Source organism: Burkholderia sp. BCC0506 (genome assembly GCF_902833145.1).
Lineage (GTDB): Bacteria > Pseudomonadota > Gammaproteobacteria > Burkholderiales > Burkholderiaceae > Burkholderia.
Map to the genome: position 1 here is coordinate 801,682 of NZ_CADFEN010000001.1, position 56,020 is coordinate 857,701.

53 protein-coding genes and 1 pseudogene (1 of these 54 cut by a window edge) are annotated in these 56,020 nt (G+C 68.1%); 26 read left to right on the top strand and 28 right to left on the bottom strand.

Translation table 11 applies throughout. From position 1 onward, the window contains the following. Positions 1-331 carry the 3' end of a DUF4132 domain-containing protein gene (locus HWX62_RS03475; protein ID WP_175929845.1) on the top strand. 1,844 nt of this gene lie to the left of the window's left edge, so 331 of the gene's 2,175 nt are visible here — the last part of the coding sequence; the start codon falls outside the window, past its left edge; the stop codon is at positions 329-331. Positions 332-341: 10 nt separating this feature from the next. Here the strand turns inward: HWX62_RS03475 and HWX62_RS03480 are convergent, their stop codons facing one another. Next, the gene (locus HWX62_RS03480) at positions 342-1,754 is read right to left on the bottom strand and encodes a PLP-dependent aminotransferase family protein (protein ID WP_175929844.1); all 1,413 of its coding nucleotides are present in this window, start codon (positions 1,752-1,754) and stop codon (positions 342-344) included. Between the two features lie 231 nt (positions 1,755-1,985). Here HWX62_RS03480 and HWX62_RS03485 point away from each other — a divergent pair, with 231 nt between their 5' ends. Both HWX62_RS03485 and HWX62_RS03490 read left to right on the top strand, forming a co-directional pair. Then, positions 1,986-3,215, top strand: a complete 1,230-nt coding sequence (locus HWX62_RS03485; RefSeq protein ID WP_175929843.1) for an FAD-dependent oxidoreductase — start codon at positions 1,986-1,988, stop codon at positions 3,213-3,215. Between the two features lie 37 nt (positions 3,216-3,252). Continuing rightward, positions 3,253-4,404, top strand: a complete 1,152-nt coding sequence (locus HWX62_RS03490) for a branched-chain amino acid ABC transporter substrate-binding protein (RefSeq protein WP_175929842.1) — start codon at positions 3,253-3,255, stop codon at positions 4,402-4,404. A gap of 31 nt (positions 4,405-4,435) precedes the next feature. Here the strand turns inward: HWX62_RS03490 and HWX62_RS03495 are convergent, their stop codons facing one another. The 5 genes from HWX62_RS03495 to HWX62_RS03515 form a co-directional block, all read right to left on the bottom strand. Next, positions 4,436-5,356, bottom strand: coding sequence for a hypothetical protein (locus HWX62_RS03495; protein WP_175929841.1), 921 nt, complete (start codon positions 5,354-5,356; stop codon positions 4,436-4,438). An 86-nt stretch (positions 5,357-5,442) separates the two neighbouring features. Further along, positions 5,443-5,766, bottom strand: coding sequence for a TfoX/Sxy family protein (locus tag HWX62_RS03500; protein ID WP_175929840.1), 324 nt, complete (start codon positions 5,764-5,766; stop codon positions 5,443-5,445). A 57-nt stretch (positions 5,767-5,823) separates the two neighbouring features. Beyond that, a complete protein-coding gene (locus HWX62_RS03505; RefSeq protein WP_175929839.1) occupies positions 5,824-7,560 on the bottom strand; it encodes a site-specific integrase in 1,737 nt (578 codons plus the stop codon). Positions 7,561-7,701: 141 nt separating this feature from the next. Continuing rightward, the gene (locus tag HWX62_RS03510; protein ID WP_175929838.1) at positions 7,702-7,893 is read right to left on the bottom strand and encodes a DUF2964 family protein; all 192 of its coding nucleotides are present in this window, start codon (positions 7,891-7,893) and stop codon (positions 7,702-7,704) included. A 13-nt stretch (positions 7,894-7,906) separates the two neighbouring features. Beyond that, on the bottom strand, positions 7,907-8,386 hold the full coding sequence (locus HWX62_RS03515) for a universal stress protein (RefSeq protein WP_175929837.1): 480 nt from the start codon (positions 8,384-8,386) through the stop codon (positions 7,907-7,909). A 297-nt stretch (positions 8,387-8,683) separates the two neighbouring features. Between HWX62_RS03515 and HWX62_RS03520 the strand changes: the two genes are divergently transcribed. The 4 genes from HWX62_RS03520 (at position 8,684) to HWX62_RS03535 (ending at position 13,893) form a co-directional block, all read left to right on the top strand. After that, the gene (locus tag HWX62_RS03520) at positions 8,684-9,445 is read left to right on the top strand and encodes a fumarylacetoacetate hydrolase family protein (protein ID WP_175929836.1); all 762 of its coding nucleotides are present in this window, start codon (positions 8,684-8,686) and stop codon (positions 9,443-9,445) included. 31 nt (positions 9,446-9,476) lie between these two features. Further along, positions 9,477-10,889: a 3-deoxy-D-arabino-heptulosonate 7-phosphate synthase gene (locus HWX62_RS03525; protein ID WP_175929835.1), complete on the top strand. Its 1,413-nt coding sequence runs from the start codon at positions 9,477-9,479 to the stop codon at positions 10,887-10,889. A 120-nt stretch (positions 10,890-11,009) separates the two neighbouring features. Further along, a complete protein-coding gene (locus tag HWX62_RS03530) occupies positions 11,010-13,178 on the top strand; it encodes a hypothetical protein (protein WP_175929834.1) in 2,169 nt (722 codons plus the stop codon). A gap of 7 nt (positions 13,179-13,185) precedes the next feature. Continuing rightward, on the top strand, positions 13,186-13,893 hold the full coding sequence (locus HWX62_RS03535; RefSeq protein ID WP_175929833.1) for a DUF3142 domain-containing protein: 708 nt from the start codon (positions 13,186-13,188) through the stop codon (positions 13,891-13,893). Between the two features lie 67 nt (positions 13,894-13,960). Here HWX62_RS03535 and HWX62_RS03540 read toward each other — a convergent pair whose 3' ends face one another. Next, a complete protein-coding gene (locus HWX62_RS03540) occupies positions 13,961-14,611 on the bottom strand; it encodes a LysE family translocator (protein ID WP_175929832.1) in 651 nt (216 codons plus the stop codon). Between the two features lie 166 nt (positions 14,612-14,777). Here HWX62_RS03540 and HWX62_RS03545 point away from each other — a divergent pair, with 166 nt between their 5' ends. Continuing rightward, positions 14,778-15,707 (top strand): LysR substrate-binding domain-containing protein, encoded by a 930-nt coding sequence (locus HWX62_RS03545; protein ID WP_175929831.1) that lies wholly within the window; start codon positions 14,778-14,780, stop codon positions 15,705-15,707. Positions 15,708-15,793: 86 nt separating this feature from the next. Here the strand turns inward: HWX62_RS03545 and HWX62_RS03550 are convergent, their stop codons facing one another. Continuing rightward, positions 15,794-16,630 (bottom strand): alpha/beta hydrolase, encoded by an 837-nt coding sequence (locus tag HWX62_RS03550; protein WP_175929830.1) that lies wholly within the window; start codon positions 16,628-16,630, stop codon positions 15,794-15,796. 142 nt (positions 16,631-16,772) lie between these two features. Then, positions 16,773-17,606, bottom strand: coding sequence for an oxidoreductase (locus HWX62_RS03555; RefSeq protein ID WP_175929829.1), 834 nt, complete (start codon positions 17,604-17,606; stop codon positions 16,773-16,775). Positions 17,607-17,700: 94 nt separating this feature from the next. Here HWX62_RS03555 and HWX62_RS03560 point away from each other — a divergent pair, with 94 nt between their 5' ends. Then, positions 17,701-18,672, top strand: coding sequence for an AraC family transcriptional regulator (locus HWX62_RS03560; RefSeq protein WP_175929828.1), 972 nt, complete (start codon positions 17,701-17,703; stop codon positions 18,670-18,672). Between the two features lie 216 nt (positions 18,673-18,888). Continuing rightward, positions 18,889-19,749 carry a PhzF family phenazine biosynthesis protein gene (locus tag HWX62_RS03565; protein WP_175929827.1) on the top strand — a complete coding sequence of 287 codons (861 nt, stop codon included), beginning with the start codon at positions 18,889-18,891 and terminating at the stop codon, positions 19,747-19,749. A gap of 27 nt (positions 19,750-19,776) precedes the next feature. Here HWX62_RS03565 and HWX62_RS03570 read toward each other — a convergent pair whose 3' ends face one another. Then, entirely contained in the window at positions 19,777-20,940 is a 1,164-nt protein-coding gene (locus tag HWX62_RS03570; RefSeq protein WP_175929826.1) for an aldose epimerase family protein, read from the bottom strand. Between the two features lie 107 nt (positions 20,941-21,047). On the opposite strand from HWX62_RS03570, the gene HWX62_RS03575 reads away from it, so the two are divergent. Together HWX62_RS03575 and HWX62_RS03580 are read left to right on the top strand one after the other, a co-directional pair. Further along, a complete protein-coding gene (locus tag HWX62_RS03575; RefSeq protein WP_175929825.1) occupies positions 21,048-21,725 on the top strand; it encodes a hypothetical protein in 678 nt (225 codons plus the stop codon). 9 nt (positions 21,726-21,734) lie between these two features. After that, a pseudogene (locus tag HWX62_RS03580) lies at positions 21,735-21,935 on the top strand (hypothetical protein); the annotation flags it as partial. A gap of 193 nt (positions 21,936-22,128) precedes the next feature. Here the strand turns inward: HWX62_RS03580 and HWX62_RS03585 are convergent. From HWX62_RS03585 to HWX62_RS03605, 5 genes are all read right to left on the bottom strand, one after another. Next, complete coding sequence (locus HWX62_RS03585; RefSeq protein ID WP_175929824.1) at positions 22,129-22,407, bottom strand: DUF4148 domain-containing protein; 279 nt, start codon at positions 22,405-22,407, stop codon at positions 22,129-22,131. Between the two features lie 174 nt (positions 22,408-22,581). After that, complete coding sequence (locus tag HWX62_RS03590) at positions 22,582-23,331, bottom strand: amino acid ABC transporter ATP-binding protein (RefSeq protein ID WP_175929823.1); 750 nt, start codon at positions 23,329-23,331, stop codon at positions 22,582-22,584. Beyond that, positions 23,318-23,968, bottom strand: coding sequence for an amino acid ABC transporter permease (locus HWX62_RS03595; RefSeq protein WP_175929822.1), 651 nt, complete (start codon positions 23,966-23,968; stop codon positions 23,318-23,320). The genes HWX62_RS03590 and HWX62_RS03595 overlap by 14 nt, the downstream gene beginning before the upstream one ends. Further along, positions 23,965-24,651, bottom strand: coding sequence for an amino acid ABC transporter permease (locus HWX62_RS03600; RefSeq protein ID WP_175929821.1), 687 nt, complete (start codon positions 24,649-24,651; stop codon positions 23,965-23,967). The genes HWX62_RS03595 and HWX62_RS03600 overlap by 4 nt, the downstream gene beginning before the upstream one ends. A gap of 89 nt (positions 24,652-24,740) precedes the next feature. Then, positions 24,741-25,547, bottom strand: coding sequence for a transporter substrate-binding domain-containing protein (locus HWX62_RS03605; RefSeq protein WP_175929820.1), 807 nt, complete (start codon positions 25,545-25,547; stop codon positions 24,741-24,743). Positions 25,548-26,009: 462 nt separating this feature from the next. Between HWX62_RS03605 and ansP the strand changes: the two genes are divergently transcribed. Continuing rightward, positions 26,010-27,500: an L-asparagine permease gene (ansP, locus tag HWX62_RS03610; RefSeq protein ID WP_175929819.1), complete on the top strand. Its 1,491-nt coding sequence runs from the start codon at positions 26,010-26,012 to the stop codon at positions 27,498-27,500. Between the two features lie 68 nt (positions 27,501-27,568). Here ansP and HWX62_RS03615 read toward each other — a convergent pair whose 3' ends face one another. The 5 genes from HWX62_RS03615 to HWX62_RS03635 form a co-directional block, all read right to left on the bottom strand. After that, entirely contained in the window at positions 27,569-27,874 is a 306-nt protein-coding gene (locus tag HWX62_RS03615; protein ID WP_175929818.1) for a DUF4148 domain-containing protein, read from the bottom strand. A 211-nt stretch (positions 27,875-28,085) separates the two neighbouring features. Continuing rightward, a complete protein-coding gene (locus HWX62_RS03620; RefSeq protein WP_175929817.1) occupies positions 28,086-28,553 on the bottom strand; it encodes an MEKHLA domain-containing protein in 468 nt (155 codons plus the stop codon). A gap of 182 nt (positions 28,554-28,735) precedes the next feature. After that, entirely contained in the window at positions 28,736-29,005 is a 270-nt protein-coding gene (locus HWX62_RS03625) for a hypothetical protein (protein WP_175929816.1), read from the bottom strand. 151 nt (positions 29,006-29,156) lie between these two features. Continuing rightward, positions 29,157-29,636, bottom strand: coding sequence for a nuclear transport factor 2 family protein (locus tag HWX62_RS03630; RefSeq protein ID WP_175929815.1), 480 nt, complete (start codon positions 29,634-29,636; stop codon positions 29,157-29,159). A 102-nt stretch (positions 29,637-29,738) separates the two neighbouring features. Continuing rightward, complete coding sequence (locus tag HWX62_RS03635; RefSeq protein ID WP_175929814.1) at positions 29,739-30,179, bottom strand: PRC-barrel domain-containing protein; 441 nt, start codon at positions 30,177-30,179, stop codon at positions 29,739-29,741. A 598-nt stretch (positions 30,180-30,777) separates the two neighbouring features. Here HWX62_RS03635 and HWX62_RS03640 point away from each other — a divergent pair. The 4 genes from HWX62_RS03640 to HWX62_RS03655 all read left to right on the top strand — a co-directional run bounded on the left by HWX62_RS03640 (position 30,778) and on the right by HWX62_RS03655 (position 40,038). Beyond that, positions 30,778-32,202, top strand: a complete 1,425-nt coding sequence (locus HWX62_RS03640; RefSeq protein ID WP_175929813.1) for a PLP-dependent aminotransferase family protein — start codon at positions 30,778-30,780, stop codon at positions 32,200-32,202. Between the two features lie 164 nt (positions 32,203-32,366). Beyond that, positions 32,367-33,023, top strand: a complete 657-nt coding sequence (locus HWX62_RS03645; protein WP_175929812.1) for a response regulator — start codon at positions 32,367-32,369, stop codon at positions 33,021-33,023. Between the two features lie 141 nt (positions 33,024-33,164). Continuing rightward, entirely contained in the window at positions 33,165-38,723 is a 5,559-nt protein-coding gene (locus HWX62_RS03650) for an AAA family ATPase (protein ID WP_244135942.1), read from the top strand. Positions 38,724-38,877: 154 nt separating this feature from the next. Beyond that, complete coding sequence (locus HWX62_RS03655) at positions 38,878-40,038, top strand: NAD-dependent formate dehydrogenase (RefSeq protein WP_175929810.1); 1,161 nt, start codon at positions 38,878-38,880, stop codon at positions 40,036-40,038. Positions 40,039-40,135: 97 nt separating this feature from the next. Here HWX62_RS03655 and HWX62_RS03660 read toward each other — a convergent pair whose 3' ends face one another. The 4 genes from HWX62_RS03660 to HWX62_RS03675 form a co-directional block, all read right to left on the bottom strand. After that, positions 40,136-41,191, bottom strand: coding sequence for an alpha/beta hydrolase (locus tag HWX62_RS03660; RefSeq protein ID WP_175929809.1), 1,056 nt, complete (start codon positions 41,189-41,191; stop codon positions 40,136-40,138). A gap of 221 nt (positions 41,192-41,412) precedes the next feature. Next, positions 41,413-42,087 carry a response regulator gene (locus HWX62_RS03665; RefSeq protein ID WP_175929808.1) on the bottom strand — a complete coding sequence of 225 codons (675 nt, stop codon included), beginning with the start codon at positions 42,085-42,087 and terminating at the stop codon, positions 41,413-41,415. Continuing rightward, positions 42,077-43,186, bottom strand: coding sequence for an ATP-binding protein (locus tag HWX62_RS03670; RefSeq protein ID WP_244135943.1), 1,110 nt, complete (start codon positions 43,184-43,186; stop codon positions 42,077-42,079). Before HWX62_RS03670 ends, HWX62_RS03665 begins: the two co-directional genes overlap by 11 nt. A gap of 42 nt (positions 43,187-43,228) precedes the next feature. After that, positions 43,229-43,615 (bottom strand): response regulator, encoded by a 387-nt coding sequence (locus HWX62_RS03675; protein WP_175929807.1) that lies wholly within the window; start codon positions 43,613-43,615, stop codon positions 43,229-43,231. Between the two features lie 393 nt (positions 43,616-44,008). Between HWX62_RS03675 and HWX62_RS03680 the strand changes: the two genes are divergently transcribed. Next, on the top strand, positions 44,009-44,359 hold the full coding sequence (locus HWX62_RS03680) for a DUF4148 domain-containing protein (protein WP_175929806.1): 351 nt from the start codon (positions 44,009-44,011) through the stop codon (positions 44,357-44,359). Positions 44,360-44,412: 53 nt separating this feature from the next. Here the strand turns inward: HWX62_RS03680 and HWX62_RS03685 are convergent, their stop codons facing one another. Next, the gene (locus HWX62_RS03685) at positions 44,413-45,234 is read right to left on the bottom strand and encodes an alpha/beta hydrolase (protein ID WP_175929805.1); all 822 of its coding nucleotides are present in this window, start codon (positions 45,232-45,234) and stop codon (positions 44,413-44,415) included. 326 nt (positions 45,235-45,560) lie between these two features. Here HWX62_RS03685 and HWX62_RS03690 point away from each other — a divergent pair, with 326 nt between their 5' ends. From HWX62_RS03690 to HWX62_RS03720, 7 genes are all read left to right on the top strand, one after another. After that, positions 45,561-46,847 (top strand): ATP-binding protein, encoded by a 1,287-nt coding sequence (locus HWX62_RS03690; protein WP_175929804.1) that lies wholly within the window; start codon positions 45,561-45,563, stop codon positions 46,845-46,847. After that, complete coding sequence (locus HWX62_RS03695) at positions 46,844-48,163, top strand: MFS transporter (RefSeq protein ID WP_175929803.1); 1,320 nt, start codon at positions 46,844-46,846, stop codon at positions 48,161-48,163. Before HWX62_RS03690 ends, HWX62_RS03695 begins: the two co-directional genes overlap by 4 nt. Positions 48,164-48,403: 240 nt before the next feature. After that, on the top strand, positions 48,404-49,435 hold the full coding sequence (locus tag HWX62_RS03700) for a DUF4331 family protein (RefSeq protein WP_175929802.1): 1,032 nt from the start codon (positions 48,404-48,406) through the stop codon (positions 49,433-49,435). Positions 49,436-49,508: 73 nt separating this feature from the next. Next, positions 49,509-50,618 (top strand): HoxN/HupN/NixA family nickel/cobalt transporter, encoded by a 1,110-nt coding sequence (locus HWX62_RS03705; protein WP_175929801.1) that lies wholly within the window; start codon positions 49,509-49,511, stop codon positions 50,616-50,618. A 44-nt stretch (positions 50,619-50,662) separates the two neighbouring features. Beyond that, positions 50,663-51,574, top strand: coding sequence for an SDR family oxidoreductase (locus HWX62_RS03710; RefSeq protein ID WP_175929800.1), 912 nt, complete (start codon positions 50,663-50,665; stop codon positions 51,572-51,574). A 92-nt stretch (positions 51,575-51,666) separates the two neighbouring features. Further along, a complete protein-coding gene (locus HWX62_RS03715; protein WP_175929799.1) occupies positions 51,667-52,407 on the top strand; it encodes an SDR family oxidoreductase in 741 nt (246 codons plus the stop codon). Between the two features lie 135 nt (positions 52,408-52,542). Continuing rightward, on the top strand, positions 52,543-52,893 hold the full coding sequence (locus HWX62_RS03720; protein WP_175929798.1) for a hypothetical protein: 351 nt from the start codon (positions 52,543-52,545) through the stop codon (positions 52,891-52,893). 88 nt (positions 52,894-52,981) lie between these two features. Here HWX62_RS03720 and HWX62_RS03725 read toward each other — a convergent pair whose 3' ends face one another. From HWX62_RS03725 to HWX62_RS03735, 3 genes are all read right to left on the bottom strand, one after another. Then, entirely contained in the window at positions 52,982-53,416 is a 435-nt protein-coding gene (locus tag HWX62_RS03725; protein ID WP_175929797.1) for a DUF3331 domain-containing protein, read from the bottom strand. 219 nt (positions 53,417-53,635) lie between these two features. Beyond that, positions 53,636-54,589, bottom strand: a complete 954-nt coding sequence (locus tag HWX62_RS03730) for an AraC family transcriptional regulator (protein WP_175929796.1) — start codon at positions 54,587-54,589, stop codon at positions 53,636-53,638. 167 nt (positions 54,590-54,756) lie between these two features. Then, positions 54,757-55,218 (bottom strand): hypothetical protein, encoded by a 462-nt coding sequence (locus HWX62_RS03735; protein ID WP_175929795.1) that lies wholly within the window; start codon positions 55,216-55,218, stop codon positions 54,757-54,759. 58 nt (positions 55,219-55,276) lie between these two features. Between HWX62_RS03735 and HWX62_RS03740 the strand changes: the two genes are divergently transcribed. After that, positions 55,277-55,627: a BON domain-containing protein gene (locus tag HWX62_RS03740; RefSeq protein WP_175929794.1), complete on the top strand. Its 351-nt coding sequence runs from the start codon at positions 55,277-55,279 to the stop codon at positions 55,625-55,627. The last annotated feature ends 393 nt before the right edge of the window (positions 55,628-56,020 follow it).

Genomic DNA, 56,020 nt, shown 5'->3' on the forward strand with positions numbered 1-56,020 from the left:
CCGCCAGCGCGACCTCGAAACGGAACGCCGGCAGCGCCTGAACCGGTTGTCGGAGCTGCCGCTGGGCGTGATGGCGCGACATCGCAGGCATGTGCTGTCGCTCGTGTTCGCCGAACCGGTTGCGCAAGGGAGGATCACGATCGACGAACGCCATGTGCGCGTCGGCGCGTGGTCGGTGCATTGCGCGACCGGCCGCGTGACACGCGACGGCGAACCGGTCGAACCTGCGATCGCGCCGCCGCCGTCGCCGTTGCGCGCGGTGCCGTGGCTGCCGTACGACGAAGCGCTGCTGCAGCGGATCGTCGACGTCGTCGCGGGGTTGCTCGACTGAGCGGGCGCCGTCAGATCGAACCGAACAGCGCGCGCGGCCGGTCCTTCAGCGTGCCGGACAGGATGCGCAACCCGTTGACGAGCTCGTCGCGCGTAGCCGGGCACGCGAGGTTGATGCGCACGCCATGCTCGATTTCCGCGCGGTCGACCGCGAAGGTCGACGACGGCATCACGATCACGCCGCGCGCCTTCGCATTCGCGGCGAAGTCGTCGGCACGCCACGGCGGCGGCAGCCGCAACCACACGAACATGCAGGCGGGATCGGACTTCAGTTGCCCGGCCGGCAGCAGTTCCCGCGCGAGATCGACGCGCGCGCGAATCTCGGCAAGCTGCGCGGCCATGATCCGCTCGGCGGTGCCGTTCTCGATCCACACCGTCGCAATCAGCATCGACGTGGGCGCCGGCATCCACGCGGTGGTGCGCACGGCTTCCGCGCACAGCGCGACGCTGTCGCGCGGACAGCTCAGGTAGCCGAGGCGCAGCCCCGGCGCGAGGATCTTCGATGTCGCGCCGATATGGAACGTCAGCTCCGGGCACAGCCCCGCGATGGCCGGCAGCCGGTCGCGCACGAGCGGGCCGTACACGTCGTCCTCGATGATCGTCACGTGATGGCGCCGCGCGATGTCGACGAGCGCCATCCGGCGCGCGAGGCTCATCGTCGTCACGGTCGGGTTCTGGAGGTTCGGCACGACGAAGATCGCCTTGACGGGCATGCGCTGGCAGATCCGCTCGATCTCGTCGGGCAGCAGGCCGTCGTCGTCGGCCGGCGCGCTGACGATCTCGAACTGGAACACCGGCGCGAGCGCCTTGAGGCCGTAATACGTGAGGCGGTCGGCGACGATCACGCCGTCGGTGCCGATCAGGCTGTTGAGCACCGCATACAGCCCGTGCTGCGCGCCGCTCGTGACGACTACCTGGTCGCGCGACGGCGCGAAGCCCGGCGCGGCCAGCCACTGCGCGCCGGCCGCACGCGCCCAGTCGGGGCCTTGCGGCGGCTGGTATTCCTGCAGCGCGGCAAACCGCGGGTCGTTCGGCAGCGTGCCGAACGTCTGCGCGAGGCTCGCGAGAAATTCGCCGGTTGCCGGACGGTTCACGGTCAGGTCGATCACGCCGTTGCCGGCCGCCAGCGATGCGCGGGCCGGCTCGATGCTCGGCATCGCCCCGCCGGTGACGAGCGAGCCGCGACGCTTGCTGCCGATCACGAGGCCGCGCAGCTGCAATTCCTTGTACGCGCGCGACACCGTCGACACGTTGATGCCGAGCTCGGTCGCGAGCTGGCGTTGCGGCGGCAGGCGGCTGCCGGGCGGATACACGCCGTTGCGGATTTCCGCCTCGATCGAGCTGGAGACCTCGACGTAGGTCGGCCGCTTCGCCTGTACTGGCAGGCCGCCGTCGCGCTCGCCGGAAAGTTTGTCTGATGCCATCTGTCGCCCATGACCACACAAAAAGCGTTTGTCTGCCGTTTTGGCTTGCACAGCGATTGTATATGACCTCCCTGCCCCGTCAATCATGGACCGAAAAGTCTGCTGAATCAGCAGGTTGAAATCGGGTAAACGCCAGCGCCACACAATACTATTTTGATTGCACACAAAAAATTACTGTGTGATTCTTGATTGCAACTTTGTGTGTATCACGTCCACCGGAGGGGAAGCGTCATGGCGAACGTCGCCATCGTGGGTGCAGGCTTCATCGGGCTTGGCGCGGCGGCATGGCTGCAACGCGACGGGCATCGCGTGACGCTGTTCGATCCGGCCGGCGTCGGCCAGGGCGCGTCGTTCGGCAATGCCGCGACGTTCGCGCCGTACGGTTGCGTGCCGGTGAACGGCCCGTCGGTGTTCCGCAACCTGCCGCACTTCCTGTTCGCCGCCGACAGCCCGCTGCGCATTCGCTGGCCGTACCTGCTGCACGGCGCGCCCTGGCTCGCGCGCTTCCTGCTCGCGTCGACGCCCGCGCGGCACGCACGCAGCGCGAGTGCGCTGGCCGCGCTGCTGTCGCGCGCCGCCGACGGCTATGCGCCGCTGCTCGCGCCGTCGCGGCTCGCGGCGTTCGTGCGGCCGCGCGAATGCCTGTACCTGTACGCGCGGCAGGCGTCGTTCGACGCCGCGCAGCCGTCGCTCGCGCTACGGCGCCGGCTCGGCGTGCCGTTCGAGACGCTCGATGCAAGCGCGATCCGCCGGCTCGAGCCCGCGCTCGCGCCGATCTTCTCGCGCGGCGTGCTGTTCGTCGGCAGCTGGTATTTCTCCGATCCGCACGGGTTTCTCGGCGAATTGTTCGCGCAGCTCGCCGTCGCCGGCGCGACGCTCGAACGCGCGCGCGTCGAACGGATCGCCCCCGCCGGCGACCGCGTGAACGTACACGCGGACGGCACGGTGCGCGCGTTCGATCACGTCGTCGTCGCCGCGGGCGCCCGCTCGCGCGAATTCGCCGCGGCGTGCGGCGACGCGGTGCCGCTCGACACCGAACGCGGCTATCACGTGCAGTTCGGCGTGCACGAGCCGATCGTCACGCGGCCGGTCGGCTGGGCCGAGCGTGGTTTCTACATGACGCCGCTCGACGAAGGGCTGCGCGCGGCCGGCACGGTCGAACTCGGCGGCTTCGACGCGCCGATGAATCCGTCACTGGTCGCGTTGCTCACGCGCTCCGCGCGCGAAGCCGTGCCGTCGCTCGGCACGCCGACGCGCAGTTGGCTCGGGTTCCGGCCGACGCTGCCCGACGGCGTGCCCGTCATCGGCCGCGCCCGCGACAGCGCGCGCGTGATCCACGCATTCGGTCATCAGCATCTCGGCGTGACGCTCGCCGGCATCACAGGGCAGATCGTCGCCGACCTCGTCGCCGAACGCGCACCGTCGCTCGACCTCACGCCGTACCGGGCCGCGCGATTCTGACGCGCGCCACGATTTCCACCCCTGAAGGAGAAGCATCATGAATCGTCGTCACTGGCTGGCATGGCTGGCCGTCTGCTCGATCGGCACGGTCGCGGCGTCCGCGCACGCCGCGGACCCGGAAACCGTCAAGATCGGCTTCGCCGGCCCCCTGACGGGGCCCGTCGCGCGCGTCGGCAAGGATCTGCAATACGGCGCGCAACTCGCGCTCGACGAGGAAAACGCGAAGCATCCGACCATCGGCGGCAAACCGGCGCGCTTCGTGCTCGACGTCCAGGACGACCAGGCCGATCCGCGCATCGCGATCCAGGTCGCGCAGAAGCTCGTCGACGACGGCGTGGTCGGCGTGATCGGCCACTACAACTCCGGCTGCAGCATTCCGGCGTCGGCCGTCTACAAGCAGGCGAACGTCGCGATGATCACGCCCGGCTCGACCAATCCGCAACTGACGATGCAGGGCTTCAAGAACGTGTTCCGCACGATGGGGCACGACGGTGTCGGCGGCGTGGTGGCCGGCCGCTTCGCGGTCGAGCAACTGAAGGCCAAGCGGATCGGCATCATCGACGATCGCACCGCGTTCGGCCAGGGCCTCGCCGACGCGTTCGAGAAAGGCGTGAAGGACGCGCACGGCAGCATCGTCGGCCGCGAATACACGAACGACAAGGCCGTCGATTTCCGCGGCATCCTGACGACGATGAAGAGCAACAACATCGACCTGCTGTTCTTCGGCGGGCTCGACGAACAGGGTGCGATGCTCGTCAAGCAGATGCGCTCGCTCGGCATCCGCGCGCAACTGTTCGGCGCCGGTGCGTTGAAAAGCAACGCGTTCCTGAAGATCGCCGGCAACGCGGGCGAAGGCACGCAGGATCTGGAGCCCGGCCCCGCGCTCGACAAGCTGCCGTCGGCCGTCGCGTTCGCGCAGCGCTACAAGGCGCGCTTCAACCAGGACGTCGAGCTGTATGCGCCGTTCGCGTACGACGCCGCGCTCGCGATGATCGCGGCGGTCCGCAAGGCCGACTCGCTCGATCGCGGCAAGATCGTCGCGAGCCTGCCCGGCGTGTCGGTCACCGGCGTGACCGGCAAGATCTCGTTCGACGAGCGCGGCGACCTGATCAAGCCGCCGTACACGCTGTTCCGCGTCGAACAGGGGCAGTGGCGCAGCATTCGCACGGTCGGCGGCGCGTCGAACTGATCGACGCCGGGCGGCAGGGGGCAGGCGGCGCCTACCGCGCCGTCTGCTGTCGCTGCACCTCCTGCGCTTTCATCTGCAGATACGCGCCGCGCTCCACCTCGTGCAGTTGCAGCGGATACTGCTCGGTCGCATCGAACCAGCGCGCGAGGCGCTGGTCGAGCGGCTTGTCGAGCGTCGCGAGATACGTGTCGATCGCCAGGTAATAGCGCATCGTGTTGCGCTCCAGCAGCCCGCGCACGCCGCCGATGTATTGCGGCTGCGCGGCCGAGGCGCCGCTGGCGGGCGTGAACCCGACCTTGTCGCTGCCGACGGTCGCGAGGTAGGTTTTCATCGCCATCCGGCCGACCGTGCCGAAGCCATACGAATACGTGAGATGCAGGAACGTGCGCGACGCGCCGACCGGCACGGCCTCCAGCGCGATCCGGTAGTCCTTCGTGCCCATCGGCCCGCTGTCGGCCGTCAGGTCGACCTGGAAATAGTCGGGCGTCGCGGCCGCCACGCGATAGCGGAACTGCACGCGATAGGTGTCCGACAGCTTCTGCTCGATCTTGCGGCCGAGGTTCACGTCGAGCACCGGGCCGTTGCCGCCGCTCGACGCGCGGCAGTACTTCGTGTTCAGGTGCAGGATCAGCACCGCGCACCAGTTGGCAGGGCCTTGCGCGGGATCGTTGAGCTGGCCGTTCACCACCGCGAACGGATAATCGACGACCGCATAGATGTCGCCTTTCAACGACGACGACGCTTCCGACGATTCGAGCACCACGGGCCGGTGAAACGCGTTGTCCTTCAGTTGGGGCCCGAGGCTGCGGTAGCGGTCGAGCAGCGCGGCCGCGCCGTTCGCACCGTCCGCGCCGAACGACAGCGCGCTCCAGCCCACACACAGGGCCACGACGAGCGCGTGGCACGCGCGGCGCGCGAGCCGCGTGCCGCGCGAAGGTCCGGATGTCTCCATGTTTTTACTCCGTGGCGCACGATGGCCGCGCGCATGGGTCACAGAATACGCCTGCCCGCTACGCGGCGCGGCATGCGGCGCGATCGTCATCGGCTGCGCTTCACCGGCAGCGGCAATTGCGCTGCGGTGATCCGGATCGGCGTCGCCAGCCACTCGCGATCGTCCCGGCGATCGCCCGCAATGACGAGATGCGGCTTCGCGCCCGGATACGGCGGGGCTTCGTCGCACGCGCCGAGATACGCGCGGCCTTCGGGCGTCGGCTTGACGAACAGCCGGTCGTCGCAGACGAGCGCGACCCTCCTGCCGTCGCAATGGATGCCGTATTCGCCGAACATCTTGCGCGCCGATACCGCACCGGCCGCCGCGCTCTGCTCGACGATGAAATCGACCGTGCTCTGGCTCGATGCCATTTCAATCTCCGGGACCGAAAGAATCGTCTGACCGGCGTCGATGCCGCGTCGTTCAACTCATTTGTCGATACCGAATGCGCTCGACATCTGCCGCGCCCGCTTCACGTCGTCGCCATGCAGATAGATCGACGTCGTCGAGATCGACGCATGCCGCAGGTTGTCGCGCACCGTCGTCAGCTCCGCGCCGCGCGCCAGCGCGTGCGTCGCATGCGTATGCCGCATCCAGTGCGGGCTCGCCTGGCGCAGCTTGTGCGCGAGCGCCGGGTGATCGGCTTCGACGGCGTCGGCCGTCTGCGCGAAGAAACGCTGCATCACCTTCCACAGCCGCACGCTCGTGATCGCGGCCGCGTCGTCTTCCGCGAGGCTCGGAATCAGCGGCGTATCGGGCCGCCAGCGCGCCGGCGTGACCGGCAACCGGCGCGCGACCAGATAGCGGTCGAGCGCCGTGCGCGCCAGCGGCGGCAGCGCGACGCGGGCGGCCTTGCGGCCCTTGCCGATCACCTTCAGCCACGCGTCGCCGTGCGCGTCCGTCTCGATGTCGCCGAGCGTCGCACCGACCAGTTCGCTCGCGCGCAGCCCGGTCGCATAGCCGAAATCGAGAATGAAGCGCAGGCGGTGCGCGGCGGCCGGCGTCCAGCCCGACTGTGGCGCACCCTTGACCGGGCGTTGCTGGAACTCGAGCCCGTCGGCGATCGTGCGGACCAGCAGCCACTCGCCTTCGGTGAACGCATGCGACGTATCGAGCGCGGTCACGCCGCGCGTGTCGCGCACCTTCACGCCCGCGAACGGATTCGCGAGCAGGTAGCGCTGCTCGATCAGCCAGCGGAACAGCGCGCCGAGCACCGACAACGTATACGCCGCCGACCGCGCGGACAACGCGCCGGAGAACGGCCGCCAGTCCGGCGCACCGCGCGGGCGCACGGGCCCGACCCAGCGTTCGTGCGGCGTCGGGCGCCGGATGAACGCGCGATAGGCGAGCGCATCCTCGGTCGTCAGCGACGACAGCGCGCGGCCGCGCTCGACGATCGCCCACAGGATCAGCCGCTCGGCTTCCTTGCGGTACGCGCGGCGGGTCGCGGCCGATTCGTGCAGCGACAGCCATGCGTGGACGGCCGCGTAGTCGTTGTCCGCGTCGAGCGTGCTGGTCGCGCGCGGCGCGCGGAACGTGCCGGCCGAGCCGTCGACTTCGTGCGGCAGCTTCAGTTGCTCCCACGGCACGATGCTGCCGCGCGGCGTCGCGGCGATCAGCGCGCGCGCCCGCTCGGTCAGGTCCGGATGCGCGGCGAAGAACGCCTCGATGCGCCGCGCGCCGGCCATGCCGAGGCCCGCGATCGCGCGCCACCACTGGCGCCGGCGCGGAATCCGCACCGTCAGGTCGGCGAGCGTCGCGATCCCGTGCGCCCGCAATGCCACGACCGCGCGCGCCGGCAGCCACAGGCCGACGTCGTCGCCGATCTGCGGGACCGGCGCGCGCGCATGACGCAGCAGCGCGATCGCGTCCGTTGCCGCCTTCGCCTCCCGTAAACGCTCACCGTCGGGGTGGCCGAACCGTTCCGCGAGATCGGGGCGGCCGACCTGCCGCGCGATGCGCACGAGGCGGCGGCGAATGGCGCCGATGACGCCGCGCGCCGAGCGCCCGTCGCCGAGCCGGTCGGGCAGGTAGCGTTCGACGGCCTGGCGCACGGACATGCCTGCGTACCACGCGCGCAGCGCGGCCAGTTCGTCGGCATCGGGAAAGCCTGCGGGCGCAGGCGCGGAATCGGGGGAAAGCGGTGAAGCGAGGCGCGGTTTCATGGGCGCCAGTTTGACAGAAGCGCGCGCGGCCGGAAATGTCGCGCGCGACCTCGAACGGGCCGGCCGTCGCCGCGCTTTCCCGAGACGGTGCCCGCCACGGGCGACACCGCCGGACGAAAGCCGGCGGCGGCCACGCCCGCGTCACGTCTCGCCTTTCGGCCCCGGGTTCAGCATCACGACGAAGCCGGCCACGCCGACGATCAACGCGATGGCGCCGCCATACAGCGCCGTCGCGGCATCGAACAGCAGGCCCGTCACGACGGCCATCATCCCGGCGAGCGACACGAACACGGCGAGCGCCGCGACGACGATGCGGTACTGGCGGCGTATCATCGCGCGCGCCGCGTCATGCCGCGGCCGGGGCGGCCGGCGCGTCGGCGTCGTCGCCGCGAATCAGCAGCACCGGGCACTTCGAGCCGCGCACGAAACGCTCGGCGACGCTGCCGAGCAGCACGCGCCGGATGCCGCGCCGCCCGTGCGTGCCGACCACCGCGAGATCGATCCCGTGCTCCTTCACGTAGCGTTGCAGGCGTTCCGCGATGTCCTCGCCGATACTCTCGGTCTCGATCAGTTCCGCTTCGCCCTTCGCGCCGGCTAGCGCGACGACCTGTTCGGCTTCGCGCAGCACCTTGCGCCCGTCGTCGCGGATTTCCTCGACGAGCGCGTGCGGATCGATACGGCCGGCATACGTGAACAGCACCGACTTGTCGACCACATACACGACGCTGACGTGCGTATCGCCCGCCAGCGCCACCTTCACGGCCTCGGCAAGCGCCTGCTTCGACGACGCGCTGCCGTCGACGGCCACCATGATCTTCTCGTACATGCGAACCTCGCTGGGGTGAGTTGCCGCGCACGCGCTCGCGCACGGCCATGTCTCCATCATCGGCCGGCGGCGGGTTCGGACGTTGATGCCGGTCAAGCCCGGCGGCGGCCGCGCATGCGGCAAAACGGCGCGACCGGAAGCGGGCAACCTGCGTTTTCGGCGCGGCCGCGAACCGGGCCGGCAACGCGTGCGCCGACGCGCATGCGAGCGGCCGTCGCGCCGAAGGCGCTATCATCGGAGATGAGACTTTCGTCCGGCCCTTTTTTGCCGGCCCCACTTTCAACTCGCTCAACCGACATGACAACGACTATCGAACGCGTGGACGGCGCCGCCCAGCATCTCGTCGCCGCCCGCCATGCCGGCTCGCCCGGCCCGCTGTTGCCCGATGCGCTTCGCCCCGACGACATCGAGACCGCGCTCGCGATCCAGCAGCGCGTCGCCGACCTGCTCGGCGAATCCGTCGGCGGCTGGAAATGTGCGTTGCCGCCGCCCGATCGCGTGATCCTCGCGCCGATCTTCGCGTCGACGATCCGCGATGCCGATGCGCCGTATCGCGTCGTCGGCGGGCCGATCGTGCGGATCGAACCGGAAATCGCGTTCGTGCTCGATCGCGATCTGCCCGCGCGCGAGCAGCCGTACGACGATAGCGACGTGCGCGCCGCGATCCGCGAAGTGCGCATCGTGCTCGAAGTGCTCGGCTGCCGCTATGCGGAGCCGGCGCGCGCGTCGAAGTTCGAGCTGCTGGCCGACGGGCAATTCAACCAGGGGCTGTGCGTCGGCCCGGTCGTGCCCGACGGGCTGAACGTGCCGCTCGCGACGCTGGCGCTGTCGTTCGAAGGCGCGCTGAACCGCACGATCGACGGCCGCCATCCGGACGACGATCCGCTGAAGCCGCTGGTGTGGCTCGTCAATTTCCTCGCGTCGCGCGGCGATGCGGTGCGCGCCGGCCAGATCGTGACGACGGGCTCGTACGCGGGCGCGATCGAGGTGCCGCTCGGCGATGTGCTGACGGTGCGCTTCGGCGAGCTCGGCAGTCTGTCGGTGACGTTGACCGCGTGACGGGTCACGTCGCTTTCACGCCCAATCCGCCATGTCGCTGACACCGCTTCCCGCCCTGCTCGACGCCACCCTGCGCACCGTCGCACGCCGTTACCGGCTGCCGCCGCTCGAGCGCGCGTCGTCGCTGACCGACGCGACGAACCCGGCCACCGCGCTCGCGATCGTGATCGAGGAAGCGCGCAGGATGCAGGCGGACGGCCACGCGCCCGGCGCGGACTTGCGGCAGCGCTTCGTCGATGCGCTCGCGCGAATGATCCGCGATGCGATGGATCCGTCCTCCGGCGATCCGTCGTTCCAGGCATCGGTGCTGCGTCACGATGCGCCGAACGTGCGCGAATACGCGTCGTTGTCCGCGCACGCGGAGCAGGACCGGCGCGCGCTCCACGCGGCCGTCAATGCGATCGCGCACCCGGCCAAGCTCGAACGCAGCGCACAGGCCTGGCAGCGCGACGGCCTCGCGCGCCTGCATGCGGCCACGACGGCGGCATCGTGGGCCGAGTTGCATGCCGCGCTCGCGCAACTGCTCGCGCTGCCCGAGATGGCGACCGACGCGGCGTTCGAGCAGGACATCGTCAGGCTCAGGGACAGCCCCGCCCTCGAACGGCTGCTGCGGCTCGATGCGCTGGCCGCGGACGAGGACGTCCGCCGCTATCGTGCGCTGTGGGTCCGACAGGGGCCGCTCGTCGGCAGCACGGTCGCCGTCGCGCAAGGTGCCGCGTCCCAGCAGCGCGGCGCGGCCGTCGAAGCGCTGGCGGCGCAGGCGCTCGACGCACTGGCGCGCAGGCTCGACGCGGCGGACGAGCAGCGCACCTACCGCGTGGTCACGTCGATGCGCGTGCCTTCGTCGATCCCGGGCCGGCACGACCGCGCGAAAACCGAATGGGATGCGGTCCTGCTCGAACGCGCGCGCGGCAACGACGCGGCGCCCGCATGGAACGTGCGCTTCCTGGTCGAAGCGAAGGCCTCCGCGGATGCCGCGACGACCGATCTGCCGCGGCTGCTGCGCGGCCTGACCCTGCTCGCGCAGGCGGCGCCCGATACGGTCTATGCATTCGAGACGCACCAGGGCACGGTGCGCGTGCACGGCGCATCGCTGCGCGCGTTGACGACCGACGAAGCGACGCTGCCACGCGAAGTGCTGTATTGCTGCGACGCGTCCGCGGACACGACGCCGCGCCTGCTGGGCGCGGCGAGCCGGATGCAGCTGCTGTCCGCGCAGGCGAGCCTCGAATACGCGAGCGCGCTCGCGTTGCGGCCGGACGCCGATCCGGACGGCCTCGGCGTCATCTGGCACGCGCTGCTGACCCTGCCGCAATGGCAGGCCGTGCTGCATCAGTACCCGTCGTTGCGACAGGTCCGCGAATTGATGGTGGCGATCGACGACTTGCGCGCCGCGATCGAAGACATCGACGAAGGCGGCATCGCCAGCAGCGTGTGCGCGTGATGCGCGAGCAGGGCCGCCGCGCGACGGGCGTGTGCGCGCCGTGAGGTACGATACGCGCCGGGGCTCACCGCGCCCCCCTGAGAGACCCGGCCGTCGCGGCCCCTAACCAGCACAAGAAAAATGCGAAGAAACCCGACGCTGCACCGCAACCTGTTCGCCGCGCTGGCGGCCAGCCTGCTCTGGATACCGGCCGCCCACGCCAGCGGCGACGACGGCTGCTACGTACCGAACACGCTCCGGCAGACTTCATACTCGTGCGGCAACGTGCCGATACTGACGCCCGCCAACGACACGCGCATCAACGCGATGCTGATGATGGTCGACAGCGCCAAGGTCGCGCAGGTGTTTCCGGACCCGAAGACCATCCCCGCGAAAGACCGGATCAACCAGATCGTCGTGCCGTTCCCGATGGATTTCTCCGGATGGATCTACATCGGCCAGAAGGAACCCGACAAGACCGGCAGCGCGGCGGACGCCGATGCGTCGTCGAACCGGTACGCCGACGGCGAAGGCAGCATCTGCCGCAGCATGAGCGCGGGCGCGCAAGCGTTCGACGACGCGCTGGGCGGCGCCGGCGGCCTGCCCGCCGACGAAGCCGCCCGCCTGCGCGCGGCGCGCGCCGACATCGCGCAGAAAACCTGCGGCGCGGGCGGCGCGAGCGCCGCGTGGACGAAGCCCCCGGTCAAGTCGCCGCTCGGCCAGCAGTTCGCCGCGTACCTCGACGGCACGAACGCGTTCTACCGCGCCGACTTCCTCACCGCGACCCGCGCGTTCGCGAACGCATCGCACAGCGCGGATCCGTGGCTGAAGGAAACCGGTCTCTACATGGCCGGGCGCGCGCAGTTGAACGCCGCGCAGGCCAACGTATTCGACAACGACAGCCCGACGCCGACGCGCGCGCGCGTGACGAAGGTGTCGCTCGACGCGGCGAACACGGTGTTTCGCACGTACCTGAAGGTGTATCCGAAGGGGCGCTATGCGGTCTCCGCGGCCGGGCTGCTGCGACGTGTCGCGTGGCTCGGCGGGAACGTCACGCAGCAGGCCGACCTGTATGGTCACGCGCTCGCGCGCTGGTCGCCGGCAACGTCGAACGTGCCGCTGATGCAGCTGGCGAACGAACTCGACAGCAAGCTGCTGTTCGGCGCCGAATTCGACGCAAGCCAGATCCAGTCGCCGACCGTGCTCGCCACCGTCGACCTGCTGCGCATGCGCGCGTCGGACAGCACCGATGCGAGCCGCAAGCCGCTGACGCTGGACGCGCTGCAGGCGCAGAAGCCGCGCTTCGCGAACGCGCCCGCGCTGTACGACTACCTGCTCGCGACCTGGTACGTGCAGATCGGACACAAACCGGACGCCGCGCTCGACCTGCTGCCGCAGACGCCCGCCGCGCCGCTCGACTACTTCGGCCTCAGCCAGCAGGCGCTGCGCGGGTTCGCGCTGGAAGACAGCGGCCAGAACGACAAGGCGCGCCAGCTGTGGCGAGACCTGATCCCGCTCGCGACATTCCGCTTCCAGCGCGAAATGCTGGAACTCGCGCTCGCGATCAACCTGGAGCAGGCCGGGCTCGTCAACGACGCGTTCGCCGACGATTCGCTCGTGCAGAACGCGGCAATCCGCGCGGTGCTGCTGCAGCGCGCGGCCAATGCCGACCTGCTGCGCGCGCAGGCGCAGAATCCGGCGACGAGCGGCGCGCTGCGCGACACCGCGCTGTACACGCTGCTGTACAAGGAGCTCACGCGTTCGCACTACGCGGACTTCCTCGCCGATACCGCGCTGGTGCCCGGCACGCCCGCCGCGCCGTTGAAGCCGTTCGTCGCCGCCGGCGCGAAAAACGAAGACGGCTACGCATGCCCGTCGACGCGCGACATCGCCGCGACGCTGCAGCAGAATCCTGCCGATCCGAAAGGGTTGAACTGCCTCGCCGATTTCGTGCGCCTTCATCCGCCGGCGTCCGGCCTCGAAATCGATCCGGTGCCGCCGTGGGTCCGCAGCGCATCGAGCACGGCCGCCACGCGCGTGCCGCCGACGCTCGGCGCGTCGCCGTCGCAGTTCGCAGGCAAGCCGTACGAACGGATGTCGAGCTACGTGACGGTGATGGCCGATACACAGGCGGACCCGAACGACCGCGCGTACGCGTTCTATCGCGCGATCAAGTGCTATGCGCCGGCCGGCTCCAACGAATGCGGCGGCACGGAGGTGTCGAAGAGCACGCGCAAGCGCTGGTTCGACACGCTGAAGACCGCCTATCCGGGCAGCCCGTGGGCGCAGAAGCTCCGCTACTACTGGTAAGCGGCGCATGACGCGCATCGCGTGCCTCGCGCTGCTGCTGGCCGCGCGCGTCGCGCTGGCCGGCACCGTCGACGCCGCGCGGTACGACGCGTTCTGGCTGTGGGCGGGCGTGAAGCCGCAGGCGGTCGTGCACGGCGCGCGCGCCGTCTACGTGCTGCAAGGGCAAATCGAAGCGTCGCCGCGGGACGAGTCGCAGGTGCGCGTGATCGCGCAGGGCGTCGCGCTGCCGCCCGCGCCCGACGCGCGCGTGTGGCTCGTCTATCGGGCGCATACGCTGCGCTGGACCCCGCGCGTCACGCAGATCATGCTCGCGCAACTCGCGCGCTGGCGTGCGTCGGGCCGTACGATCGCCGGCATCCAGATCGACTTCGACGCGGGTACGCGCCACCTGCAGGATTACTTCGAATTCCTGCGGATGCTGCGCGAGACCTTGCCCGCCGATTGCCGGCTGAGCATCACGGGGCTGCTCGACTGGAGCAGCCGCATCGATACCGACCAGGTCAACCGGCTCAAGGGCATCGTCGACGAGGTGGTCGTGCAGACCTACCAGGGCCGCCGCACGATCCCCGACTATGCGGCCTACCTGCCGCGCGTCGCGCGGCTGCAACTGCCGTTTCGCATCGGCGTGATCCAGGGCGGCGAGTGGGACGCGCCGCCGTATCTTGCGGCGAATCCGTGGTTCCGCGGCTACGTCGTGTTCCTGCGCAACGGCTAGGCTTCGTTCACGCCGGCAACCGGCTGCGCGCGGCGACGGTCGACGCGCGACGCCCGTCGCCGCCGCACTACGCGGCGCCCGCGATCGTGCCGCCGAGCCCGGCGAGCGCAATCGCGAGCAGCGCGAGCGCCGACGACGCCGAGATCCATCGCTGCTTGCGATGAATCGCCGGATGGTTGATCGCGGCCATGTAGCCGGCGAGGATCGTGAAATCGACCGCGATCCACAACGCGGCGAGGATCGCGAGGCTCACGCGCGAATCCGGCGTGATGCCGACGAACTGCGGAAAGAACGCGACGAAGAACAGCAGATCCTTCGGATTCGCGATGCCGACGAGGAAGCCGCGCACGATGCCGGGCAACCCGCGCCGCTGCGCCACGGGTTCGCCTGCCGCCATGCCGTCGCCGCCCCGTGCGCGGCAGGCGCGCCATTCGCCGAGCAGCGTCCGGATCGCGAGCACCGCGATGAACAGGCACCCCGCGACATGCAGCCCGGCGAGCAGGCGAGCGCTGACCATCACGACGCCGAACACCATCAGCATCGCGCCCGCGATCAGCACGAGGCTCGCGGCATTGGCCCCTACCGCCGTCAGCACGCCCTGACGGAGCCCGCGCCGCGCGACCGTGCCCGTCACGAGCATCACGACCGGGCCGGGCGTCGCGATGAGCAGCACGATCGCGGCCAGATAGGCGAACAGCAGCGGGTAATGGAGTGTCATGAAAAAAAGTTCTATTCGATGAGTCGGCAGGCACGTACGTCGCAGTGGCATCATTGAGGCTCGACGTATCGGATACGCGGCAGAGTGCAGTATCACGCGTCCGTGCCGCCGATCGAAAACGGAAAATCCTGTCTGATGACATGAGTTTTGTTCATATTCGATACCCATGAAGGCCAAACCGCTGCCCCCCGTCTATGCGTTGCGTGCGTTCGAGAGCGCCGCGCGCACCGGCTCGTTCACGCTGGCCGCCGAAGAGCTGAGCCTGACGCAAAGCGCGGTCAGCAAGCACGTGAAGACGCTCGAGGCCTACTTCGGCCGGAAACTGTTCGTCCGGCGCGGGCCCAAAATGACCGTGACGGCGGAAGCCCACATCTTCGCGGCCGGCCTCCGGCGCGGGTTCCGGCAGGTGGAGGAAGCGTGCATGCTGTTCCGCACGCAACGCGACGTGCTGCGGCTCAAGGCGCCTTCCACGCTCACGATGCGCTGGCTGCTCGACGCACTGGCCGCCTTTCGCGGCACGCGGCCGGCGTTCGAGGTGCAGATCGCGAGCGTGTGGATGGATGTCGATACCGTCGATTTCTTCAGCGAATCGTACGATTGCGCGATCCTGCTGGGCGCAGGCAAGTTCGGCGAAAGCACGCATTGCGTGAAGCTGTTCGACGAATGGCTGATTCCGGTGTGCTCGCGGGCCACCGCCACGATGGCTCGCACGAATCCCGCCGCGTGCGAGCTGATCCATCCGTCGCCCGACCGGCGCGACTGGCGCCGCTGGCTCAGCGGCAGCGGTCACGATCTGAAGGTGGACATCACGCGCGGGCAGGTGTTCGACATGCTCGAACAGGGCATCGCGGCGGCCATCGCCGGCCACGGCTTGTCGATCGGCGATCTCGCGCTGTGCGCGACGGCCCTCGACGAGAAGCAGCTGGTGCTGCCGTTCAAGACGGCCGTGAGCACCGGCGATGCGTATTACCTCGTGTGGCCGGAAGACTCCGCCAAGGCCGCGCAGGTGCGCGAACTGCACGCGTTCCTGGCCAGCCGGATGCCGCGCCTCGCGCATCCGGGCGTGCGTTTCGTCGACAGGGGCGGCAACGGATGACGGCGATGGGCCCCTTTCCGCGAGGGGCCGGATCGCCGGTGTTCAGGCGCGGCGCCGGCCGCCGCGGCGGGCCGGCGCCGCCGCCGTCATGCGCGCACGAACGCGAGCAGGTCGGCGTTGAGCACGTCGGCATTGACCGTCAGCATCCCGTGCGAATAGCCCGGATAGGTCTTCAGCGTGCCGTTCTTCAGGAGCTTGATCGATTTCAGCGCCGAATCCGCGATCGGCACGATCTGGTCGTCCTCGCCATGCAGCACGAGCGTCGGGACGGAGATCGATTTCAGGTCTTCGGTCTGGTCCGTTTCCGAAAACGCCTTGATGCCGTCGTAATGCGCTTTCGCGCTGCCTTCCATCCCCTGCCGCCACCAGTTGCGGATCACGCCCTGGTGCACGGTCGCGCCTGCGCGGTTGAACCCGTAGAACGGGCCGCTCGGCACGTCGAGGAAGAACTGCGCGCGATTGTCGGCGAGCGCTTTCCGGAAGCCGTCGAACACGTCGAGCGGCAAGCCTTCGGGGTTCGACTCGGTTTTCAGCATCAGCGGCGGCACCGCGCTGACGAGCACGGCCTTCGCGACGCGTCCGGCCGGCTCGCCGTGCTTCGCGACGTAGCGCGCGACCTCGCCGCCGCCCGTCGAATGACCGATATGCACCGCATTGCGCAGGTCGAGCGCTTCGACGACCGCGAACGCATCCGCCGCGTAATGGTCCATGTCGTGCCCGTCCCAGACCTGCGCGGAGCGGCCGTGGCCGCGCCGGTCGTGCGCGATCACGCGATAGCCGTGCTGGACGAAGAACAGCAGTTGCGCGTCCCAGTCGTCGCTGGACAGCGGCCAGCCGTGGTGGAACATCACGGGCTGCGCATCTTTCGGCCCCCAATCCTTGTAGAAAATCTCGACGTTGTCCTTCGTGGTGACGTATGGCATCGCGATACTCCTGTGAGTGGATGAACGTGGCGAACGGGCCGCAGCCATTATTGACCATTATTGTGAAACCGCGGCGCCATCGTGCAATGCGACGGCCGATCATCCACCGGCAGGAAACGAACGACGCCGCGCACGTCAGCCGTCAGCCGTCCGTCGACACCGTCACGGCCTCCCACGCGCGGATTTCGTCGTCCAGCGCCGCCAGTTTGCTCCGCACGAGCCGCAGCGCATCGCTGCCGAGCAGCAGATGCGCGGGCGGACGGTCCGCCGCGATGACGGCGAGCATCGCGCGCGCGGCCTTCGCGGGGTCGCCCAACTGCTTGCCGCTTTTCTCCTCCCGCGCGCGGCGGAGCGGGTCGAACAGCGCGTCGTAGTCGGCGATCGAGCGCGGCGTGCGCGCCATCGAGCGGCCGGCCCAGTCGGTGCGGAACGAGCCCGGCGCCACGGCCGTCACCGCGATGCCGAACGGCTCGAGCTCCTTGCCGAGGGTCTCGGAAATGCCCTCCAGCGCGAACTTGCTGCCGCAGTAATACGCGATGCCCGGCATCGTGATGTGCCCGCCCATCGACGTGATGTTCAGGATGCGGCCGCGCCGGCGCTCGCGCATGAAGGGCACGACGGCCTTCATCATCGCGACCGCGCCGAACACGTTCACGTCGAACTGCCGGCGCATCTCGTCGAGCGGCGACTCCTCCATGATGCCTTCGTGCCCGTAGCCCGCGTTGTTCACCAGCACGTCGACGGGCCCGACGTTCGCCTCGATGTCCGCGACGACGCCGTCGATACGGCCGAACTCGGTCACGTCGAGCACGCGCGCGACGGCCGCCTGCGCGGACAGCGCTTCGAACTCGCGCGCCGCCTGCGCGCTGCGCACCGTACCGACCACCGTGTGGCCGGCGGCCAGCGCCTCCTGGGCCAGCGCGCGGCCGAAACCGCTGCTGACGCCGGTAATGAGCATGATGTTGCCGGATGCCATGTGAGCCTCTCCCGAATGTCGATCGAAGCGTGCATACTAGTCTGACGAACGATGCCGAATAAGCCCGGTTTCGCTGATTTTCTTGCACAAAACTATGAGCATCGCCCCGACCTCTCTCCGCTCTCCGTCGCCTTCGCCACGCGACCGGAAACGCCTGGTGACGCTGCTGCGCGCGCTGGCGCCCGACGAAGGCTACAACCTGACGGCGCTGCCGAGCGTGCGCATCCTGCGCTCGAACCGCGCGCTGTCGCGCACGCCGGTGCTGTACGACCCGGGCATCGTGATCGTGTGCCAGGGATCGAAGCGCGGCTACTTCGGCGGCGAGCGCTACGTGTACGACGAGCGCCATTACCTGGCCGTCTCCGTACCGGTGCCGTTCAGCATGGAAACCGACGCGACGCCCGCGCGCCCGCTGCTCGCGCTGTACCTGCACCTCGATTTCACGCTGGCTGCCGAACTCGCCGCGCAGATCGACCGCGCCGGCCTCGCGGAAACCGTGCAGGCGCCGAAGAGCATGATGTCGACGCCGATGGATGAAGCGATGCACGCGTCGGTGCTGCGTTTCGTTGAGGCGATGCATCGGCCGCTCGACGCCGCCGTGCTCGGCCCGGCGCTGCTTCGCGAGCTGTATTTCCGCGTACTGACCGGCGCGCAGGGCAACGCGATGCGCAGCGCGCTGGCGATGCGCGGGCAATTCGGCCGGATCGGGCGCTCGTTGCGCATGATCCACGCCGACTACGCGAAGCCGCTCGACGTGTCGCAACTGGCCGCCGCGGCCGGCATGAGCGTGCCGAGCTTTCACAGTCACTTCAAGGCGATCACGCGGGTGTCGCCGATGCAGTACCTGAAGTCGACGCGGCTGCATCAGGCGCGGCTGTTGATGGTGCGTCAGGACCTGACGGCGGAAGCGGCCGGCTACGCGGTCGGCTATACGAGCCCGTCGCAATTCAGCCGGGAATTCAAGCGGCTGTTCGGTTTGACGCCGGCGAAGGAGACGCGGCGCATGCGCGCGAGCTTCGCGATTCCGCAGGCATTCGACGATGCGGTGTTCGTGTCGTCGCATTGACGCGTGTCGGCGCCCGCCGCGATGCACGCGTTCATCGCGGGCGCCCACGCGGCGGCTTCAGGTGCGGTGCCGACCGCCGGAAAGCCGGGGGCTCACGCGATTACCCGCTCGGGCGCAAACACGGCCTTCATCGTGTGCCGCTACATTCGTCGAGTCGTGCAGGCACAATGGCGTGCGGCAATGCCCTTCACGGCTGCGACTCATACGGACTGCCTCATGACCCAATACACCTTTCGCCTGCTGAACGTCTTCGCCGAATCGACGTTCGGCGGCAACCCGCTTTGCGTATTCGACGATGCGCTCGGCATGGACGACGCGACGATGCAGGCGCTCGCCGTGCAGTTCAACCTGTCGGAGACGACCTTCGTGCTGCCGTCCGAGCGGGCACATGCACGCGTGCGCATCTTCACGCCCGGCTACGAGATGGCTTTTGCCGGCCATCCGACGCTCGGCACAGCGCACGTCGTGCGCGAGCGGCTCAACGCAGGCGATGCGCTGACGCTGGAATTCAAGGCCGGCGTCGTCGACGTCACCGCGCGCGACGACGTGTGGACCTTCATCGCGCCGCACGCCGGCATGCCGAACACGGCGCCGTGCACGTTGTCCGATGCGCGGGTCGCGGCGCTGCTCGGGCTCGCCGAGGACGACCTGCTCTCGCCGCCGCTGTGGGTCGATACCGGCGCCGACCAGTTGCTGGTCGCGCTCAAGGACCCGGCCGCCGTGCGACGCGCGCAGCCCGACAGCGCGCACCTCGACATCTGGCCGCGAAGCAGCCTCGGCCGGAAGACCGCCTATGTGTTCGCGTTCGACGCCGAACGGCCGGGGACGGTCGTGTCCCGCTACTTCTTCGTGAAGCAGGGCGGCGGCGTATCGGAAGATCCGGGCACCGGATCGGCCTGTGCGAACCTGGGCGGCTGGTTGCTCGCCGCCAGTCACGATCTGCCGGCCGCGTTTCGGGTCGAGCAAGGCGAAGCCATCGGCCGGCCTTGCGTGCTGCGGTTGTCGGTCGATGCGGCGGGCAAAATCGGCGTCGGCGGGCGCGTGATCGAAATCGGGCGCGGCACGATCAACGTGTGACCGACACGCGCGCGCCGACGCCGCCGCTCATCGCGCGCCCACCCGCCACACCGTCACTTCGTGCAGCGTCTCGCCCGGCTTGAGCACGGTCGACGGGAAGGCCGGACGATTCGGCGAATCGGGAAAATGCTCGGCTTCGAGCGCGAACGCATCGGTTTGCCGATAGACCGTCCCGCCCTTGCCCGCGACGCTGCCGTTCAATCCGTTCGCCGTATAGAACTGCAGCCCCGGCTGCGTCGTGTACAGCTCGAGGAAACGTCCCGACGCCGGATCGTAAGCGCGCGCGGCAAACGCCGGCGCCGACTGGCCGCCCTGGTCGAGCACCCAGTTCTGGTCGTAGCCGTGCGCGGTGACGAGCTGCGGATACGCATCGCGCACATGCGCGCCGATCGGCGTCAACTGGCGCAGATCCATCGGCGTGCCCGCGACGCTCGCGAGTTGCCCGGTCGGAATCGACGTGTCGTCGGTCGGCGTGAAACGCGAGGCGGCGATCTCGATCAGTTGCCGCTCGACGCTGCCGCCCGCGTGCCCGGCCAGATTGAAGTAGCTGTGGTTGGTCAGGTTGACGACCGTGTCCTTGTCGGTCGTCGCGCGGTATTCGATGCGGATCTGGTCGTCGCGGGTCAGCGTGTAGGTCACGTCCGTCGTCAGCGTGCCGGGGAAGCCGTTCTCGCCGTCGGGGCTCACGTAGCGCAGCGTGACGCTCGAGCCGGTCGCGTCGCTGTGCGTGCCGGTGACCGTCCATACCTTCGCATCGAAACTGTCGGGGCCGCCGTGCAGCGTGTTCGGCCCGTCGTTGACGGGCAGCTTCCACGTCCTGCCGTCGAGCGTGAAACGCCCGCCGGCAATGCGGTTCGCATACCGGCCGATCAGCGCGCCGAAATGGATGTTGCCGTTGTGCGCTTCGTAGTCGCGCAGCGAATCGAAGCCGAGCACGATGTCGGCCACGTGGCCGGTGCGGTCGGGCACGTCGAGCGCGGTCACGATGCCGCCATACGTGATGACCTTCAGCGTCACGCCGTGCCGGTTCGCGAGCGTGTATTGAGTCACAGCCTGCCCGGTCGCGGTCGTCCCGTAATCGGCCCGGCCGATCGAGACGTCGGGCGCCGCCCATGCGACGGCTGCGTGCAGCCCGAACGTTGCGAACACACCTATCGCGAGCATCGATTGTCGCGGCCAGCGTCGTTTCATGGAAATCTCCCAAAGTGGTGCGGCCCGTGCCGGCGCGCAAGTTGCATGCCCGCCCGTCGCCGCGCTTGCTATGCTGCGCGCATCGCCCGCCCGAGCCGATCGCCGACATGAACGCCGTCACCCCCGATATCGAGCGCACGCTGCGCGCCGCCTGCGACGCCTGCTTCGGCACGCGTGCCGTATGGCCGCTCGTCGCGCGCGCCTACGGCGAGCCGCAGCGCTTCTACCACACGCTCGCGCATCTCGCGGAATTGTTCGCGCACCTCGCGCCGTATCGCGCGCAACCGTGGTGGCCGGCCGTCGAGCTCGCGGTGTGGGCCCACGATGCCGTCTATGCGACGACGCCGCCGGACTACGCGAACAACGAAGCGAACAGCGCGCAATGGCTCGTGCAGGTCACGCAGGCGCACTGTACCGCGTCGTGGTTGCACGCGCACGCATCGCATGTGTCGGTTGCATCCGATCTCGTCCTCGCGACGAAGTCGCACCGGCTGCCTGAAACGTATGCCGCCGATCGGGAATGGCAGCGCGCAGGGCAGCTTTTTCTCGACGCCGATCTCGCGATCCTCGCGGCCGCGCCTGACCGGCTTCTCGAATACGACCGTGCGATCGCGCGCGAATGGGCACAGGATCCCGAGGCGCCGTCGGCGAGCTTCCGCGCCGGCCGCAGGCAGGCGCTCGAACGGCTGCGCGGGCAGGTCCCGCTGTTTCGATCGGCGGAATTCGCGCCGCTCGAGCGGCGCGCGCTGCGCAATCTCGACACGCTGATCGGTTTCTACGCGTAAGCGCCGCGCATCGTGCGCCCGCACACGGCGGCGGGCGTCGCGAAAGCGGCCGACAACGCAGTCGATCTCGCCGAGGCATTACGCGACGTCGCACGCGGCGCCGCGTTCGACGCGGCGCTGGCGGGCTGGGAGGCCCGTCAGCGCGCAGCCGGCGCGCTGTTGTCCGCGCGCGGGATCGCGCTCGGCGCGCGGCTGATGGGCGCGGCGTGAGCGTGCGCCGGCCGGGTGTCGAGCGCAGGGCGGCCCGAATCGAATTCGGGATTCAGCGCGCGCAGCACGCTGGCGCGCCCGCCGTCGTCGTCGGGCAGTTGCGGCTGCCCGCGCGCGAAAGCCGGGGCCGCGGCCGCCGCGAGCCACGCGGCGATCGCCAGCCCGGTCACGCGTGCCGATATGGCGCCCCGCTTCATTGCACGCTCGCCGTCGACACCGAGGCCGACGTCGCGGCCATTGCCGCATGCCGGTCGCCATGTGCGATCGCATACAGCTCGCGATTGCGCGCGATCGTCTGCGTGCTCGGCGGATAGTCGGAATTCGACGTCGGCAGCGTCCCGTCGCGCTCCGCCCGAATCAGGTCGGCGCGCACGTCGGCGCGCGTGACCGTGTGGTCGGCGGTTTGCGCGAATGCGGCGACCGGTGCGCCCAGCGCACAGGACAGCAGGACCGCACGAATCAGCTTGTTCATGATCTTCACCTCTCAAAGATGGCGTGTTCGCGTCCGCCGATCAGGCCGGACATCCGCTCCGCATCGATGCGACGAGGAGTGATGTCCATTCTGCGATTCGCGCGCTTTCCCGAAGGTGAGGCTTCGATTACGGTCTTGTCATCTGCCCGCGGCGCCGTCGCAAGGCCGTGTCGATCAACGCGCGACGGTTTCCGTGTTCCGCACGCTGCCCAGAAACCGCGTCAGCTCCACCGTCTGCGGCCGCTCGAAGATCTCGTCCGCCGTGCCGCTTTCCCACACGCGCCCCTGGTGCATGAACACGATCCTGTCGCTCACCGCACGCGCGAAGTTCATCTCGTGCGTGACCATGATCAGCGTCATGTCCTCGCGCGCGAGTTGCTCGACGACGCCCAGCACCTCGCCGACGAGCTCGGGATCGAGCGCGGACGTGATCTCGTCGCACAACAGCACGCTCGGCTTCATCGCAAGCGCCCGCGCGATCGCGACGCGCTGCTGCTGGCCGCCCGACAGCTGTTCCGGAAACGCGTCGAACTTGTCGCCGAGGCCGACGCGCTCGAGCATCAGCTCCGCGATCGCGCGCGCCTGCTGGCGGTGCGACTTCTTCACCACCGACTGCGCGAGCATCACGTTCTGGCCGGCGCTCAAATGCGGAAACAGGTTGTATTGCTGGAACACCATGCCGACCTTCAGCCGCAGCGCGCGCAGGTCCGCGTGCCGCGCGTCGACGCGTTCGCCGTCGACCGAAATCGTGCCCGCGTCGATGCTCTCGAGCCCGTTGAGCGTGCGCAGCAGCGTGCTCTTGCCCGAGCCGCTGCGGCCGATGATCGAGACGACCTGCCCGCGCTCGACGGAGAAATCGATGCCCTTGAGCACATGATGGGTGCCGAAGTTCTTTTCGAGACCCCGGGTTTCAACGAGCGGCATGCCATCTCCTTTGCAACGTGCGCGCATAACGGGTAAGCGGATAACAGAGCGCGAAATAGATCAGCGCGACGAGGCCGTACACGACGAACGGCCGGAACGTCGCGTTCGAGATCGCGATGCCGACCTTGGTCAGCTCGGTGAAGCCGATGATCGACACCAGCGCCGTATCCTTCACGGCCTGCACGCCGAAGCCGACGGTCGGCGCGATCGCGATGCGCGCGGCCTGCGGCAGGATCACGTGCCGCAACTGCTCGACATAACTCATCGCCAGGCTCGCCGACGCCTCCCACTGCCCTTTCGGCACGGCCTCGACGCAGCCGCGCCAGATCTCGGCCAGATACGCGCTGGTGAAGAACGTGAGCCCCGCCGTGGCCGCGACCCATGGCGAAACGTCCAGCCCGACGAGCGGCAGGCCGAAGAACACGATGAACAGCTGCATCAGCAACGGCGTGCCCTGGAACACTTCGATATAGAGCTTCGCGACGCCGCGCAGCGCGGTCGAGCCCGATACGCGCATCACGAGCAGCCCGAGGCCGACGAGACCGCCCGTCACGAACGACACGATCGACAGCACGATCGTCCAGCGCGCGGCCAGCAACAGGTTCGCGAGAATCTGCCCGAACGTGAAATCGGTCATCGCGCACCTCGCATGCGGCGGGAGAACAGACGGCGGCCCATCGCGCCGAGCGTGGCGCGCAGCAGCAGCGCCATCGCCAGGTACGCGAGCGTGATCACGAAGTACGTCTCGAACGCGCGGAAGTTGCGCGACTGGATGTAACTGGCCGCATAGGTCAGGTCGGCCACCGAGATCTGCGACACGACCGCCGAACCGAGCATCGTGATCACGATCTGGCTCGACAGCGCGGGAAAGACCTTGGCGAGCGCCTGCGGCAACACGACGTGGCGCAGCATCTGCGCGCGCGACATCGCCAGCGCGGACGCGGCCTCCAGATGCCCCTTCGGCACGGCGGCCACGCCCGCGCGCACGATCTCGACCGAGTACGCGCCGAGATTGAGCGTCATCGCGAGGATCGCGGCCGTGTATTCGTCGATGTGCACGCCGAGCGCCGGCAAGCCGAAGAAGATGAAGAACAGCTGGACGACGAACGGCGTGTTGCGGATCGCCTCGACGTACGCGCCGATCAGCGGGCGCAACCGCACGGCCGCGCGCGCGTCGGCGCTGTACGCGGCCGCACCGAGCACGCCGAGCGCCACGCCGAGCACGGTCGCGACCGCGGTCAGCGCGAGCGTGATCGCCGCGCCGCTCGCGAACACGCCGACGTACTCGGCAAGCTCGCCGAATTGAAGCTGGTAGCTCATGGGAAGTCGGTCAAATCTGTTTCGGACAACGACACGCGCCGCGCCGGGCATGCCGGCCGCGGCGACGCGTCAGGCGATACGGCGATGCATCACAGTCCGGCCGGCAACGGCTGGCCGAGCCACTTCCGCGACATCTCGCCGAGCGTGCCGTCCTGCTTCGCATGCGCGATCGCATCGTCGATCTTCGCGAGCAGGCGCGGCTCGTTCTTGTTGACGCCGACGAAGCACGGCGAATTCTTGATCACGAACTTGACCTCGGGGCGGCGCGGCGGATTCTTCGCGAGAATCGCCGCCGCGACGATGTTGCCGGCCGCGATCAGTTGCACTTGCCCGGACAGGAACGCCTGGATCGTCGCGTTGTTGTCCTCGAAGCGCTTGATCGTCGCGTTCGGCGCGAGCTGCGACAGCGCGATCTCCTCCAGCGCGCCGCGCGTGGCGCCGACCGTCTTGCCGGACAGGTCGGCGGGCCCGCTCACCTTCACGTCGGCCGGCCCGAACACGCCCTGGAAATACGGTGCATACGCGCTCGAGAAGTCGATGACCTTCTCGCGCTCCGGCGTCTTGCCGAGCGACGAAATCACCATGTCGACCTTGTTGGTCGTCAGGTACGGAATCCGGTTCGCACTGTTCACGGGCACCAGCTTCAGCTTGACGCCGAGCGCCTTGGCGAGCACGCCGGCCATGTCGATGTCGTAGCCCTGCGGCTGCATGTCCGTGCCGACCGAGCCGAACGGCGGATAGTCCTCGGGCACCGCGACGCGCAGCGCGCCGTTTTTCGCGATGGTGTCGAGCGCATCGGCATGGGCCGGCGCGGCGGCGAACAGCGCCATCACGGGTGCGGCGAGCAACGCAGCCAGCCAGGTGCGTCGGGGAAACGGTCGGGTCGTCGGGCTCACGGTGAATCTTCCTTGTCTGGTGTGTCGTCGTCGGGCAGCGCGCAACGATTGCGCGGCCGATACCACTCCAGCAAAAACCGGGCCATTGCCGTGAAACGCTTGCCGCACCGGCACGAGACGGAAATGCCGGCGCACCGCATTCCCCATTTCGGTGCATGCGCCGGCGCCGCCGGCAACGGTTGCCCTCGCAGCGCGCGCCGACGCACCAAATTACCTAACCGGTTCACCCGCTGCCGCGTCCCCTATGCACGGATTCGAACAGGCCCAGTCCAAATTTGCATTCCGTTTGTGACCGGAATTACGGCTGAATACGTTCGCGACGTACCGTACCGTGCCGTTCGCCACGCCCGGCGCTCGTCATCGGGCGGGGCGCGCTTCATGCCGCGCCCCTCCGGTACCGGTGGTCCCGATCGTCCCGCGATCGGGATGAATTCAATCCCAACCGTGCGCGAGGATACCGTCATGGCATCGATTCCCGAACCGTCGACAACCGGCGAAACCGACAAACGCAGCTGGCTCGATTCGCACGAAGCCGGCTATCACAAGACCCTCGGCAATCGACAGGTGCAGATGATCGCGATCGGCGGCGCGATCGGCACCGGCTTGTTTCTCGGGGCCGGCGCCCGGCTGCAGGCCGCCGGCCCGGCGCTCGCGATCGTCTATCTGGTGTGCGGCGCGTTTTCGTTCCTGATCCTGCGCGCGCTCGGCGAGCTCGTGATGCATCGCCCCAGCAGCGGCAGCTTCGTGTCGTATGCGCGCGAATTCCTCGGCGAGAAGGCGTCGTTCGTAGCCGGCTGGATGTACTTCCTGAACTGGGCGATGACCGGCATCGTCGACATCACCGCCGTCGCGCTCTACATGCATTACTGGGCGCCGTTCGCGGCCGTGCCGCAGTGGATCTTCGCGCTCGTCGCGCTGTGCATCGTCGCGACGATGAACCTGATCGGCGTGAAGTGGTTCGCCGAGATGGAATTCTGGTTCGCGCTGATCAAGGTGGCCGCGATCGTGCTGTTTCTGGCGATCGGTTCGGTGCTCCTCGGCACGGGCATGCCGGTCGCCGGCCATGACACCGGCATGCACCTGATCACCGACAACGGCGGGTTCTTTCCGCACGGGCTGATGCCGGCGCTGGTGCTGGTGCAGGGCGTGGTGTTCGCGTTCGCGGGCGTCGAACTGGTGGGCACGGCCGCCGGCGAGTGCAAGGATGCGCGCAAGGTGCTGCCGCGCGCGATCAACAACGTGATCTGGCGCATCGCGATCTTCTACGTCGCATCGGTCGTGCTGCTGGTCTGCCTGCTGCCGTGGAGCGCGTACAAGGCGGGCCAGAGCCCGTTCGTCACGTTCTTCGGCGCATTGGGCGTGCCGGGCATCGGCTCGGTGATGAACCTGGTGGTGCTGACGGCCGCGCTGTCGAGCCTGAACTCCGGCCTGTATTCGACGGGACGCGTGCTGCGCTCGCTGTCGATGGGCGGTTCGGCCCCCGCGTTCCTCGCTCGGATGAGCGCGCAATCCGTCCCGTACGCGGGCATTCTGGTGACGGTCGCGATCTATGTGGTCGGCGTGCTGCTCAACTATCTCGTGCCGTCGAGCGTGTTCGAGATCGTGCTGAACATCGCGTCGCTCGGCATCATCAGCACATGGGGTTTCATCGTCGTGTGCCAGATGAAGTTCCGCGCCGCGGTCAGGCGCGGCGAGGTGGAAGACGTTTCGTTCAGGATGCCGGGCGCGCCCGTGACGTCGTGGCTCACGCTGCTGTTCCTGCTCGGCGTGCTGGTGTTGATGGCCTTCGACTACCCGAACGGGACGTGGACGATTGCATCGATCCCGCTGGTCGCGCTGCTGCTCGTGGCCGGCTGGAAGTGGCTGAGCCGTCGTGCGCGCCGCGCGTTGCTCAAGCCGACGATTCCGTCGGTCACGCTCACGCAGAACGTGCTCGAGAAGGGCGAGAACTGAATCGCGGCGGCATGCGTGCCGTTGATCGATCCGCCGCCGGCAGCGCGGGCGGCGGTCGATCGCCGCGTTCAGTGATGCTCATACAGCTGCTGCGTGTCGAGCGACGCGAACGACGAAGTCGCGGGCTTTGCAGCGTCGGTCGGCCGTGCGGCGGCCGATTGCGCCTGCTGCGCGGCGACCTTCGCCTCGGCGGCCTGGATGTCCTCGGGATAGTACGGATCGGTGCCGATCGGCCGATAACCGGCTTGTTCGACACGGACGAGATCGGCGCGCACGTCGGCGCGCGTGAGCTCATGGTCCGTGGTTTGCGCAAATGCGACGATCGGTGCGCTCAGCGCACAGGACAGCAGGACTGCACGAATCAGGTTGTTCATGATGTTCACCTCTCAAGATGGCATGTTCGCGTCCGCCGATCAGGCCGGACATCCGCTCCGCATCGATGCGATGAAGAGTTGGATTCATTCTGCGATTCACGCGCTTTCCTGAAGGTGAGGCTTCGATTACGGTTTTGTCATCCGGGCGCCGGCGCACGTCGGGCACGGCGCGGGCGCGCGGCGCGGCCCGTCTGCGACGCGAGCGTCGCGTTCACGCAGACGTGTCGAGCGGCCGCACTTCCGGAATCATCGCGGCCTGGCCGCGCACGATTCCGTCTGCGTCGATGAGTTGCCACACGGTCGCGCGCTCGATCCAGAACCGCTTGCCGGACTTCGTCACACGCACGCCGCGGTATCCGGACACGAAGCCGTCCCGCGTCACCTTCTCGAGGAACGACTGGCGCTCGCGGCGCTCCATCGGTTCCGCCGACAGCCGGGACGGCAACGCCGTCAGTTCATCCCAGTCGTATTCGAAAATCGCCTGCGCGCGCTTGTTGCCGTACACGAACACCGGATCGGCCGACGTGTCGTGCGCGAGAATGCCGAACGGCGCCGTGCCGTACAGCCACGCGGCGCCGTCGGATGCGTTCATGCCGTCGGGCACGAGGGGGCGGTTCAGCAGACGGCGGTAGGAGTCGGCAAGAAGAAGGAAGAAGTTTGCATCGGTGCGCAACGACATCGATCGGGCTCCTGATATCGGCAACAGTCAATGAGCGACGGCTCACGGTCCAACATTATAGGGATGAAGCGGCGCGGCCAAGGCTGATCGATCGTCACGGCACCGCAATAAACAACGCGCGGCATCGTGCACGCACGCCGACGGCGGACGCGCGATCGCCCCGCTCGTCGTCATGTTTCGCTTCAGGTGCGCGGCAACAGCAGCACGACGGCCACCGCCACGAGGGCCGGCACGCCGAATGCGATCGCGAGGATCGGCAACTCCTCGCGCACGCCGTATCCGGCTCGATACACGCCCACCCACAGATTGACCAGCGAGATGCCGAGCCAGACCGGCACGAACGATTTCGCGGCGAACGCGACCGATGCCGCCTGCCCGCCCCACAACTGCCCGAACAACAGGAACACGGCCAGCAACAGCATGCCGGCGACGATCGTCCAGAGCGTATGCATTGTTTCCGCCTGATGCGAAGACGCCGGGCATCCTGCCGATGTCCTTTTCCGCATCAGGCGGAAAACCGTCGAACATCGCATCGGGAACGCTCATCAGCATCGATCGGGGGTTGCTCGGCGCCCGAAGCGGCATCACCTCGGCCCGTCGAGATCAGAGCCCTAACTCGGTCAATCCTGAATGGTCGTCCGGACGTCGACCCAGCGGCCAGTGGAATTTTCGATCGGCCTCTCTGATCGGCAGGTCGTTGATGCTTGCATGTCGATAGTGCATCAGGCCATCCGGATCGAACAGCCAGTTTTCATTGCCGTATGAACGAAACCAGTTATTGGCATCATCCCTCCATTCATAGGCAAAACGTACCGCGATACGGTCATCCGAGAAGGCCCAGAGTTCCTTAATCAGCCGATAATCAAGCTCGCGCCGCCATTTGCGCTCGAGGAACGCGCGAACTTCAGCTCGACCGGAAATGAATTCCGCGCGATTTCGCCATACCGTATCGATCGAGTAAACGAGAGCAACCTTGTCGGGATCGCGCGAATTCCATCCATCCTCGGCAGCGCGGATCTTCGCAACCGCCGACTCGTGCGTGAACGGCGGAACCAGCGGCAGTTTTGCATTATCTTTCGGCATTTTTCAATCCACCCGGAATCGAATTGAACCATCACCACGCGCGATCTCGAGTACCGCCGCATCGGTCTCGGCGGACTTTCAGCGCGGTGACCAACGACCTCGTCAGTGATGCGCGTATTCCGTGCGCGCGATCGGTGTCGCTCGCACTTTCGAATACTGAAACGCGGGCATGGCTTTGAGCGCATCCCGCGTCGCGCCGGCCCAGACGAGCTTGCCGCCGATGAAGTCGATCTGCGTGACAGGGACCGCAACGTCGTGCGCGGACACGCCAAGGAACTCATGCGCCGCGACGATCGCGAATGAAACGGCATCGTCGGGTGTGACGATGATGTCGTGCAGCACCCCTACCTTCTCGCCGCGGTCGTTGTAGATGGCTTTGCCGAGCAGGCTCTTTTTTGCGCTCCAGCCGTTCACCACGAGACTGGCCTGTTCGACGCTCACGCCGACCACCTGCGTGCCGGCGATCTGTGCGTCGGCACGCATCGCGCCCGATCCAAGCGATGCGGCAACAAGCGCTGCGGCGATCCATTTCGATGTTTTCATCATTCGCTCCAGTCAGTTCGGAAATCGCGGCAACTCCGGTCCTCATGGGCCGACACGATCGCCGCAGTCCGTCAAGCACGTACCCGAACCGTACGTCCTCGGACACGAAGGCATATTGCCGTCCTTCTCACACCGCGATGTCGAAATTGGCGACGCGTTTTCGAATTCGCACGACAGTGCGCGCCGGATTCTTCATTCAGCGCGAGCGACTCGCCGATCTCGTGCATTTCTGGAAAATCTGCCGGCGCTCGACGAATAAAGTAGGGACGACGCCGCGGAGTGGAAATCGGCGTTCCCTTTCACCTGAACCAGAGGAACCCGAGTCATGGAGATCGATACAAGCAACGTGACGGAACGCGAGCGCCGCCTGCTGTCTGCTTGGTTCGCGGTCTGCCCGCGCGAGTACGACCGAAATTTCCTGTCGATGATGGGTGGAATTTGACCAACGTAGGGTCGGCCGTCCGACGCATCAATCGATTTTCCGTCGCTGCAACGAATAGGCAATCCGGCGACGCGCGGCCGTGCATGCGGCCGGAAACCACCATTGCGAACGTGCTTCATTCGCGCCCCGGAAACCCGACTTCGTCTCCTTTGCCCAGTGAACCTCTACAAGAAACTTTCAGACGACATTGAACGGCTGATTCTTCAAGGTGTGTACCAGCACGGCGACAGGGTGCCGTCGGTCCGCCAAGCGAGCCAACAGCACAGGATGAGCATCACGACCGTGCTGCACGCTTACCGTCTGCTCGAAAATCGCGGTTTGTTGGAAAGCCGGCCACAGTCAGGCTATTTCGTGCGCCTGCATGCCGATGGCGGGGATCGACACATGCGCGGACATCCGCCTTCGACGCCGCGACCGAGTTCGTCTCCCGTCGACGTCGGCCGGCTGGTGTTTTCAACGCTGCGCTCGCTGGGCACCGACGATGCCGTGCCGTTGGGCTCTCCCTACCCCGCACCGGACCTTTTCCCGTTCGAGAAGCTGAATCGCTATGCATATGCCGCGGGCCGGGACAAGTCGCCATGGGACGTGGCGGACGGGCTGCCGCCCGGCCATCCGCGTCTTGTACGACAGATCGCGCGTCGTCATCTGGAAAACGGCATGCCGGTTGATGCGAATGAAATCGTCGTGACGGTCGGCGCAACGGAGGCACTCAATCTGTGCTTGCAGGCAGTTGCAAAGCCGGGCGATGTCATCGCGGTGGAATCCCCGACTGCTTGTTCAATGCTGCATGCCATCGAGCGGATGGGAATGGTAGCGATCGAAGTGCCGACACATCCCGAGTACGGGATCGACATTGCAGCGCTCACCGAGATCGCGAAATCGCGGACGATCGCCGCCTGCATCGTGATGCCGAATTTCCAGAACCCGCTCGGCTTCCAAATGCCGGACGCGCGCAAGCGCGAACTCGTGGGATTTGCCGAAAAGACCGGCATTCCGATCATCGAGAACGGCGTGTATAACGAACTGTATTTCGGAAATACGCATCCCAGCACGCTGAAGTCGTACGACAGAAATGGGTTGGTTCTGCATTGCACGTCGTTCTCGAAGAGCCTGACCGCTGCGTACCGGATCGGCTGGGTGCTGCCGGGCCGATACCGCGATCAGGTGGAAAACCTGAAATTCCTGAACACGCTCTCGACGCCGTCTCTGCCGCAGCTCGCGATCGCGGCGTTTCTGGAGCGCGACGGGTACGAGCATCACCTGCGGCGCTTGCGCAAGGTCTACGCGCAACAGGCGAACCTGATGCGCGCGATCGTGTCGCGGTTCTTTCCGGAAGGCACGCGGATTTCGAACCCGGCGGGAGGCTATGTACTTTGGGTCGAATTGCCGGCGAAGATCGACGTGATGCGACTCTATCGACTCGCGCTGGAGCACCGTATCACGATCGGGCCCGGGCACATGTTCTCGGCGTCGGACAGGTACAGGCAATTTATCCGGCTGAACTACAGCAGCGCGTGGTCGGCCGCGATCGAGCAAGCCGTCATCACCGTTGGCAGGTTGGCTGCGTGCTGCACGCGTTGACCGGGCGGCAGCCCGGGCCGGCGCCAGGATCGCGCGGCGCCTTTTTGAGACGATCGTTCGATTCCCGATTTGGACATAAAATGCAGGCGCGTTCGTACCGAGCCGTTGAACGGAAACATCGGGCGCGTAGGCTTCTATTCGGGATTTCACGGGCGGAGGGCGATATGACCAGTATGACCGGCGAGACGGCCGATCCCGTCGTCTTCGTGATCGACGACGACAGCGCGATGCGTGAAGCGGTCGAAACGTTGCTCGACTCCGTCGGGCTGCGCGTCAGGTCGTTCGATGCCGCGCCGGCGTTCCTGGCGCTCGACCTGCCCGACGTACCGAGCTGCGTCGTTCTGGACGTGCGGCTCAGGGGGCAAAGCGGGCTGGCCGTACAGGAACACATCACGCGCGAACTGCGTATCCCGGTCGTCCTGATGACCGCGCACGGCGACATCCCGATGTCGGTTCAGGCCATGAAGGCCGGTGCGGTGGACTTCCTGGCAAAACCGTTCCGCGGGCAGGACATGATCGACGCGGTCACGCGCGCGCTCGAAAACGACCGCAAGCGGCGTGAAGTCGATCGCTCGGCCGCGATATTGCGCGCGTGCTACGCGTCGTTGACGCCGCGCGAGCGCACGATCATGGCGATGGTCGCGAACGGGCTGCTGAACAAGCAGATCGCGACGGCATTGAACCTGAGCGAAATCACGGTGAAACTGCACCGCGGCCAGGCGATGAAGAAGATGAAATCGCAATCGCTCGCCGATTTCGTGCTGAAGGCCGACGCGCTCGGGCTGGTCGATCGCGAGAGCCGGCTGGTCGATCATGCGTGACATGCGTCGACAAGCGAATCCGGTTGCCGGCGACGACGCGGGGCGAATCGACCGGAAGCGCGGTTCGCCATGAAAGACGCGTCGAATCGCCGTTCCATCGCTAGCCACGCTGACGATGCGGACCGCGCGCCGGTGCCGCCCGTGCCACCGTATCCGGCAACGCCGCGCCGCGCCGCGGATCTCGCCATTTCCGCGGTGTTCGAGGACGAGGATCTCGCCTATGGCCGCACCGTGCTGACCGACGGACATGGCCACCGCACCCCGGTGTTGATCGTGCGGCCGAAAGGCGGCGCATCGAACGCGGCCGCGTTCGAGCGCCTGCTGAACGAATTCCGGATTCGCGACAAGCTCGACCGGGGATGGGCGGTGCGGCCGCTCGAGCTGCAGCGGCAAGGCGATCGCATCGCGCTCGTTCTCGAAGATTCCGGCGCCGTTCCGCTCGAACATCTGCTGAACGCAACGCTGCCGACCGAGCGTTTCCTGGCGCTCGCGATCGGGATCGCGGCGGCCGTGCACCGGATGCATGCATCCGGCATCGTGCACCGCGACTTGAAGCCGGCGCACCTGTACGTCGACGGCGCGACCGACCACGTCAGGATCACCGGGTTCGGAATCGCGTCCGACACACAGGGCGAGCGCGAACGGACGAGTCCGCCGGACATCATCGCGGGCACGATGGCCTATATGGCGCCGGAGCAGACAGGACGGCTGAATCACCCGATCGACGGCCGCACCGATCTGTACAGCGTCGGCGTGATGCTCTACCGGATGCTGACCGGCACGCTGCCCTTCATGGCCGCGAGCGCAACGGAATGGATACACTGCCATACGGCCCGAAAGCCCGTACCGCCGCATCTGCGCGCCGAGCACGTCCATGCCCAGCTGTCCGCAATCGTGATGAAGCTGCTCGAGAAGGAGCCCGCGGCACGCTATCAAAGTGCGGTCGGGCTCGAGCGCGACCTTCTGCGATGTGCGGCGCAGTGGTCCGCGGATGCGACGATCGATGCGTTCGATCTCGGCGACGCCGACTTTCCGAGCCGGTTGTCGGGGCCGGTCCGGCTGTACGGCCGCGAGCACGAACTCGCACGGCTCACGTGCGTATTCGAGCGGACCGTGCACGGCGGGCGAATCGAACTCGCGCTGGTTTCCGGATACGCCGGTGTCGGCAAGTCGTCGCTGGTGCATACGCTGCAAGCGGCGGTCGGACCGTCGCGCGGCACTTTCGCGGTCGGAAAGTGCGATCAGCACAATCGCGACACGCCTTACGCGGCGATCGCGCTCGCCCTGAAAAATTTGACGAAGTCGCTGTTGACGCAACCCGACGACGTGTTGCGCCAATGGCGCGAGGCGGTCGTCGACGCGCTCGGGCCGAACGGCAAGCTGATCACCGACTTCGTGCCCGACCTCGCGTTGCTGCTCGGCGAACAGCCGGCCGTGCCGGAGCTGCCGCTACCGCAGGCGCACGCGCGTTTTCAGCTCGTGCTGCACCGCTTCATTCAGGTCTTCACGCGACTGAACCCGCCGTTCGTGCTGTTCGTCGACGACCTGCAGTGGGCCGACGCGGCCACGCTCGATCTGCTCGAAAGCATCTGCAGCCGGTCCGGGCTGCGCCACCTGCTGCTGATCGGCGCGTACCGCGACAACGAGATCGACTTCGCACACCCGTTGCCGCGGCGACTCGCACGCATCAGGTCGACCGGCGTCGCGGTCGATGAAATCAGGCTACAGCCCTTGACGGTTCCGCAGGCGAGCGCCCTCGTCGGCGACGTCCTGCAGTCCCGCGACACGCGCGTGGCGTCGCTTGCACGCATCGTGCACACGAAGACGGCCGGCAATCCGTTCTTCGTCGTCCAGTTCCTGCACGCGCTCGCCGACGAAAACGTGCTGCGGATGGATCGATCGACGGGACAATGGTCGTGGAACGTGCAGGCCGTCAGGCGCGCGCGGTTGACGGACAACGTCGCGGACCTCATGTCCGCGCGGCTCGAACGCCTGCCCGACGCATGCAAGGACGCGCTCCGCGCACTCGCCTGCCTCGGGAACAGCGCGACCGTGCGCAGCCTTGCGATCGCCAGGCACGTGACCGAACACGCATTGCAGGCGGAGCTTCGGCCCGCGATTCGACACCAGCTGGTCGAATGCGTCGGCAACACGTATCGGTTTGTGCACGACCGGGTCCAGGAAGCCGCGTATTCGCTGATTCCCGAAGCGGCGCGGGCCGACATGCACCGGGACGTCGGTCGGCGCCTGCTGCCGTGTTTGCCCGACTCCCACGACGACGCACTTCTCTACGAAACCGTCGCACAGTTCGAGCGGGCCGGCAGCGACGCGCTGTCGGCGGACGAGCGGTACGCAGTGGCGATGCTCGACCTGCGCGCCGGCATCCGTTCGAAGGCGTCGGGCGCATACGGCGCCGCACTGCGCTATCTGCACGCAGGCGTCGACCTGCTGACCCGCGTGCCGGACATACGCTGGCCCGGCATTCGCTTCGAATTCGAGATGGAACTTGCCGAATGCGAGTTCCTGACCGGCGACCTCGCGGCGGCCGAGCGTCGGCTTGCGACACGCCACGTTGACATGCTGGACGTGATCGATCGCGGTCGCGTCGCCGTCCGCCGGATGGACGTCTATACGGCCCTCGACCGAAGCGGCGACGCGATCGCGGTTGCGCTCGCATTCCTGCGCCACGTGGGCATCGATACGTCCGCGCATCCGTCCGATCTCGAGGTTCGGGACGAATACGAAGCGCTTCGCCGCCGCGCGGCCAGCCTGACGATCGACGACATCGTCGGCTTGCCGTCGATGACCGATCCGGTCGGGCTGACCACGCTCGACGTATTGACGCGCCTGCTGTCCGCCGCGTGCTTCACCGATTTCAATCTGAATTCGCTGATCACGTGCAAGGCCATCAACCTCAGCCTCGCCGGAGGCAACTGCGAAGCGTCGTGCGTGGCGTATGGCACGTTGAGCCGGATCGCCGGCCCGCGCTTCGGCGATTTCGAACTCGGGATCCGGTTCGGCCAGGCCGGCTACCGGATCGCCGAACGCAATCCGCAACACCGCTTCCATGCGAGCACCTGCATGGTGTTCGTCTTCTTCACGCTGCGCTGGATGACGCACGTGCGTTTGTCCGAAGACGCGCTGAGGCGCGCGTTCACCGCGGCGAACAAGGCCGGCGACCTCCTGTACGCGTCGTATTCGCTCACGGGCCTGAATACGAACGGCCTGTTCGCGGGCGATCCGCTGACAGCCGTCGGCGACGAAGTCGAGCGCGGTCTCGCGTTCGCCCGCCAGGCGGGGCATGGTCTCATCGTCGACATCCTGTCGACGCAGCGCGCGCTGGTCCGGACGTTGCGCGGCCAGACGCGACGACCGGGATCGTTCGACGACGGAGCGTTCGTCGAGCACGCATTCGAAGCGCATCTCGCGGCCAATCCGGGGCTCGCGATCGCCGAGTGCTGGTACTGGACGCGAAAGCTGCAGGCACGCTATCTGTTTGCCGATCGCGAAGCGGCGCTCGAGTCGCTGCGGCGTGCGCACGCGCTGATCTGGACGTCGTCGATGTTTCTGGAGGAAGCCGAATTCCACTTCTATGCGGCGCTCACGCTGGCCAACGCGATCGACGATGCGGCGCCCCGGGAACGCGCCAGTCTGCTCGCGCGCTTCGTCGCGCATAAGGCGCGCATCGACGTGCTGTCCGACCAGTTCCGTGCAAACTTCGCGCATCGCGCGGCGCTGCTCGGCGCGGAACACGCCCGTATCGAATCGCGTACGGCCGACGCACAGAATCTGTACGAGCACGCGATCCGTTCGGCACGCGCGAACGACTTTCCGCATCAGGAAGCCATCGCCAGCGAACTGGCCGCGCGCTTCTACCGCGAGCGAGGCTTCGACATCATCGCGGACGCGTACGTGCGCCACGCGCGCCACGGGTACATGCGCTGGGGCGCCGCCGCAAAGGTCCGTCAGCTCGACGAGGCGTACCCGCATCTCGCGGCGGAGACGGGCCACAGCGATCGCCGCGAAACGATCCGGTCGACGGCGGGCGAGATCGACTACGCGATGCTGATCGATGTATCGCAGCGCGTTTCGTCGGAGATCGTTCCGGAGAAGGTGATCGACACGTTCATGCGGGCCGCGCTCACCCATTCCGGCGCGAACCGCGGGCTGTTGATCCTCGCTTCGGGCGACGGCGACGGCGACGGCGACGGCGACGCGAGTATCCGCGCGGAAGCGACCGTGCACGACGATGCGGTGACCGTCGCGCAGGAAAGCTCGCCGCTCGACGCGCATCGCCTGCCGATCGCGACGATCAACTACGTGCTGCGAACGCGCGAAACCGTATCCATCCCCGATGCCGCCAGGGAGCCGATCTGCGCGGCCGATCCCTATACGATCGCGCAACGCGTGCGTTCGATCCTGTGCATGCCGCTCGTGCGCGGAGGCGAACTGACCGGCGTGCTGTATCTCGAGAGCGGGCTCGCCACCGGCGTGTTCGCGCCGGCGCGCCTCGCGGCGCTCGGCGTGCTCGCGTCGCAGGTGGCGATCTCGCTGCAGAACGCGCGCCTGTATCGCGAACTGTCCGAGCGCGAAGCGCGGATTCGCCGGCTCGTCGACGCGAACATCATCGGCATCTTCATCTATGCGCTCGACGGAACGATCGTCGAAGCGAATTCCGCGCTCCTCGACCTGATCGGCTATAGCCGGGACGAACTGGAACGCGGGCAGTTGAACTGGCGATCGCTGACGCCGCCGGAATGGATCGAGGCCGATTTGCAGATCCACGAACCGACCCTTCGTGAAACCGGCGTGCTGCCTCCGATCGAAAAGGAGTACTTCCGGAAGGACGGCAGCCGCGCGCCCATTCTGGTCGGCGCGGCGATGTTCTCGTCGACCGGTCAGGACGGCGTCGCGTTCGTCCTCGACCTGAGCGAAAGCAAGCGCGCCGAGGCACGCGCGCGGGAAAGCGAGAGCCGCTTCCGTGAAATGCAGCAGGAACTGGCGCACGCGAACCGCGTGTCGGCCGTCGGGCAACTGACCGCGACGATGAGCCACGAGGTCAAGCAACCGATTGCCGCGATGGCCGCGAATGCCGACGCCGCGCTGCGATGGCTGGCCGCCCGGCCGTCGAACGTCGACCGGGCGGCCAAGGCGCTGGACCTGATCGTCCGCGACGCGCTGCGGGCGGGCGACATCATCGACCGCATCCGCAACTTCGTCCGCAAATCGCCCGTGCGCGAGGAGACGGTGGACGTCAACGCGGCGATTCGGGACATTCTGTTCGTGACGCGGCGCGACGCGGAAAAACACGGCGTCTGCATCGAAACGATCCTCGCGACGCCGTCACCGCGCGTCGTCGGCGACCGCGTCCAGCTTCAGCAGGTCATCCTCAACCTGATCGTCAACGCGATCGAGGCCATGAATGCGGTCAACGAGGGGCGTCGAACGCTCGTCATCTCGACGTCGAACATGGACGATCGCAGCGTCGAAATCCGCGTGACCGACTCGGGCCCCGGTGTGCCGGACGCCCATATGGACCGGCTTTTCGAGCCGTTCTTCACGACGAAGGATACGGGGATGGGCATCGGCCTGTCGATCGCGCATTCGATCGTCGCCGCGCACGGCGGCCAGTTGCGCGCGCATTGCCACGCGCCGTCCGGCACGACCTTTCACGTCACGCTTCCGTCGGCGCAACGCTGACGGCACCGTGCAGGTACGCCTGCCGCGATCGCGATGCGCTTCCATGCGATTCGGAAAAATCCGTGCGGCGATGGAACGACACCCAGGACGCCTCTCCTAACCTGCGGCGAAACCCTTTCCGCAGACGAAAGGCTGCGTGCCCCAGGAGAAGACGATGGCGAAAGTGCTCTGTGTGCTGTACCCCGACCCGACGGCCGGCTACCCGCCGCATTACGTTCGCGACGGCATACCGGCCATCGCCGCGTATCCGGGCGGACAACGATTGCCGTCGCCGCAAGGCGAACCCGCTTTCAGGCCGGGCAGGCTGGTGGGATGCGTATCCGGCGAGCTCGGCCTGCGGCCGTATCTGGAAGCGCATGGACACGAACTGGTCGTGACCAGCGACAAGGACGGGCCGGACTCCGTCTTCGAGCAGCACCTGCCCGACGCGGACGTCGTCATTTCGCAGCCGTTCTGGCCTGCGTACCTGACGCGCGAACGGATCGCGAAAGCGAAAAAGCTGAAGCTCGCACTCACGGCAGGCATCGGCTCGGACCACGTGGATCTGCAGGCCGCGACGGAGCGACGCATCGTCGTGGCGGAGCAAACCTTCTCGAACAGCATCAGCGTGGCCGAGCACGTGGTGATGACGGTACTCGCGCTCGTTCGCAACTTTCTGCCGGCCCATCGCGACGCGGTGAACGGCGGCTGGAACATCGCCGATTGCGTGAGCCGCAGCTACGATCTCGAAGGGATGCACTTCGGGACGATCGGCGCCGGGCGCATCGGTCTCGCGGTGCTGCGGCGACTGAAACCGTTCGATGTGCACCTGCACTACTCGAGCCGCCATCGCCTCTCGTCCGACCTCGAGCGCGAACTCGGGCTCGTCTACCATTGCACGCCGCAATCGCTGGTGCAGGTCTGCGACGTGATCAATCTGCAATGTCCGCTGTATCCGTCGACCGAACACATGTTCGACGACGAGATGTTCGGCCACGTCAAGCCGGGCGCGTACCTGATCAACACGGCGCGCGGCCGGCTGTGCGACACGGACGCGGTCGTGCGCGCGCTCGCATCCGGCCGCCTCGCGGGCTACGGCGGCGACGTGTGGTTTCCTCAGCCCGCCCCGCCCGATCATCCGTGGCGCCGGATGCCGAACGCCGCGATGACGCCTCACATCTCGGGTACGTCGTTGTCCGCGCAAGCGCGCTATGCCGCGGGCACGCTCGAGATCCTGCAGTGCTTTCTCGAAGGCAAACCGATTCGTCCGGAATACCTGATCGTCGATGGCGGCAAACTCGCGGGCACCGGCGCCGCATCGTACGGCCTGACCTGAAACGCGCATCGCGGCCGGCGCACCGCGCGAAGGCGGCGTGTCAGGTCGCGCGCAGGCCGGCCTCGACGCGAACGCCGCGGCCGGCCCATGGCCGGCATTACTGGCCGATATGCTCGCGGATACCCGCGCTGATCTGCTCCAGCGCAGCCTCGGTCGACGGCACGTGGCGCAGCGCGTTCAGCAGGACGAAATCGTGGATCGTGCCGTTGTAACGGACGGCCGCGACACTGACGCCCGCGTCCTTCAGCTTGCGCGCGTACGCTTCGCCTTCGTCGCGCAGCGGATCGTTCTCCGCGGTGACCACGAGCGCGGGCGGCAGCCCCTTCAGTTCATCGTTGCTGGCACGCAGCGGCGACACGTACGGGTTGTCGCGGGTCTTCGCATCGGGCGCATACAGATCCCAGCCATATTTCATGAACGCCCGGGCCAGGAATCGCCCCGTCGCGTAAGTGCGATACGAATCGGTGTCGACGCTGGCGTCGGTCGCCGGAATCAGCAGCGCCTGGTAGCTGATCTTCGGGCCGTCGCGGTCCTTGGCCATCAACGTCAGCGCCGCGGCCATGTTGCCGCCGACCGAATTTCCGGCCACCGCGATCCGGGAACCGTCGGCGCCGAACTGACCGGCGTTGGCGGCGACCCACTTCAGCGCCGCATACGATTCCTCGAGCTGCGTCGGGAATTTCGCCTGCGGCAGCGGCGTATATTCGACGAAAACGGCGACCTGGCCGGAGCCGACCACGAGGTCGCGCACGAGACGCCGGTGGTTCGCGAAATTGCCGACGATCCACACGCCGCCGTGGATGAACAACAGCACGCCCGGCTTGCCTTCGACGTGGGTCGGCTTCACGATGTAGAGCTTCACCGTGCGCCCGTCTTCGGTGATCGTCCGCTCGGTGGTCGTGACGCCGGACAGGTCGACCGGCGTCTGGTCCTGCAGATGGGTCAGGATCTCCTGCGGTTTCGGCTGCGGCAACTCCCAGAACGGACTGCTGTCCTTGTTGAGCGCGGTGAGGAAGGTCCGGATCTGCGGGTCGATGTGCTCGTCCGTCGACGGATCGGCCGGCGTGGCGGCGGCCGACGATGTCGCGACGCCCAGCGTCGCACCGGCGGCGATGGCCGCGCAAACCAGCATCTTCCTGAATGGCATGTTCATGTGATCCCCTTTGCTTTTCCGGGTATGGGAGGACGCGTCACGCATGTGGCTGCGCGGCGCGCAGTGCGTGACGGGCATGTCGCGAGCGAATGGTTTCGCAGGCGCAGCCATCATGCCCTTTGCATGGAGGGGATCGTTTCGCGACCCGGGCGTGCTTGTCGATTCGAACGGCCAGGCGCGCGTGCCGGCCGAACGCGGCCGGCGCGGTGCGGCACCCGGATTCAGGTTCCGCGAATCCTCGGCGCGACGGCGGACTCGGCGGGCCGATCGATGCCCAGCGCTTCGGCCTTTTTGACGAAGTCGGCCAGCGAGCGCGCGTCCATCTTCTTCATCGCCTGTCCGCGATGGATCTTCACGGTGATTTCGCTGAGATTCATTTCGGCCGCGATCTGCTTGTTCATCAGCCCGCTCGCGACGAACGCCATCACCTCGCGCTCGCGCGCCGACAGCGTCGCATACCGGCCGCGCAGATCGGCGAGCGCGCGCTGCCCGCGCCTGCATTGCTCGTCGCGCGCGAGCGCCGCGGACACGGCATCCAGCATGTCCTGTTCGCGGAACGGTTTCGCGAGGAAATCCATCGCGCCGGCCTTCATCGCCTTCACCGACATCGCGATGTCGCCGTAGGCGGTCATGAAGATGATCGGCAGCCGCAGGTCGGCGGCCGCGATCTGCTCCTGAACCGCCAGGCCGCTCTGGCCTTTCAGGCGCACGTCGAGGATCAGGCAGCTCGGCACGTCCGGCTTGTCGAACGCGAGAAATTCGTGCGCGGATGCGAACACCTGAACGCGCAGGCCCACCGATCGAAGCAGCATGTCGACGGCCGTGCGCATCGATTCGTCGTCGTCGACGACGTAGACGATCGCCTGTTCGGCCGAATCCTGCGCGTCAGTGCTCATTATTCGTTTCCTCCTCGACTGGCAACACGAACTGCATGACGGCTCCCGGACCCGCGCGCAGGTCCGCCCAGATACGGCCGCCGTGCGCTTCGACGATCGATCGGCAAATCGACAGTCCCATTCCCATGCCATCCTCCCGGGTCGTGAAGAACGCGCTGAACAGACGATCGGCATCCGCGTGCCCGATCCCCGTGCCGCTGTCCTCGACGACGACGCCCGCGTGTCGCTCGTCGAACGCATGCGTGCGGATGCGCAGGCGGCGCGCGCCCGGTTCGACGTCCGACATCGCCTGTACCGCGTTCATCACGAGATGGATGACGACCTGCTGCAGTTGCACGCGCTCGCCGCGCACGCGCTGCGGCGACGCCGAGTAGTCGGCTTCGACGTCGATCCGCCGACTGTCGAGTTCGCGCCGCACGAGCCCGAGCGATTCTCGCACAACGGCGTTCAGATCGAGCGGCGTCTGCTCGGGCACGCGTTTTCGCGCGATGGCGCGGATCTGCCGCATCACGTCGGACGCCCGCCCGGCGTCGCGGATCATCTGGCCGACGGATTGCCGCGCCTCGCCCAGATCCGGTTCCGGCCGGTCGATCCAGCGCAGTGCCGCGTCGCCCGCCGTCACGATCGCGGCGAGCGGCTGCGTGACTTCGTGCGCGATCGACGCGGCGAGTTCGCCGAGCATCGTCACGCGCATCGCGTGCGCGAGCTCGGCGGTGGAACGGTCGAGCGCGTCCTGGGCGGCGGCGCGTTCGGTCAGGTCCGTCGGCAAGCGATTGCGCAGCGAAAGGCATGCCGTGGCGACGATCGCGAACAGGCTCACCCCGCAGCGCGCGAGCGCGCCGCCCGAATAGCGTTCGTCGTGCGACAGCGCGAACGCGAGCAGCGCGAGCGCGATGCACGCGCAGACGGTCACCCACGTCGCGCGCCGCGAGCCGGCCGACGCGACGAGCAGCACGACGACCACGTAAAGCACCGCGATCGCGATGTCGGGCGACGTCGCGTCGACGACGAAGATCGCCGCGGCCAGCGCGCCGGCCAACGCGTACAGCACGCGCGCATCGTCGCGCCAGCGCTTGCCGGTGCTTCGGTCGAGCGTCATCATCGTTCCGCGGCGTGCCGCGCCGGGAAAGGGAAACACGGATCAGCGCGCCACATCGGCGCCGCCCGGCTTCACCGATTCCAGACGACGCGCCAGCTCGGCCGCGTCCACCGGTTTGCCGAGCACGCAGACGGCGCCCATGTCGAGCGCCTGCCGCCGGACGGTATCCGACGCGTACGCGGAAATGAAGATGACCGGCAGCGCGATGCCGCGCTCGACCAGGCGGCGATACATCTCCAGGCCCGACATGCCGGGCATCTGGACGTCCGAGATGATGCAGCAGACGTCGTCCATGCGGTCCGCCGCGAGAAACTGCTCCGCGCACGCATGGAGGCGGGCCGTCCAGCCAAGGGAACGCACCAGGCTCGACATTGCGACGCGGACGGATTCGTCGTCGTCGACAATCGAAACGATCGGATTTTTCTGCACACCTCGGGCCCTCGGCCGGAATCGTACGGTGGGCGGCGCGATACCGGCCGCCCTGACCCCAGCCATCTTAGAGAAATCGATCGACCGCGGAAATCATATGTACGTATAGTCGCGGCCGCCCGCTCCCGCCCGCCACGCCGGAAACCGGGCCGACAGCCGCCGGCGCCGCTCGCGATCCGGCGAATCCGCAGGATTGCGTGCGTTCGCGTAACGATCCAGGGCGCGCGCCCCCTATATTGCACGCGTCGACCGACCATCGATCGGCAGCCGGCACGCCCTTTTCGCCGCGTCCCGCCGTCCGCCGCCTCGAACGATTGCCACGCGGCACAGGTCGTCGCCGGCGTGCTTGCACGCATTGTCACTGTCCCCATCGATACCCGAAGGAGCGTCATCATGAAGAACATCGCCGTCTCACTGATTCTCGGCGCCTGCGCGCTGATTCCCGTCGCCGGTCACGCGCAGGCCGCAGCGCCCGTCACGCGCGCGCAGGTACGCGCCGACCTGGCCCGCGTCGAGCAGGCAGGCTATCTGCCGTCGCGCGGCGCGAATGCGGATTACCCGACCGACATCCAGGCCGCCGAAGCGAAAATCGCCGCGAACGACACGCGGCAGGCGCTCGCGCAGGGATACGGCGGCGCGCCCGAGGGCGGCAGCGCGGCCGGCACCCGCGCCACGCGCACCGTCGCGAAGGGCGGGAGCTGCGTCGGACCGGCCAGCTTCTGCAATCCGTACTTCGGCAGCTGAACCGCGTCGCCCGCCCGCGCGCCGAGCCTGCGCGCGCGAGGCGGGACGGCGGTTCACGCGCGGATGAATGCGAGCAGATCCGCGTTCACGCGATCGGCATGCGTCGTGCACAGCCCGTGCGGCGCGCCGGGATAGATCGTGAGCCGCGCGTCGCGAACGATCTCGGCCGACAGCCGGCCCGAATCGTCGAGCGGCACGATCTGGTCGTCGTCGCCCTGCAGGACGAGCGTCGGCACGTCGATGCGCCGCAGATCGTCGGTAAAGTCCGTTTCGGAGAAGGCCTTGATGCAGTCGTATGCGCTCTTGATCGAGCACTGCATGCCGGCATACCAGAAGGCGTCCACCGTGCCTTGCGAAGGCTTCGCGCCGTCGCGATTGAAGCCGTAGAACGGCACCGCGAGATCCTTGAAGAACTGCGAGCGGTTCCCGGCAACCCCGCTGCGGATATCGTCGAACACCGACAGCGGCAGCCCGCCGGGGTTCGCGGCCGTTTTCAGCATCAGCGGCGGCACGGCGGCGATCAGCACCGCCTTCGCGACGCGCTGCGTGCCGTGCCGGCCGATGTAACGCGCCACTTCGCCGCCGCCGGTGGAGTGACCGACCAGCACCGCGTCCTTCAGGTCGAGCGACTCGATCAGTTCGGCCAGGTCGTCGGCATAACGCGACATGTCGTTCCCGTTCCACGGCTGGCTCGAGCGGCCGTGTCCGCGGCGATCGTGCGCGATCACGCGAAAGCCGCGCTCGGCGAGATACATCATCTGCGCGTCCCACGCGTCGGCGTTCAACGGCCAGCCGTGCGAGAACACCACGGGCTGGCCCGTGCCCCAGTCCTTGTAAAACAGTTCCGTGCCGTCTTTCAGTATGAGCTTCGCCATGTTCATGCTCCTTCGAGAAGGCCGCTGTCGCCCGCGATCGCGGGCATGCGGCGGTGTCGCACGGCGCGCGCACCGGCCCTTTGCCGATCGCGCCATCGTGCATCCGCGCCATTCTCGGCATCGCACGGCCGGCCGGTTTTCCGGACGCGAGCCGCATTTCCGTTCCGCACGATGACCTCGCGCGTCGCGCGATCGACCGGGGCGGCGGCTTCGCGCGGCAATCCGGCCATTTTGTCTGTGTATAATCGGCGCGCATTTTTCGGCGAGATGGCATGCCCCGTGTCGCGGGGCGTCGCCCGGACGCACGGCCAACGTGGCACTCCACCATGAACGAACCTCACGCAGCGGCTGACACGATGCCCGATCGGACCATGCGCGCGGACGACGCACGCGTCGACACGCTGTTCCGCCGCGCGCCGATCCCGATCCTGATCGAGGACTGGTCCGGCATCAAACGCTGGATCGATACGCTGAAGGCGCGCGGCGTGACGGATCTCGACGCCTACCTCGACGCGCATCCCGACGTCATCGACGAAATGCGTCGGCTGCATGCGTTCGTCGACGCGAACGACGCGACGCTGTCGCTGTTCGAGGCGGCATCGAAGGACGCGTTTTTCGCCGCGGCCGGGCAACTGCTGCCGGCCAGCCGGCTCAGCAATTCGCAGGTCCTGCATGCGATGTTCGCAGGCCGTTCGTCGTGCCAGGGCGAGCGTACGCTCTCCACGTTGACGGGCAGGAAAGTGCCGATCGTCTGGCGCTGCTCGCTGCCGGCCGACGACGACGCATACCGCCGGCTTCATTTCTACGCATTCGACGTCACCGAATACAAGGAGAACAGCGAACGGCTCGATGCGCTGCGCGCGCAGCTCGCGCGTACGGCCCGCGTGTCGATGATGGGCCAGCTCGTCGCGTCGATCACGCACGAGATCGGCCAGCCGCTCGGCGCGATCCGCACGGCGCTCGACGCGGCCGTCCGGTGGCTGGAGCGCAGCGAGCCGGACATCGCCGAGGCCACCGCCGCCTTTCGCCACGCGTCGCGGTGGACGGACGACATGGCGAACATCTGCCGGCGCTTGCGCGGGTTCCTGGCCGGTGCGCCGGTGGAGGCGGTCGACCTCGACTGCGCGGAGGTCGTGGCTTCCGCGATGCAACTGGTCGCATCGGAAGCGAGCGCGCATGCGATCACGCTTGCCGCGGAAGTCGCCGCCGGCACGACGGCGCATGCGGACCGGATTCAACTCCAGCAAGTGCTGACGAACCTGCTGATCAACGGCATTCACGCGATCGACGCGGCGCCCGCCGACGCGCGCGAGCGGCTGTTGCGCGTGCGAGCCGGCCGCTACGACGATACGCATACGCTGTTCGAAGTCGCCGACGACGGCTGCGGGATCGCCGGCGCGCCGCGCGACGCGATCTTCCAGCCGTTTTCCAGCACCAAGCGCGACGGCATGGGAATGGGCCTGCCGATTTCGAAATCGATCGTCGAAGCGCACGGCGGCACGATCTGGATCGGCGACACCGGCCCGCACGGCACGCGGATCTGCTTCACGCTGCCTTCGTCCGCGCACGCGGCGGCCGGCGCCGGACCGGCTTCCGGCCGGGCCGACGATTGAGCCGGCGCCGCGCGAAACCGCCCGCCGGCGCCGCGCGCGCGGCCGATGCCGCCGCGGCGCAGCGGCGCGCATCCGAGCGCCGGCTCGTCGCGACGGTCGTCGCGGCGAACGCGCTCGAATTCTTCGATTATTTCTCCTATGCCGTGTACGCGGCCTTCATCACGCGTACGTTCTTCCCGCACGTCGCCGGCGCCTACGCCCCGCTCCTGTCGCTCGGCACTTTCGCCGCCGGATTCCTGTCGCGGCCGCTCGGCGCGATCGCGATCGGCGTCCATGCGGATGCCGCCGGACGCAAGCCGGCGCTGCTGCTGAGCGCCGCGCTCGTGACGGCCGGCTCGTTCGGGCTCGCCGTGATTCCGGGCTACGCGACGCTCGGCATCGCCGCGCCGATCGCCGTGCTGCTGTGCCGGATCCTGCAGGGCATTGCCGTGGGCGGCGAGATGGGCGCGTCCGGCGCGTTGCTGATCGAGCGGTGCCCGCCCGGGCGCACATGCACGTACGCGGGCTGGCTGATGGCCGGGCAGGGGCTCGCGCTGGCCGCCGCCGGCGCCTGCGGGATCGCGCTGTACGCGACGCTGAGCGCCGCGCAGATCGAGCGCTGGGGATGGCGCGTGCCGTTCGCGCTCGCGGCCGCGCTGATTCCCGTGCAGATCTACTTGCGCCGCCATATCGACGAAACGTGGGAACGGCGCACCGCGACGACCGCGTTCGGCGGCATGCTCCGGCAGCATCGCGGCCGGTGGCTGCTCGCGATCGCACTGATTTTCGGCGGCACGGTGCCGACCTACGTCGCCACCTACACGACGACGTTCGGCGTCGCCGGCCCGCCGCCGTCCGCGCATGCATCGTTCGTGACGACCGCGGCCGTCGGCGCGGTGACGTTCGCGTTGTCGATCGCGGGCGGCCTGCTTGCCGATCGCATCGGCCGCATCCGCACCATCGTGCTGGCTCGCGCGCTGACGATGGCCGTCGTCCTGCCGGCATTCCACTTCGCGGCCGTCCATGCGCATCCGCTCGCGCTGCTCGGCGTGGTCGCGCTGTTCGCCGGGCTGTCGGCGCTCGCGGGCGCGCCGAGCATCGTCGCGATACTCGACATGTTCCCGGCGCACGGCCGGGCGGCCGCCCTCTCCGTGGTCTATGCGACCGGCGTGGCGCTGTTCGGCGGCACCGCGCCGTTCGTCGTCGCGTCCGTGAACGCGTGGGCCGGCACGCGCGGCGCGGCCGGCGCCTACGTGTTCGTATCGGCCGCCGTCACGCTGGTCGCGCTCGCCGCCGTTCACGCGGCCGACGCGCGAACGCCCGCCGTACGACGCTGAACGCCGCTTCCGGCGGCGGCCGCCGCCACGTCGCCGTCGTGCGATTCCGCAAACGCCCGCCGTTTGCCGACAGCGCCCTGCCCCGCTCCCTTCCAGAATCCGCCTGTCGTCCGACGCATCGTCGATCGAAGCGTCCGACGTCCCGCTGAAAAGCGTCGAAGACCGTGCCGGCGCGCATCGCGCGATACGCGAGACGGCACGTCTGCCCACCCGCAGCCCCACTTCGGACAGGATCGAACCATGTCACATCATCTCGACTCCCCGCTCGCGCGGCAGGACATTCGCCTCGACATCACCGACCTCTACTGCTTTCGCGGGGAGACGGGAACGGTACTGGCGATCAACGTCTGCCACTCGATCGCGGGCGACGTGCCGACGCCCGGCTATCACCCGGAAGGGTTCTACGAATTCAAGCTCGATCTGAACGGCGATGCGATCGAAGAGCTCACGTACCGGATCCGCTTCGACGCGCGCGACGCGCATGGGCGCCAGCGCTTCGAGCTGCGCCGCATCGCGGGCGCGGCGGCCGCCGATCCGCATGCCGACGGCGAACTCGTCGCGCGCGGCGGCACCAACGAAGCGGTCACCGCGCCGTCCGGTACGCGCGTCTGGGCCGGCAAGGCAGGCGATCCGTTCTGGATCGAACCCGACGTGCTGCATGCGGTCGGCCATGCGTTCCAGGATGGCACCCCGCTCGACCTCGGGACGTGGCAGCCGGGCGACGCGCGCAACCTGTTCGCGGGCCACACCGTGTACTCGATCGTGCTCGAAGTGCCCGACGCCGAGCTCCTCGCGAATGCCGGCGCGAACCGCAAGGTCGGCGTATGGGCGGTGGCGACCCTCGCGACGGACGCCGGCGGCTGGCGATCGATCAATCGCGTCGGACTGCCGATGATTCATCCGCTCTTCACCCAATACAACGAGGACCTCGGCGACCGGCTGAACGCGGGCCGCCCCGCCGACGACTTCGCGACATACGGCGAAACGGTGATTGCATCGGTGGCCGGCGCGGTGCGCGCGAACGGCACCGCCGAAGATCCGGTCGGCTATGCAACGGCCGTCGCGCATCGGTTCCTGCCGAACATCCTGCCGTACACGATCGGCACGCCCGCCGTGTTCGGCATGGCCGAGTGGAACGGGCGATCGCTCACCGACAACGCGCCGGACGTGATGTTCACGATCGCGTCGAACACGCCGATCCGCCTCGGGATCGGCAAGGAATCGGTCACGTCGAAGCCGTCGTCCACGTTCCCGTACGTTCCGAAAGCCTGACGCCGGCCCGGCGTTTCCCGCGCCCGGCGTCCGCGCGCCGCCGGGCGCGCTGCTCCCCTTGACGAGGCTGCCCATGCTTGCACGTCGCCATCTCCCGCCGTCCGGCACCGACCGGGCACACCGACACCGCATCGCGTCGATCGATCTTTCCGCGATCGCGATCGTCGCCTTCATCGTGCTGTTGCACGTCGTCGGCTGGGGTACGCTGATCGCGCTGATCGTCCCGCAGCATCTGAGCGTCGGTTCCCGCGCGTTCGGAATCGGCGCGGGCATCACCGCGTATTCGCTCGGCATGCGCCATGCGTTCGACGCGGACCACATCGCCGCGATCGACAACACCACGCGCAAGCTGCTCGGCGAAGGCCAGCGCTCGGCGAGCGTCGGTTTCTGGTTTTCGTTCGGGCACGCGAGCGTCGTATTCGGGCTCGCCGTGCTCATCTCGCTCGGCATGCGCTCGCTGTCCGCGCATGTGGTCGACGCCGGGTCGACGCTGCGCACGCTGACCGGCGTGCTCGGCGCCGTCGTCTCGAGCGTCTTTCTCTACGCGATCGCGGCACTGAACGTCGCGGCGTTCCACGACCTGTACGCGGCGTTCCGCGCGATGCGCACGGGTCGCTACGACGAAGCCCAGCTCGAGCGGCGCCTCGAGTCGCGCGGCCTCGTCGCCCGCGTGCTCGCCCCGCTGATGCGCATCGTGCGCAAGCCGGGCCAGATGTATTTCGTCGGCCTGCTGTTCGGGCTGGGCTTCGATACCGCGACCGAAATCGCGCTGCTGGTGCTGACCGGCTCCGGCGCCGCGTCCGGTCTCCCGTGGTACGCGATTCTGTGCCTGCCCGTGCTGTTCGCGGCCGGCATGCTGCTGTTCGACACGATCGACGGTTCGTTCATGCACGTCGCGTACGGATGGGCCCTCGCACGGCCCGTTCGCAAGATCTACTACAACCTGGTCGTCACCGGTCTGTCGATCGGCGTCGCGCTCGTCATCGGCACCGTCGAGGTCCTCGGCCTGCTCAACCGCGCACTCGGTACGCACGGCGCGGCCGGCACATGGCTCGCCGCGCTCGACCTCAACGATCTCGGCTTCGCGATCGTTGGCCTGTTCGTCGCCACCTGGGCCGTGTCGATTGCGATCTGGAAGGTCGGGCGGTTCGAGCAGCGCTGGGCCGTCGGCCGCGACGCATAGCATTGCGCAACGTCACGTTCACTTGCCTACGGAGGGCATCCATCATGAGCAAAGTCATACTCGTCACCGGCGCATCCAGCGGCTTCGGCCGGCTGACAGCCGAAGCGCTCGCACGCGCGGGCCACACCGTCTACGCGTCGATGCGCGACATCGGCGGGCGCAATGCGCCGGCCCGTGAACAGCTGCACGCACTCGCACGCGACGCCGGCATCGACCTGCGCCCGCTCGAACTCGACGTACAGTCCGACGCGTCGATCGATCGCGCCGTCGCGCAGGTGATCGAGCAAGCGGGCCGCATCGACGTGCTGATCCACAACGCCGGCCACATGGCGTTCGGGCCGGCCGAAGCGTTCACGCCGGAGCAGTACGCGCAGCTGTACGACATCAACGTGCTCAGCACCCAGCGCGTGAACCGCGCCGTGCTGCCCCACCTGCGCGGCCGGCGCGAGGGGCTGCTGATCTGGGTATCGAGCAGCAGCGCCGCCGGCGGCACGCCGCCGTACCTCGCACCGTATTTCGGCGCGAAGGCCGCGATGGACGCGATCGCCGTGCTGTATGCGCGCGAACTGTCGCGCTGGGGCATCGAGACGTCGATCGTCGTGCCGGGTGCCTTCACGCAGGGCACGAATCATTTCGCCCACGCGAGCGCGCCGGCCGACGCCGCGCGTGCGGCCGAATACGACGCCGGACCCTATGCGGACTTCGGCCGCGAAGTGCAGGAAGCGTTCGCCGCGATCGTGCCGGCGCACGCGCACGCGAGCCTCGTCGCCGATGCCATCGTGGACGTCGTCGCGACGCCTGCCGGCAAGCGGCCGTTTCGCGTGCACATCGATCCGACCGAAGACGGCGCGAACGTCGGCTTTGCGGTGCTCGACCGGCTGCGCGCGGAGATGCTGCATCGCGTCGGCCTGTCCGATCTTCTGTCGCCGCGCGTCCCGGAGCCGAATCGCGCGTGACGCGCACCGTTTCACCCGCAATCGATCATCCACCCGTCCGGGCTCGGCCGCGCGACGCGCCCAGCCGCCCGGCCTTCATTGAAGGAGCACCCATGTCTCAATCGTCCGACAAGATCGCCATCGTGACCGGTTCGTCGCGCGGCATCGGCGCCGATATCGCGGTTCGCCTCGCGCACGACGGTTTCAAGGTCGTCGTCAACTATGCAAGCAACGCGGCACCGGCGGAAGAAGTCGTCGCCCGCATCCGCCAGGCAGGCGGCGACGCGTTGCTCGTCAAGGCCGACGTCGCCGATCCGGCGGCCACCATCGCGATGTTCGATGCCGCGGAAAAGGCGTACGGCGGCGTCGACGTCGTCGTCAACAGCGCCGGCGTGATGCTTCAGGCACGGATCGCCGAATTCGACGACGCGACGTTCGACCGGTCGGTCGCCATCAACTTCAAGGGCGCGTTCAACGTGTCCCGCGAAGCCGCGCGCCGCGTGCGCGACGGCGGCCGGATCATGAACCTGACGACGAGCGTGACCGGCGTACGTCTGCCGACCTATGCGGTGTACATCGCGACGAAGTGCGCGGTCGAAGGGCTCACGCAGGTGCTCGCACAGGAACTGCGCGGTCGGCGCATCAGCGTCAACGCGGTCGCGCCGGGGCCGGTGGCCACCGAGCTGTTCCTCGCCGGCAAGAGCCCGGAACTCATCGAGCGCATGGAGAAGATGAATCCGATGGAGCGGCTCGGGCAGCCGGAGGACATCTCGGCCGTCGTCGCGTTCCTCGCGAGCCCGCAGGGCGGATGGATCAACGGCCAGGTCGTCCGCGCGAACGGCGGAATGTGCTGACGGCGGCCGCACGAGCGTGAAGCGCCGCAGGCGGCCGCGCTCGCGCATGTCGGACGAACGTGCCGACACGCGCGAGCGCCGGTTGCGTCGACGGCGTTGGCCGCATCGTCCGCCTCCGATCAGCAAGGAGTCTTCATGAAGCCGACCGTCATCCGTCCGTTGCAAGCGCTTTGCCTGTCGAGCGCCGTGGCGCTCGTCGCATGGGCCGTCTGTGCGGCGCAGTCGCCACGGTTCCTCGACACGATCGAAGCGGTCGGCTCGGATACCGAACTGCCGCTCGAGCGCATGGCGAGCGGCAGCGCATTCGCCGCCACGCAATCGCATGCCGCGCACGGAGCCGTGCGCATGCCCGCCCATCTGCCCGCCTGGAACGCCGCCGGCTACGCCGGGCCGCCGCGCCAGGCCCCTGTCGGCAAGCGGCTCGGCCACGCCGGTCGAGCGCCCGGTTACCGGCACTCGATCGACGATTCGAAAGACTGGACATAGTGCGACAGGTACCGGCGCGATGCAGGGCAATCCGGCACCGCGCCGGCACGTGCGGGGCGACGGCCGGCCCGCACGGCCGCGCGTGCGTTCAAGCCGCTTGCTCGATCTGCTCCAGCACCGACGCGAGAATCATCGCGCCTGCATTGAGCGGCACCGGGCGGGTCGGCCGCGGCCGGTAAATCGAATCGCCCGGCTCGACCGGACGCCCGCTTACCGCGCATACGCCGCCGACGCGCGCACGCGCCGTCTGCCACACCTGGTCGCCATACGAGCAGTGCGTCGCGTCGCGCCACGCGATCGACACGGTCGTCGCGGTCTGGCGCTCGACGAAACTGACGGCTACCGTGCGCCGCGCCGACACCGCGGACGGCTTGTGCCTCGGATCGGCGCCGGCGCGCGTACGGCGCGCTTCCCGAGGCCGCGCGGCCGCACGGACCTCGCGCGGCGCACAGAGTTGCGTGAGCAGACCGAGCGTCTGCGTCCACGGATCGATGTCCGTCACGTTCGTTCGACTCTCCATCATCGTTCCTCTCCGTTGCATGAACCCATCGTGTTTTCCCGCCGCGCGCCGCGCATCGGCGCCGCCGCGTGCCGGCCCGGTACGTCGCCCGCGCGGATGGCGCGCCGCGCGACGGCATCGCGCATCGGCGCCGGCCGCGGCAGCCGCCCGCGGGTGTCGTCATGCGCGCCGGCGGCGCCGCACAGAAACGCCTCGCTGATCGCGAGGAACGCGCGAATCCGCTCACCGTTCTTCATGGGCACCCGTCCTCCAGCAGCACGGCGTGGCGCCGACGAAGCGCTTGAATACCGTCGTGAAATGCGCCTGCGAGCGGAATCCGCTGCTCAGGGCCACGTCGAGCACGTTGTGCCGCGATTCGAGCAGCAATTGCTGTGCGCGTTCGATCCGGCGGCGCATCAGGTATTCGTGCGGACGCAGCCCCGTCGCATGACGAAACTGCGCGGCGAAGTGCATGCGCGTGAGGCCGGCGCTGCGCGCCATGTCGGCCAGGCCGATCGGATCGGCGAGATGGGCGTCCACGTATTCGACGACGCGCCGCATCCGCCACGACGGCAACTCGGCCGTCCGGCGCGCATCGCGCTGCGGCGCCGAGAAGTGACGGGCGATGACGCGCGACACGATCGCGAGGCCGACGCCGTCGGCGAACACCTTGCCGAGCGCGCCGTCGCGCGTGTGCGACACCGCGAGCGCCTGGCCGAGCCGCTCGAGGGCCGGGTCGCGGATCAGGCGCGGATCGTCGATGACGACATCGCCCGACGGCGGCCGGCCGAACAGGTCCTCGTAGCATTCGGCAAGCACGCGTTGCGACGCGAACAGGTGCAGCACGTCGCTCGCGCCGTGGAATACGGCGCGGCATGGCACGCCCGGCGCGGTGATCTGCGCGGTGCCCGCGGTCAAGCGTCCGTCGACCAGCACGCGGCCCGCATGCGCGAACGTCAGCGACGTGCATTTGAGGCTGATGCCGATGCAGTGCCATCGGTCGCTGCCGTCGTTCGACACCGCGACCGACGTCGCTTCCTTTCGCGTCCACCGCGAAAGCGCCATGTCGGCCTGCGGCGCCGCGCCGGGCTCGCGCCATGCGCGCTCGACGTTGATCGGATCGTGCGAGGCCGGTTGCCGACCGCACGCGTCGACGTCGTGAACGGAACCTGAGAGATTCGGCAAGGAAAGCATCATGATGGTTATCCGAAAAAGATCGTAAGACGGTGATCGGCAGCGGTGCGCCGCGTCGACTCAACGGTAGCGAATCGGTACCGCGCGGGCCAGCCGTACATAGGGATGCACGAAAACGACAATCGATGGGGCGCGTCATATCGAGGTTTAATGGCGCGACGCGGGCACCTTCAGGCGGTTTCGCGGGCACCGCGCAGCGTGCCGCCCGCATGCCGCCGCCGCGCGCCGGCCTCGCCGCCGATCGAACGGGGCACCGATCCGGTCGACGCCTTCATACTTTCGTATAGTCCGGCGATGCGATCGGCTGGCGCGCCGGCGCCCGACATGAAAACCGTCTCGAAGCCCGGCAAGCGCGCATTCAACCCCGAACGGCGAACGCAGGTTTTCCGATAGGCACGAACGCAACCGCGCGGTTCGCGCCGCGGCCGGATACGGCGCGCCCGCTCCGTGCCAATGGACAAACCGGCGTGCGCTGCGGCAATCCGGGCCCGCGCGCAGACCCGATACTCCAGTTGCCCGAACGACGACGATATCGATGCGCTGCACGGCGCAGGCACCGTCTCGCGCCTGACCGAGACGGCGGCCCGCCCGCGCCGCAATCGCAGCGGTACGTCGCCAGCGGGAATCTCCACACGCGCACGGGCCGGGCGTCGACGCCCGTCTCGGCGCCACGTTCAACGAGAGGAAAACATGCGCCCCATCAAGCTCGCCGTATTGGCCCTGATCCCGCTGCTCACGGTGGCGACTGCCGCAGTCGCGCAGGACGCGGCCCCCGCGCCGGCATCCGCCGTCTCGAGCGCCGGCAAGAAACAGCTCCGCCGCGCGAACTGGCACACCGAAACCCAGGTTCGCAAGGCACTGACGTCGACGCGCGGTCTCGCGACGTCGGACATTCGCGTCGTCGCGCGCGCAAACACGATCACGCTCGACGGCACCGTTCCCGAACAGGCGCAGATCGAACTCGCGCAAACCGCGGCGCAGACCGCCGCGCCGGCGAAGTCGGTGGTCAACCACCTGTCCGTGAAGGAACCCGGACATTGACGCACGCATGACGGCGCAGGCACGCGCCGCGCCGGCGGCGCGATGCCTCGCGTGCGCCGCCACGGACGGCGCGGTCGCGAACGCGCGCACGACGGCGATCTCGGCAATGCGGAAGGGTTTCATCACGACACGCTCCTGACGGGTTCGACGCAGCGCATCGGCGATGCGCCGCGGGCGGCCTGGCCGCGACGGCGGCTGCCCGACGTGCGCATTCTCGATACGGCACCCGCGCGCGGGGCTGACCGGCGGATGACAAATTCGAAATCCGCGACCGATGCCGCTCCGCCCGCACAGATAACGACTTCGTAATCTTCGGGTCAGGGTCGGGTCAACGCCGCGCCGGCAGACTGCACGCTCGTCGCATCGAATGCGCATCCGAGCCCTGCTTCGAGG

Bases quoted from the DNA above. Each gene is read 5' to 3' on its own strand.
- HWX62_RS03480 (WP_175929844.1), bottom strand. From the start codon at position 1,754: ATGGCATCAGACAAACTTTCCGGCGAGCGCGACGGCGGCCTGCCAGTA.
- HWX62_RS03485 (WP_175929843.1), top strand. From the start codon at position 1,986: ATGGCGAACGTCGCCATCGTGGGTGCAGGCTTCATCGGGCTTGGCGCG.
- HWX62_RS03490 (WP_175929842.1), top strand. From the start codon at position 3,253: ATGAATCGTCGTCACTGGCTGGCATGGCTGGCCGTCTGCTCGATCGGC.
- HWX62_RS03495 (WP_175929841.1), bottom strand. From the start codon at position 5,356: ATGGAGACATCCGGACCTTCGCGCGGCACGCGGCTCGCGCGCCGCGCG.
- HWX62_RS03500 (WP_175929840.1), bottom strand. From the start codon at position 5,766: ATGGCATCGAGCCAGAGCACGGTCGATTTCATCGTCGAGCAGAGCGCG.
- HWX62_RS03505 (WP_175929839.1), bottom strand. From the start codon at position 7,560: ATGAAACCGCGCCTCGCTTCACCGCTTTCCCCCGATTCCGCGCCTGCG.
- HWX62_RS03510 (WP_175929838.1), bottom strand. From the start codon at position 7,893: ATGATACGCCGCCAGTACCGCATCGTCGTCGCGGCGCTCGCCGTGTTC.
- HWX62_RS03515 (WP_175929837.1), bottom strand. From the start codon at position 8,386: ATGTACGAGAAGATCATGGTGGCCGTCGACGGCAGCGCGTCGTCGAAG.
- HWX62_RS03520 (WP_175929836.1), top strand. From the start codon at position 8,684: ATGACAACGACTATCGAACGCGTGGACGGCGCCGCCCAGCATCTCGTC.
- HWX62_RS03525 (WP_175929835.1), top strand. From the start codon at position 9,477: ATGTCGCTGACACCGCTTCCCGCCCTGCTCGACGCCACCCTGCGCACC.
- HWX62_RS03530 (WP_175929834.1), top strand. From the start codon at position 11,010: ATGCGAAGAAACCCGACGCTGCACCGCAACCTGTTCGCCGCGCTGGCG.
- HWX62_RS03535 (WP_175929833.1), top strand. From the start codon at position 13,186: ATGACGCGCATCGCGTGCCTCGCGCTGCTGCTGGCCGCGCGCGTCGCG.
- HWX62_RS03540 (WP_175929832.1), bottom strand. From the start codon at position 14,611: ATGACACTCCATTACCCGCTGCTGTTCGCCTATCTGGCCGCGATCGTG.
- HWX62_RS03545 (WP_175929831.1), top strand. From the start codon at position 14,778: ATGAAGGCCAAACCGCTGCCCCCCGTCTATGCGTTGCGTGCGTTCGAG.
- HWX62_RS03550 (WP_175929830.1), bottom strand. From the start codon at position 16,630: ATGCCATACGTCACCACGAAGGACAACGTCGAGATTTTCTACAAGGAT.
- HWX62_RS03555 (WP_175929829.1), bottom strand. From the start codon at position 17,606: ATGGCATCCGGCAACATCATGCTCATTACCGGCGTCAGCAGCGGTTTC.
- HWX62_RS03560 (WP_175929828.1), top strand. From the start codon at position 17,701: ATGAGCATCGCCCCGACCTCTCTCCGCTCTCCGTCGCCTTCGCCACGC.
- HWX62_RS03565 (WP_175929827.1), top strand. From the start codon at position 18,889: ATGACCCAATACACCTTTCGCCTGCTGAACGTCTTCGCCGAATCGACG.
- HWX62_RS03570 (WP_175929826.1), bottom strand. From the start codon at position 20,940: ATGAAACGACGCTGGCCGCGACAATCGATGCTCGCGATAGGTGTGTTC.
- HWX62_RS03575 (WP_175929825.1), top strand. From the start codon at position 21,048: ATGAACGCCGTCACCCCCGATATCGAGCGCACGCTGCGCGCCGCCTGC.
- HWX62_RS03585 (WP_175929824.1), bottom strand. From the start codon at position 22,407: ATGAACAAGCTGATTCGTGCGGTCCTGCTGTCCTGTGCGCTGGGCGCA.
- HWX62_RS03590 (WP_175929823.1), bottom strand. From the start codon at position 23,331: ATGCCGCTCGTTGAAACCCGGGGTCTCGAAAAGAACTTCGGCACCCAT.
- HWX62_RS03595 (WP_175929822.1), bottom strand. From the start codon at position 23,968: ATGACCGATTTCACGTTCGGGCAGATTCTCGCGAACCTGTTGCTGGCC.
- HWX62_RS03600 (WP_175929821.1), bottom strand. From the start codon at position 24,651: ATGAGCTACCAGCTTCAATTCGGCGAGCTTGCCGAGTACGTCGGCGTG.
- ansP (WP_175929819.1), top strand. From the start codon at position 26,010: ATGGCATCGATTCCCGAACCGTCGACAACCGGCGAAACCGACAAACGC.
- HWX62_RS03615 (WP_175929818.1), bottom strand. From the start codon at position 27,874: ATGAACAACCTGATTCGTGCAGTCCTGCTGTCCTGTGCGCTGAGCGCA.
- HWX62_RS03620 (WP_175929817.1), bottom strand. From the start codon at position 28,553: ATGTCGTTGCGCACCGATGCAAACTTCTTCCTTCTTCTTGCCGACTCC.
- HWX62_RS03625 (WP_175929816.1), bottom strand. From the start codon at position 29,005: ATGCATACGCTCTGGACGATCGTCGCCGGCATGCTGTTGCTGGCCGTG.
- HWX62_RS03630 (WP_175929815.1), bottom strand. From the start codon at position 29,636: ATGCCGAAAGATAATGCAAAACTGCCGCTGGTTCCGCCGTTCACGCAC.
- HWX62_RS03635 (WP_175929814.1), bottom strand. From the start codon at position 30,179: ATGAAAACATCGAAATGGATCGCCGCAGCGCTTGTTGCCGCATCGCTT.
- HWX62_RS03645 (WP_175929812.1), top strand. From the start codon at position 32,367: ATGACCAGTATGACCGGCGAGACGGCCGATCCCGTCGTCTTCGTGATC.
- HWX62_RS03655 (WP_175929810.1), top strand. From the start codon at position 38,878: ATGGCGAAAGTGCTCTGTGTGCTGTACCCCGACCCGACGGCCGGCTAC.
- HWX62_RS03660 (WP_175929809.1), bottom strand. From the start codon at position 41,191: ATGAACATGCCATTCAGGAAGATGCTGGTTTGCGCGGCCATCGCCGCC.
- HWX62_RS03665 (WP_175929808.1), bottom strand. From the start codon at position 42,087: ATGAGCACTGACGCGCAGGATTCGGCCGAACAGGCGATCGTCTACGTC.
- HWX62_RS03670 (WP_244135943.1), bottom strand. From the start codon at position 43,186: ATGACGCTCGACCGAAGCACCGGCAAGCGCTGGCGCGACGATGCGCGC.
- HWX62_RS03680 (WP_175929806.1), top strand. From the start codon at position 44,009: ATGAAGAACATCGCCGTCTCACTGATTCTCGGCGCCTGCGCGCTGATT.
- HWX62_RS03685 (WP_175929805.1), bottom strand. From the start codon at position 45,234: ATGGCGAAGCTCATACTGAAAGACGGCACGGAACTGTTTTACAAGGAC.
- HWX62_RS03690 (WP_175929804.1), top strand. From the start codon at position 45,561: ATGAACGAACCTCACGCAGCGGCTGACACGATGCCCGATCGGACCATG.
- HWX62_RS03700 (WP_175929802.1), top strand. From the start codon at position 48,404: ATGTCACATCATCTCGACTCCCCGCTCGCGCGGCAGGACATTCGCCTC.
- HWX62_RS03705 (WP_175929801.1), top strand. From the start codon at position 49,509: ATGCTTGCACGTCGCCATCTCCCGCCGTCCGGCACCGACCGGGCACAC.
- HWX62_RS03710 (WP_175929800.1), top strand. From the start codon at position 50,663: ATGAGCAAAGTCATACTCGTCACCGGCGCATCCAGCGGCTTCGGCCGG.
- HWX62_RS03715 (WP_175929799.1), top strand. From the start codon at position 51,667: ATGTCTCAATCGTCCGACAAGATCGCCATCGTGACCGGTTCGTCGCGC.
- HWX62_RS03720 (WP_175929798.1), top strand. From the start codon at position 52,543: ATGAAGCCGACCGTCATCCGTCCGTTGCAAGCGCTTTGCCTGTCGAGC.
- HWX62_RS03725 (WP_175929797.1), bottom strand. From the start codon at position 53,416: ATGATGGAGAGTCGAACGAACGTGACGGACATCGATCCGTGGACGCAG.
- HWX62_RS03730 (WP_175929796.1), bottom strand. From the start codon at position 54,589: ATGATGCTTTCCTTGCCGAATCTCTCAGGTTCCGTTCACGACGTCGAC.
- HWX62_RS03740 (WP_175929794.1), top strand. From the start codon at position 55,277: ATGCGCCCCATCAAGCTCGCCGTATTGGCCCTGATCCCGCTGCTCACG.